The sequence below is a fragment of the Streptomyces sp. NPDC059255 genome, from assembly GCF_042752355.1.
Lineage (GTDB): Bacteria > Actinomycetota > Actinomycetes > Streptomycetales > Streptomycetaceae > Streptomyces.
The window spans coordinates 1-51,327 of the sequence record NZ_JBHYZP010000051.1 but is presented as its reverse complement, the minus strand read 5'-3'; the positions used below and the strand labels follow the sequence as shown (position 1 = coordinate 51,327).

The 51,327-nt window shown below is 69.1% G+C and carries 57 protein-coding genes and 1 tRNA gene; 23 read left to right on the top strand and 35 right to left on the bottom strand.

Annotated elements, in window-relative coordinates; translation table 11 throughout:
* Nucleotides 1-138: 138 nt before the first annotated feature.
* The 7 genes from ACFXKG_RS37675 (at nucleotide 139) to ACFXKG_RS37645 (ending at nucleotide 2,405) form a co-directional block, all read left to right on the top strand.
* Nucleotides 139-486 carry a DUF317 domain-containing protein gene (locus tag ACFXKG_RS37675; protein WP_384849006.1) on the top strand — a complete coding sequence of 116 codons (348 nt, stop codon included), beginning with the start codon at nucleotides 139-141 and terminating at the stop codon, nucleotides 484-486.
* 31 nt (nucleotides 487-517) lie between these two features.
* Nucleotides 518-778: a hypothetical protein gene (locus tag ACFXKG_RS37670; protein WP_384849004.1), complete on the top strand. Its 261-nt coding sequence runs from the start codon at nucleotides 518-520 to the stop codon at nucleotides 776-778.
* A 53-nt stretch (nucleotides 779-831) separates the two neighbouring features.
* Nucleotides 832-1,044, top strand: coding sequence for a hypothetical protein (locus ACFXKG_RS37665; RefSeq protein ID WP_384849001.1), 213 nt, complete (start codon nucleotides 832-834; stop codon nucleotides 1,042-1,044).
* 91 nt (nucleotides 1,045-1,135) lie between these two features.
* Nucleotides 1,136-1,465 (top strand): esterase, encoded by a 330-nt coding sequence (locus ACFXKG_RS37660; protein ID WP_384848998.1) that lies wholly within the window; start codon nucleotides 1,136-1,138, stop codon nucleotides 1,463-1,465.
* Nucleotides 1,466-1,572: 107 nt separating this feature from the next.
* On the top strand, nucleotides 1,573-1,815 hold the full coding sequence (locus ACFXKG_RS37655; RefSeq protein WP_384848995.1) for a MarR family transcriptional regulator: 243 nt from the start codon (nucleotides 1,573-1,575) through the stop codon (nucleotides 1,813-1,815).
* Between the two features lie 8 nt (nucleotides 1,816-1,823).
* A complete protein-coding gene (locus ACFXKG_RS37650; protein ID WP_384848992.1) occupies nucleotides 1,824-2,165 on the top strand; it encodes a hypothetical protein in 342 nt (113 codons plus the stop codon).
* Between the two features lie 9 nt (nucleotides 2,166-2,174).
* Nucleotides 2,175-2,405, top strand: a complete 231-nt coding sequence (locus ACFXKG_RS37645; protein ID WP_384848990.1) for a hypothetical protein — start codon at nucleotides 2,175-2,177, stop codon at nucleotides 2,403-2,405.
* A 73-nt stretch (nucleotides 2,406-2,478) separates the two neighbouring features.
* Here ACFXKG_RS37645 and ACFXKG_RS37640 read toward each other — a convergent pair whose 3' ends face one another.
* From ACFXKG_RS37640 to ACFXKG_RS37600, 9 genes are all read right to left on the bottom strand, one after another.
* Nucleotides 2,479-2,883, bottom strand: coding sequence for a hypothetical protein (locus ACFXKG_RS37640; RefSeq protein ID WP_384848987.1), 405 nt, complete (start codon nucleotides 2,881-2,883; stop codon nucleotides 2,479-2,481).
* Nucleotides 2,884-2,990: 107 nt separating this feature from the next.
* Complete coding sequence (locus tag ACFXKG_RS37635; RefSeq protein WP_384848984.1) at nucleotides 2,991-4,760, bottom strand: relaxase/mobilization nuclease domain-containing protein; 1,770 nt, start codon at nucleotides 4,758-4,760, stop codon at nucleotides 2,991-2,993.
* Nucleotides 4,760-5,227, bottom strand: a complete 468-nt coding sequence (locus tag ACFXKG_RS37630; protein ID WP_384848981.1) for a plasmid mobilization protein — start codon at nucleotides 5,225-5,227, stop codon at nucleotides 4,760-4,762. Before ACFXKG_RS37630 ends, ACFXKG_RS37635 begins: the two co-directional genes overlap by 1 nt.
* Before the next feature lie 194 nt (nucleotides 5,228-5,421).
* Nucleotides 5,422-5,646, bottom strand: a complete 225-nt coding sequence (locus tag ACFXKG_RS37625; RefSeq protein ID WP_384848978.1) for a hypothetical protein — start codon at nucleotides 5,644-5,646, stop codon at nucleotides 5,422-5,424.
* 100 nt (nucleotides 5,647-5,746) lie between these two features.
* Nucleotides 5,747-6,817 carry a DUF2637 domain-containing protein gene (locus ACFXKG_RS37620; protein ID WP_384848975.1) on the bottom strand — a complete coding sequence of 357 codons (1,071 nt, stop codon included), beginning with the start codon at nucleotides 6,815-6,817 and terminating at the stop codon, nucleotides 5,747-5,749.
* On the bottom strand, nucleotides 6,814-7,380 hold the full coding sequence (locus tag ACFXKG_RS37615; RefSeq protein WP_384848972.1) for a WhiB family transcriptional regulator: 567 nt from the start codon (nucleotides 7,378-7,380) through the stop codon (nucleotides 6,814-6,816). The genes ACFXKG_RS37620 and ACFXKG_RS37615 overlap by 4 nt, the downstream gene beginning before the upstream one ends.
* Before the next feature lie 117 nt (nucleotides 7,381-7,497).
* The gene (locus tag ACFXKG_RS37610; RefSeq protein WP_384848969.1) at nucleotides 7,498-8,202 is read right to left on the bottom strand and encodes an ATP-binding protein; all 705 of its coding nucleotides are present in this window, start codon (nucleotides 8,200-8,202) and stop codon (nucleotides 7,498-7,500) included.
* The gene (locus tag ACFXKG_RS37605) at nucleotides 8,202-9,221 is read right to left on the bottom strand and encodes a hypothetical protein (protein ID WP_384848966.1); all 1,020 of its coding nucleotides are present in this window, start codon (nucleotides 9,219-9,221) and stop codon (nucleotides 8,202-8,204) included. Before ACFXKG_RS37605 ends, ACFXKG_RS37610 begins: the two co-directional genes overlap by 1 nt.
* Before the next feature lies 1 nt (nucleotide 9,222).
* The gene (locus ACFXKG_RS37600) at nucleotides 9,223-9,549 is read right to left on the bottom strand and encodes a transcriptional regulator (protein WP_384848964.1); all 327 of its coding nucleotides are present in this window, start codon (nucleotides 9,547-9,549) and stop codon (nucleotides 9,223-9,225) included.
* Nucleotides 9,550-9,850: 301 nt separating this feature from the next.
* On the opposite strand from ACFXKG_RS37600, the gene ACFXKG_RS37595 reads away from it, so the two are divergent.
* A complete protein-coding gene (locus ACFXKG_RS37595) occupies nucleotides 9,851-10,747 on the top strand; it encodes a helix-turn-helix transcriptional regulator (protein ID WP_384848961.1) in 897 nt (298 codons plus the stop codon).
* 55 nt (nucleotides 10,748-10,802) lie between these two features.
* On the opposite strand, the gene ACFXKG_RS37590 is transcribed toward ACFXKG_RS37595, so the two are convergent.
* Genes ACFXKG_RS37590 through ACFXKG_RS37580 form a run of 3 tightly spaced genes read right to left on the bottom strand, consistent with a single transcriptional unit; the run spans nucleotide 10,803 to nucleotide 13,519 of the window.
* Nucleotides 10,803-11,990, bottom strand: coding sequence for an amidohydrolase family protein (locus ACFXKG_RS37590; protein ID WP_384848958.1), 1,188 nt, complete (start codon nucleotides 11,988-11,990; stop codon nucleotides 10,803-10,805).
* 23 nt (nucleotides 11,991-12,013) lie between these two features.
* Nucleotides 12,014-13,126 (bottom strand): MAB_1171c family putative transporter, encoded by a 1,113-nt coding sequence (locus ACFXKG_RS37585; RefSeq protein ID WP_384848956.1) that lies wholly within the window; start codon nucleotides 13,124-13,126, stop codon nucleotides 12,014-12,016.
* 3 nt (nucleotides 13,127-13,129) lie between these two features.
* Nucleotides 13,130-13,519 carry a hypothetical protein gene (locus ACFXKG_RS37580; RefSeq protein WP_384848954.1) on the bottom strand — a complete coding sequence of 130 codons (390 nt, stop codon included), beginning with the start codon at nucleotides 13,517-13,519 and terminating at the stop codon, nucleotides 13,130-13,132.
* Nucleotides 13,520-14,382: 863 nt separating this feature from the next.
* Here ACFXKG_RS37580 and ACFXKG_RS37575 point away from each other — a divergent pair.
* The gene (locus ACFXKG_RS37575) at nucleotides 14,383-14,823 is read left to right on the top strand and encodes a pyridoxamine 5'-phosphate oxidase family protein (RefSeq protein WP_384848951.1); all 441 of its coding nucleotides are present in this window, start codon (nucleotides 14,383-14,385) and stop codon (nucleotides 14,821-14,823) included.
* 55 nt (nucleotides 14,824-14,878) lie between these two features.
* On the opposite strand, the gene ACFXKG_RS37570 is transcribed toward ACFXKG_RS37575, so the two are convergent.
* The 12 genes from ACFXKG_RS37570 to ACFXKG_RS37515 all read right to left on the bottom strand — a co-directional run bounded on the left by ACFXKG_RS37570 (nucleotide 14,879) and on the right by ACFXKG_RS37515 (nucleotide 26,604).
* Nucleotides 14,879-15,751, bottom strand: a complete 873-nt coding sequence (locus tag ACFXKG_RS37570; protein WP_384848948.1) for a glycosyltransferase family 2 protein — start codon at nucleotides 15,749-15,751, stop codon at nucleotides 14,879-14,881.
* The gene (locus ACFXKG_RS37565) at nucleotides 15,748-16,533 is read right to left on the bottom strand and encodes a hypothetical protein (protein ID WP_384848946.1); all 786 of its coding nucleotides are present in this window, start codon (nucleotides 16,531-16,533) and stop codon (nucleotides 15,748-15,750) included. The genes ACFXKG_RS37570 and ACFXKG_RS37565 overlap by 4 nt, the downstream gene beginning before the upstream one ends.
* Nucleotides 16,534-16,564: 31 nt before the next feature.
* On the bottom strand, nucleotides 16,565-17,344 hold the full coding sequence (locus ACFXKG_RS37560) for a nucleoside phosphorylase (RefSeq protein WP_384848943.1): 780 nt from the start codon (nucleotides 17,342-17,344) through the stop codon (nucleotides 16,565-16,567).
* Nucleotides 17,345-17,409: 65 nt separating this feature from the next.
* Entirely contained in the window at nucleotides 17,410-19,263 is a 1,854-nt protein-coding gene (locus ACFXKG_RS37555) for a B12-binding domain-containing radical SAM protein (RefSeq protein ID WP_384848940.1), read from the bottom strand.
* 14 nt (nucleotides 19,264-19,277) lie between these two features.
* On the bottom strand, nucleotides 19,278-20,486 hold the full coding sequence (locus ACFXKG_RS37550) for a metallophosphoesterase (RefSeq protein ID WP_384848937.1): 1,209 nt from the start codon (nucleotides 20,484-20,486) through the stop codon (nucleotides 19,278-19,280).
* A 37-nt stretch (nucleotides 20,487-20,523) separates the two neighbouring features.
* Nucleotides 20,524-21,663, bottom strand: coding sequence for a DegT/DnrJ/EryC1/StrS family aminotransferase (locus ACFXKG_RS37545; protein ID WP_384848934.1), 1,140 nt, complete (start codon nucleotides 21,661-21,663; stop codon nucleotides 20,524-20,526).
* Nucleotides 21,664-21,686: 23 nt separating this feature from the next.
* Nucleotides 21,687-22,952 carry a Gfo/Idh/MocA family protein gene (locus ACFXKG_RS37540; protein ID WP_384848931.1) on the bottom strand — a complete coding sequence of 422 codons (1,266 nt, stop codon included), beginning with the start codon at nucleotides 22,950-22,952 and terminating at the stop codon, nucleotides 21,687-21,689.
* The gene (locus ACFXKG_RS37535; RefSeq protein ID WP_384848928.1) at nucleotides 22,949-23,785 is read right to left on the bottom strand and encodes a sugar phosphate isomerase/epimerase family protein; all 837 of its coding nucleotides are present in this window, start codon (nucleotides 23,783-23,785) and stop codon (nucleotides 22,949-22,951) included. Before ACFXKG_RS37535 ends, ACFXKG_RS37540 begins: the two co-directional genes overlap by 4 nt.
* 378 nt (nucleotides 23,786-24,163) lie before the next feature.
* Nucleotides 24,164-24,634: a hypothetical protein gene (locus ACFXKG_RS37530; RefSeq protein ID WP_384848925.1), complete on the bottom strand. Its 471-nt coding sequence runs from the start codon at nucleotides 24,632-24,634 to the stop codon at nucleotides 24,164-24,166.
* Nucleotides 24,635-24,945: 311 nt separating this feature from the next.
* Entirely contained in the window at nucleotides 24,946-25,362 is a 417-nt protein-coding gene (locus ACFXKG_RS37525) for a hypothetical protein (protein ID WP_384848922.1), read from the bottom strand.
* Nucleotides 25,362-25,958: an ATP-binding protein gene (locus ACFXKG_RS37520; RefSeq protein ID WP_384848919.1), complete on the bottom strand. Its 597-nt coding sequence runs from the start codon at nucleotides 25,956-25,958 to the stop codon at nucleotides 25,362-25,364. Before ACFXKG_RS37520 ends, ACFXKG_RS37525 begins: the two co-directional genes overlap by 1 nt.
* A 67-nt stretch (nucleotides 25,959-26,025) precedes the next feature.
* Nucleotides 26,026-26,604, bottom strand: coding sequence for an ATP-binding protein (locus ACFXKG_RS37515; protein ID WP_384848916.1), 579 nt, complete (start codon nucleotides 26,602-26,604; stop codon nucleotides 26,026-26,028).
* Between the two features lie 293 nt (nucleotides 26,605-26,897).
* Here ACFXKG_RS37515 and ACFXKG_RS37510 point away from each other — a divergent pair, with 293 nt between their 5' ends.
* Nucleotides 26,898-27,707 (top strand): SDR family NAD(P)-dependent oxidoreductase, encoded by an 810-nt coding sequence (locus ACFXKG_RS37510; protein ID WP_384848913.1) that lies wholly within the window; start codon nucleotides 26,898-26,900, stop codon nucleotides 27,705-27,707.
* Nucleotides 27,708-27,716: 9 nt separating this feature from the next.
* On the opposite strand, the gene ACFXKG_RS37505 is transcribed toward ACFXKG_RS37510, so the two are convergent.
* Complete coding sequence (locus ACFXKG_RS37505; protein ID WP_384848910.1) at nucleotides 27,717-29,102, bottom strand: hypothetical protein; 1,386 nt, start codon at nucleotides 29,100-29,102, stop codon at nucleotides 27,717-27,719.
* 211 nt (nucleotides 29,103-29,313) lie between these two features.
* Between ACFXKG_RS37505 and ACFXKG_RS37500 the strand changes: the two genes are divergently transcribed.
* The 7 genes from ACFXKG_RS37500 (at nucleotide 29,314) to ACFXKG_RS37470 (ending at nucleotide 35,047) form a co-directional block, all read left to right on the top strand.
* Nucleotides 29,314-30,834 carry a radical SAM protein gene (locus tag ACFXKG_RS37500; RefSeq protein WP_384848907.1) on the top strand — a complete coding sequence of 507 codons (1,521 nt, stop codon included), beginning with the start codon at nucleotides 29,314-29,316 and terminating at the stop codon, nucleotides 30,832-30,834.
* 4 nt (nucleotides 30,835-30,838) lie between these two features.
* Complete coding sequence (locus ACFXKG_RS37495; RefSeq protein ID WP_384848904.1) at nucleotides 30,839-31,528, top strand: hypothetical protein; 690 nt, start codon at nucleotides 30,839-30,841, stop codon at nucleotides 31,526-31,528.
* Nucleotides 31,525-32,349, top strand: a complete 825-nt coding sequence (locus ACFXKG_RS37490) for a hypothetical protein (RefSeq protein ID WP_384848901.1) — start codon at nucleotides 31,525-31,527, stop codon at nucleotides 32,347-32,349. The genes ACFXKG_RS37495 and ACFXKG_RS37490 overlap by 4 nt, the downstream gene beginning before the upstream one ends.
* Before the next feature lie 16 nt (nucleotides 32,350-32,365).
* A complete protein-coding gene (locus ACFXKG_RS37485) occupies nucleotides 32,366-33,184 on the top strand; it encodes a PfkB family carbohydrate kinase (protein WP_384848899.1) in 819 nt (272 codons plus the stop codon).
* 26 nt (nucleotides 33,185-33,210) lie between these two features.
* A complete protein-coding gene (locus ACFXKG_RS37480) occupies nucleotides 33,211-34,164 on the top strand; it encodes a nucleoside 2-deoxyribosyltransferase (RefSeq protein ID WP_384848896.1) in 954 nt (317 codons plus the stop codon).
* Nucleotides 34,149-34,661, top strand: coding sequence for a hypothetical protein (locus tag ACFXKG_RS37475; protein ID WP_384848893.1), 513 nt, complete (start codon nucleotides 34,149-34,151; stop codon nucleotides 34,659-34,661). The genes ACFXKG_RS37480 and ACFXKG_RS37475 overlap by 16 nt, the downstream gene beginning before the upstream one ends.
* Before the next feature lie 80 nt (nucleotides 34,662-34,741).
* The gene (locus ACFXKG_RS37470; protein ID WP_384848890.1) at nucleotides 34,742-35,047 is read left to right on the top strand and encodes a MazG-like family protein; all 306 of its coding nucleotides are present in this window, start codon (nucleotides 34,742-34,744) and stop codon (nucleotides 35,045-35,047) included.
* A 103-nt stretch (nucleotides 35,048-35,150) separates the two neighbouring features.
* On the opposite strand, the gene ACFXKG_RS37465 is transcribed toward ACFXKG_RS37470, so the two are convergent.
* Nucleotides 35,151-35,438 carry a hypothetical protein gene (locus tag ACFXKG_RS37465; RefSeq protein WP_384849009.1) on the bottom strand — a complete coding sequence of 96 codons (288 nt, stop codon included), beginning with the start codon at nucleotides 35,436-35,438 and terminating at the stop codon, nucleotides 35,151-35,153.
* A gap of 91 nt (nucleotides 35,439-35,529) precedes the next feature.
* Between ACFXKG_RS37465 and ACFXKG_RS37460 the strand changes: the two genes are divergently transcribed.
* Both ACFXKG_RS37460 and ACFXKG_RS37455 read left to right on the top strand, forming a co-directional pair.
* Nucleotides 35,530-36,189, top strand: a complete 660-nt coding sequence (locus ACFXKG_RS37460; protein ID WP_384848888.1) for a helix-turn-helix domain-containing protein — start codon at nucleotides 35,530-35,532, stop codon at nucleotides 36,187-36,189.
* Nucleotides 36,186-37,799, top strand: a complete 1,614-nt coding sequence (locus ACFXKG_RS37455) for a tyrosine-type recombinase/integrase (protein ID WP_384848885.1) — start codon at nucleotides 36,186-36,188, stop codon at nucleotides 37,797-37,799. The genes ACFXKG_RS37460 and ACFXKG_RS37455 overlap by 4 nt, the downstream gene beginning before the upstream one ends.
* 223 nt (nucleotides 37,800-38,022) lie before the next feature.
* Here the strand turns inward: ACFXKG_RS37455 and ACFXKG_RS37450 are convergent, their stop codons facing one another.
* Both ACFXKG_RS37450 and ACFXKG_RS37445 read right to left on the bottom strand, forming a co-directional pair.
* On the bottom strand, nucleotides 38,023-39,129 hold the full coding sequence (locus ACFXKG_RS37450; RefSeq protein ID WP_384848882.1) for a hypothetical protein: 1,107 nt from the start codon (nucleotides 39,127-39,129) through the stop codon (nucleotides 38,023-38,025).
* Nucleotides 39,130-39,429: 300 nt separating this feature from the next.
* A tRNA-Thr gene (locus ACFXKG_RS37445) sits at nucleotides 39,430-39,503 on the bottom strand.
* A 203-nt stretch (nucleotides 39,504-39,706) separates the two neighbouring features.
* Here ACFXKG_RS37445 and ACFXKG_RS37440 point away from each other — a divergent pair.
* The 3 genes from ACFXKG_RS37440 (at nucleotide 39,707) to ACFXKG_RS37430 (ending at nucleotide 42,286) form a co-directional block, all read left to right on the top strand.
* Nucleotides 39,707-40,831 (top strand): ABC transporter ATP-binding protein, encoded by a 1,125-nt coding sequence (locus ACFXKG_RS37440; RefSeq protein ID WP_384848879.1) that lies wholly within the window; start codon nucleotides 39,707-39,709, stop codon nucleotides 40,829-40,831.
* Between the two features lie 260 nt (nucleotides 40,832-41,091).
* Nucleotides 41,092-41,514 (top strand): hypothetical protein, encoded by a 423-nt coding sequence (locus tag ACFXKG_RS37435; protein ID WP_384848876.1) that lies wholly within the window; start codon nucleotides 41,092-41,094, stop codon nucleotides 41,512-41,514.
* A gap of 55 nt (nucleotides 41,515-41,569) precedes the next feature.
* Complete coding sequence (locus tag ACFXKG_RS37430) at nucleotides 41,570-42,286, top strand: nucleotidyltransferase family protein (protein WP_365813742.1); 717 nt, start codon at nucleotides 41,570-41,572, stop codon at nucleotides 42,284-42,286.
* Between the two features lie 111 nt (nucleotides 42,287-42,397).
* On the opposite strand, the gene ACFXKG_RS37425 is transcribed toward ACFXKG_RS37430, so the two are convergent.
* From ACFXKG_RS37425 to ACFXKG_RS37395, 7 genes are all read right to left on the bottom strand, one after another.
* Nucleotides 42,398-44,167 carry a DoxX family protein gene (locus tag ACFXKG_RS37425; protein WP_384848873.1) on the bottom strand — a complete coding sequence of 590 codons (1,770 nt, stop codon included), beginning with the start codon at nucleotides 44,165-44,167 and terminating at the stop codon, nucleotides 42,398-42,400.
* A gap of 198 nt (nucleotides 44,168-44,365) precedes the next feature.
* A complete protein-coding gene (gene rlmB, locus ACFXKG_RS37420) occupies nucleotides 44,366-45,316 on the bottom strand; it encodes a 23S rRNA (guanosine(2251)-2'-O)-methyltransferase RlmB (RefSeq protein ID WP_384848870.1) in 951 nt (316 codons plus the stop codon).
* A gap of 125 nt (nucleotides 45,317-45,441) precedes the next feature.
* Nucleotides 45,442-46,842, bottom strand: a complete 1,401-nt coding sequence (cysS, locus tag ACFXKG_RS37415; RefSeq protein ID WP_384848867.1) for a cysteine--tRNA ligase — start codon at nucleotides 46,840-46,842, stop codon at nucleotides 45,442-45,444.
* A 169-nt stretch (nucleotides 46,843-47,011) separates the two neighbouring features.
* Complete coding sequence (locus tag ACFXKG_RS37410) at nucleotides 47,012-47,416, bottom strand: PPOX class F420-dependent oxidoreductase (protein WP_384848864.1); 405 nt, start codon at nucleotides 47,414-47,416, stop codon at nucleotides 47,012-47,014.
* A gap of 215 nt (nucleotides 47,417-47,631) precedes the next feature.
* A complete protein-coding gene (ispF, locus tag ACFXKG_RS37405; RefSeq protein WP_384848861.1) occupies nucleotides 47,632-48,204 on the bottom strand; it encodes a 2-C-methyl-D-erythritol 2,4-cyclodiphosphate synthase in 573 nt (190 codons plus the stop codon).
* The gene (gene ispD / locus ACFXKG_RS37400; RefSeq protein ID WP_365813791.1) at nucleotides 48,194-48,940 is read right to left on the bottom strand and encodes a 2-C-methyl-D-erythritol 4-phosphate cytidylyltransferase; all 747 of its coding nucleotides are present in this window, start codon (nucleotides 48,938-48,940) and stop codon (nucleotides 48,194-48,196) included. Before ispD ends, ispF begins: the two co-directional genes overlap by 11 nt.
* Nucleotides 48,941-49,419: 479 nt before the next feature.
* Nucleotides 49,420-49,902 (bottom strand): CarD family transcriptional regulator, encoded by a 483-nt coding sequence (locus tag ACFXKG_RS37395; protein WP_003953493.1) that lies wholly within the window; start codon nucleotides 49,900-49,902, stop codon nucleotides 49,420-49,422.
* Nucleotides 49,903-50,597: 695 nt separating this feature from the next.
* Here ACFXKG_RS37395 and ACFXKG_RS37390 point away from each other — a divergent pair.
* Nucleotides 50,598-51,272, top strand: a complete 675-nt coding sequence (locus tag ACFXKG_RS37390; RefSeq protein WP_384848858.1) for a DUF461 domain-containing protein — start codon at nucleotides 50,598-50,600, stop codon at nucleotides 51,270-51,272.
* The last annotated feature ends 55 nt before the right edge of the window (nucleotides 51,273-51,327 follow it).

The window sequence follows — 51,327 nt, the reverse complement described above, 5'->3', positions numbered from 1 at the left end:
CCCCCCCCCCCACGCACGGCCGCCAGTTCGCCCACGGCAGACGCCGCTTCCCGGGAACGGACTACGTACTTCGGGACACCGCATGTCAACGTACGGGTGTTGGGAAAAACCGCAGGTCAACGAAGGGATCGCCCGACCATGAACACCTCCCCCACCCTCCTGCCCGCCGTAGTCCGCCCGGCCGTCGAAGACCGTCGCTGGCTCTCCTCCGACCACTGCGCAGGCCCGGTGCTCGACCTCCTCGACGCCCTCGGCTGGGCGATCGTGGACACCCCGGAGGCCAACGTCCACGCGACGAGCCCGGACGGCCACGTCTACGTCGGCTGGCTCCCCGAGGACACCACCGCGTGGCAGCGCGGCATCGTCTGGCAGGTCCGAGTGCAGCCCGCCGAAGGCGACCCGTGGGTCCAGGAGTTCGGCCTCTGCACCCCCTCCGAGGCCGTTGCCGGATTCCTCGCCGCGCTCATAGCCACCCCCGCCCGCTGATCGCGCTTTCGACCCGACTCGGAGGAGCCCCGTGGCCCACCGCGCCCCGCTCACCAACCACCACGTCGACGGCACTCTCTGCCCGGCGGACCACAAGCACACCAGCTCCGGCAAGCCGCTCCACCCCGACTGCTCCGGCCGCGCGTACACGCAAGCCATCTGCTCCTGCGGCGGCTGGGACATGAAGCAGTTTGGCAAGGGCTACGTCAACGAGAGCCGGAAGCGGCACCTCGCCAGCCACGCCCAGGGGCCGAAGGTCCCCCGCAACCGGGCGCGTCTCGACGTGTCCTGACGCTCACACATCAACCTCGCACCGTCATTTCCACACCGCTCCCGGAGGCCCCCGTGCCCCACTATCTGACCGTCGGCCACCTGCTCCGCCAGCTCCAGGACCTTGACCCCAGCCTGCCGATCCGCCTTGCCATCAACCCGGACTTCCCCTTCACCCACTACCTCGGGGCGGAGGTCGTCGTCCGGGACGGCAAGGCGTTCATCGCCGACGACGGCCAGGAGGACTACCTCCCGACGGCGGTCAGCGACGCCCTCGCCTGGTCCTGACCCGCTCCACCGAGAAGACCCAGAGGCTCTCATCTCGTCGCGACCCCGCCCTTCGCACGTCCTTCCCCTGTACGGCCTGGCCGCACGTCCCATGCCGACCGCCATGCGCGGCGCGCTGGTCCAGAGCGTCTCCGCACAGCCCGACGGGCCGCTCGACGTCACCTGGCTCACCCTCGAAACCCCAAAGCTCCCCCTCGGCCGCATCAGCCTTCACTGGGAGCCCGCGCCCCTCGCAGGCTGGGACGTCACCGCCCACCTGGGCCTGGCCACCACCGAGGTGCATCTCGCCTCGTGGCCCGCTGCCCCGGACGACTGGCCGAGCTTGGTCCGCCCGACCCTTCACGAGGTGCTTGGCCTCTGCGCCGCCCTCGCGGTCGCGACCGCCGCCCTCGACCTCTCGAACCGCCTCGCCCAGGTCTGACCTGAACCGCAGAAGGCCGCCCCCGCCGATCAGGCAGGGGCGGCCTTGCCGTACGCCCAGCCCATGGTTGCGTCGTACGCTCATCACCGACGAACGAGGAGGACACGATGGCCGACGACCAGCAACTCTGGGGGTATCCCGAGGTCGCCGCTCACCTGGGCATCAGCGTCGGAGCTGCCCGTAATCGCAAGAGCCGGGGAAGCCTGCCCGCTCCTGACGACACCACCGTGCCGGACCGGCCCCGCTGGCGGCCCGCTACGTTGCAAAGCTGGACGCCGGTCGGCCGGGGGTTTCGAAGTGACCTCCATGGCGAGTCTGTTTCTGCTGCCGCTCCGGCCTCCTCCGGATGAGGAGCATCATGAACGGCCTCGTCGTCGGGTCCTGCCTGATCGGCGCCGCTGGAGAGGTCACCGCCATCGCCGCCGCTGTGCAGCACAACTACGGCGTCAGCAGCATCGCCTTGTTCGCCGTGGCGGCCGGTGCCTGCGGCGCTCACCTGCTCCGCCGATCTCAGGACGCCGCGAACGACCGCGCGGTCCTCCACGGCTACGAGAACGGCCCCGGCATCCCGTCGACGCCTTGGCGAACGAACTTGGGCTTCGCCGCGCCACAGTCCAGCTCAGCATCCACCGTCTGGCTCGTTCCGGCGAGCTCCCTCCGACCGCCGATTCCGCTCAATGACCGCCGGGTTCGCCCCTAGGCTCAAGGCATGACCGACTCACCTATGCCCTCCCCACCGTTCCCTTCGCCTGACAATGCTGCGCTCCGGGTGGTCGTCGGCAATGCCCTCGCATCAGTCCGCAACGGCGAAGCATCCGTGGAGGACGCGATCCTCCACGCCGCCGTCCACGGCTGGTACGAGGGCCATATCCAGGGCGAGGATGAGTGCCCCGGCTGCGACTTCCGAGGCGGACTACCGAAGAACGCGAACCGCGGCTGACCATCGCGCGACGCGGAAGAGCGCCACCGACGTATCGGTGGCGCTCCTCGGCGTTCGGCACGCCCTCGCTCTACTAGTCCAGGTACGTGCCGGCGAAGGCCCCGTCGAAGCCGAGCGCGGCCAGGCCCTGGGCCACGCTGGGGTAAGTGGTTCCGTCCGGGATGGCGATCAGGGCGTCGAAGTCGGCTCGGCTGATCTCCGGTTCGAGCCACTGGTTACTGCAGCGGCAACAGACCCAGACGTTTCGGCCGTGGTTGATGAGCAGCCAGTCGCGCCGGGCACGGCAGGCCGTGCACATCACCGGGATACCCCGGAGCGCCAGTTCGCGCGGGTGGCTGAGGCAGCGCGTCGCGCCGGGGCCGCTGGGCGACTGTGTCTCGTACTCGAGTTGCAGCAGGGGATCGGTGCCGGCGGGGAGGACGGGAAGCACGGGTGTCGGCTCTGCGGGGCGTTCTGTGGTTCTGAGCACGAGCGTCATCTCCCGGTCGAGGTGCTTCTGTTTCCATCCGTAACAGCCGATGGAGTTGGTTGTCCAGAGGTTTCTCGACGGCCAGCGGGCCGGTCGCCCGGCCCGCCGGAACGTCGTCAGCGGCGCGGTGGGCGGTTGCGCGGGTCGGAGACGGTGGGGCGAGCTGCTGCCGTGGGCGCCGTCCGGTTGTTGGTGCGACTGGTCGGGGCCTTCGTCTGGCTGGTGTCGGCCGGCCGACGGCGCGTTGCTTCACCCGGGTGAGCGGGAAGCTGGGCGAGGCGGCGCAGTCGCCAGACGAGGACGTCGTTCACGTCGTCGGCCGTGTCGAGTTCGCGCATGTCGATGGCCTGCTGGAGAAGGGCCTTGGGGTCGTGGCCTGCGTGCTCGGCCTGGGCAAGTGTGGCGGTCAGGGCATCGGTCTTCGTGGACGAGTTGTCTGCTCGCATCACCCCGTTGGGTAGTGCTGCGTGGATGGTGGCCTGGTGGGCGCGGCGTTCGGCTTCCGGTAGAGCGCGGCCTTGGTCGTGCAGCGCCTGCATGGGCATGGCAGCGGCCTGTCGGTAGGCGGCTCGCAGATGCTCGGCGGTCCGTCGGGAGGCATGGGCCTGCTGGGCATGTCCGCGGGCGGAGTGCCAGCGGGCGGCGGCGAGCGTGACCAGGACCAGGGTGGAGAGGAGCATGGCGGTGGTGCCTCCGTCCTCGCCACGGCCGAGGGCGCTGCCGGCCTGGATGATGCCCCGGGCCGCCGAACGGATCGCCCGGGTGTCGGCACGCTCCGCTCGGACGTGGCTGCGGGTGGCGCGTTCGAAGGCTCGGGCGGCGGCACCCAGCTCGGCGCGGGTGGCGGCCGGGGAGGTCTGTGTCACGGCGTCCAGGAGTTCGCCGATCCCTACCAGTTGAGCTGCGGCTTCGTCGTCGCTGTCGAGCAGGAGGGCGGCGCGCTCGGCGATGCCGGTGGCGTTGCGCCGTTCCCGGGCGGGCGGGGACCAGTCCGGTCGGCCGCTGGTCGCCGCCGGGTGCGTCGTCTGGTCAGCGGTGCCGTCGACGAGGCGGCGGCGGATTTTGGGGAGTGAGAGGTCGGGGGCCAGCTTGGATCCGGGGTACCAGATCGGTGTGCCCTCGCGGTTGCGGTCGCCGGGGAGTGCGACGTTGTAGCCGATGGCGTCGCCGGACGGGGCGTTTCGGATCTTCACACGGAGGCCCGCCTCGTGGAGCCTGGTGAAGAACTCCTCTTCGGTGGCCGCCCCGGCGAGGGCTTGGCGGACGGCTTCGCGGAGTGTCTCGCGTGGAGCCTCGGGCCGACCGGTGCGCTCGGCTTTGAAACGCTCTGCGCTGGTGGGGGACTTGGCTCCGGTGCCGTCACCCGGCTTGAGACGGCGAAGGCCCCACTCCTTCTCTATGCGTCGGCATTCGGCCTGGGCCTTCTTGAAGTCGTAGTTCATCCTGGGGCGGCGCAGGTCGCCTCGGACCATGGTGGCCACGATGTGGATGTGGTCGTCGGCGTGCCGTACGGCGACCCAGCGGCAGCCGTCCGGGTCGCCTTCGGGGGCGAGGTTGACGGCGTGGACCAGGCGGCGGGCGACGGTGTTCCATTCGACGTCGGTCAGGGTCCGGTCGCTGGGGTCGGTGCGGACCGAGCAGTGCCAGACGTGCTGGGCCGGCGCCTTGTCGCCGGCCTGCTTGACCCGCAGGTCTAGGGCGGCGGCGAGGCGGGCGAGGGTGACCTTGGGGTCGGGGTCGGGGCTGTTGTCTCGTCCGGGGTCGGGGGCGAAGCCGTCCCAGCTTCCGACGAGGTGGGCGTCGGTGTGTTCGTCGCGTTTACCGGGGCCGTACAGGTAGACGAGCAAGCCGTGGGTTCGTGAGCCGCGTCGGATCTTGGGGACCATCAGAGCCGCTTCTTCACCAGGGTGTCGGCCGCGTCGTCGATGCGGGCCAGGAGTCGGGTCAGGGTCGTGAGGGCGTGTTCCAGTTCGCCGGGCCGGGGCTGCCCCCCGGCGTTATAGACGTAGGCGATCTGGTTGATGTTGTTGCCGATCCGGGAGAGGGCGGTGCGCAGGGCGGCCAGCTCGTCGATGGCGGCGTCGAGTTGTTCGTTGGTGTGCAGGGTGGTGGAACCGCGGGCGGCGGCGAGGCCGACGGCGGCGAGGAAACGAGCGACGGTGACGCTGCGCTGCGCTGCGGCGACGGCGATCTCGGCGTGCTCGGTCTCGGAGAGGCGGGTGGTCGTCTTGCGGGTGCGCTCGGTCGGGTTGCGGCTGCGGCGGCGCGGCTTGCGCTCGGGGAATGGGGACGTGCTCGGGCTCGGCTGCTCGCGGTCGCTGCGGCGGTCTGCTTCTCCCCCCGCGATCGGCACCCCCTGGTGCCGAGAGTCCGGCTGGTCTCCGTGCGCCCTCGCTCGGGGACCAGCCGGGCTTCCCCCGCCCTCCTGGGCGGGGGCAAGTGCGTACGACGGGCCGTAGGACCGTCGTACGCGACAACTTGCTCCGCCAGGAGCCGTCGTGGGGTCACGCTGCTGACCGGCGGTGGTCACCACCGGATCGTTGGCCGTCACCGGCGCGTCTCCGGATTCTCCTGCCGGATTTCGCGGACGAGTTCCTCGATCCAGTCCATGGCCAGGACCGGGTGGTGCAGGGTCCAGGGGCGACTTTGCCGGGTTCGTTGCACGGTCCAGGTGGTGTCGGGGCCGGATTGCGCGCTGTGGAGGTGGCCTCGCTGGTGCAGGACGGTCAGCCAGGAATCGACCTCGGCAGGTGTGGCCGGGTGGGTGCGCATGAGGTGCTCTCCGCTTCGCTTCGGAAGGATGTGGGCGCGTGTCCGGGAGCGGGTGACCGGCCGGGGTGTTCGGCTCGGTCACCCGCCTTGTGCTGTCCTGTCAGTTCCGGGCGGAGGTGACCGGCTGTCCTTGCTGCTTGCGGAGTTGGGCCATCAGGGCGGTCAGGGTGTCGCTGGACAGCGGGATCTGCTGACCTCGGATCGCCTGGGCGACCACCTTGCGGGTCAGCTTGTCCTCGGCCCTGACCGCTGACCGGGCGATCTTCAGCAGTTCCTCGGTGTCCGGGTCAGACCGCCGGTCACTGGCTGTCCGGGTGTCCCGGTCAGTGACCGACGGCGGAGTGACCGGCCGGTCGGTGACCGGCGGGAGGCTGTCCTGGTCGCCGGTGACCGGCTGTGTGCTGGCCGGTCGGTCAGTGACCGGCGGGGCCGTGTCTGACTGTCCGGGCAGGTCAGCGGCCTCGTGCGGCTGCTCGCGGTCACCGGTGACCGGGCTGCTGCTGTCCGTCGGTGCGCTTTCCCCGGTCAGTGCCCGAGGACGCGGAGTCTGCTTGTCCAGAGACAGTCGCGGCCGGTCGGTCAGGGCAGTGACCGGCTGCCCTGCGCTGACCTGACCGGCCTGCGGCTGCTGCTGACCGACCCGGTCAGTCCGGGTGACCGCGATGGCCTCCGATCGGTCAGCCTCCTGACCGTCGTGACCGGCCTGACCGAGGTCCTCTCGGCCACTGCCCTTGACCGGGCCCCGGGCGATGAGGATGTAGAGGTGTACGGCTCCGGCGAGTGCAAGCGGGGCGATGGTGGACAGCGCTGCGACCACCGTGTCCCCGAGGCGGAGGCCGGTGTCGGCGACCGCTTCCTCGTTGAGTCGCACCGCGTGGAGGGCGTTGGCCCAGATGCTGGCGGCGGTGGCAGTGCCGAAGAGCGTCCAGACGTAGAGCCGGGCGCGCAGGGGCGCATCGCGGAGGACCAGGAGTGCCCGTATGCCATAGGCGATGAACCCGTCGATCACCAGGGGGAAGAGGTAGGTCAGGAAACCGCGGATGTGGATGGCGACGGCCATCTGCTGGAGGGCGTCGTACGACAGGGCGCACCCCGCGCCGCCCAGGGCGATGACGACCGCGCGGTCCCAGCCGGTGATGTGCGCCGTCTTCGGCGTGCTCGCGGTACTCACGCTGCCGTCCCAAAGTCGTCGCGGCCCAGGCGCTCGCCGTCGGTCTCGGGGGGCGAGGTGGTCTTCGTGGTCTGCTCCAGGTCTCGGTTGCGCAGGGCGCGGCGGGTCTCGCGGTACAGCTTCTGGGCATGCTCCTCGGTGACCTTCAGCAGCCAGGCAAGGCGCTGTTCGGTGAGGCCGTGGCGGTAGGCAGCGTGGACGACCGCGCGGCGCTCGGCCTTGGTGAGGTGGACGTCGCGTCCGGCAATGGTGGCGTTGACGCGGCTGTAGTCGAGGCGGTTGGCGAGCTTCTCGTGCAGCGGTCCACGCTCCTCCTCGGTCATCCCGCCCCGGATACCGTCGGTGTCACCGCTCTCCAGGGCGGCGTCCAGGCAGGTGCGGCGAACAGGGCACTGGCCGCACAGCGACTTCGCGGCGGTGATCTTGGCGGTCTCGTCGGGTTCCGGGAAGAAGATGTCGGGGTCCACCGGGTTGTACTCGGTGCTCTGGCAAACGGCCTGGTCCTGCCAGGTCTGGTCGCCGAGCGACCGGTGGCGGCCAGGGCTGGTCGTCGTACGGGTCATGCGGGTTGCTCCGATCGCTCTCCGCGCGCAGGGGGCGTCGGCGGAGGGGGGCGCTGGGTCGGGAGTACGTAGGGCGGCGCGCTGAGGGCGCGGCCCGGCGTGGCGGCCTGCGGTGGGTCAGGCTGCGGTGCGCTGGCGTCTGCGATCGACCGGCTCGAACTCGACCCGGGTGGTCATCTGCGCGAGCCGGGAGGTGACACGGTCGCCGAGGTAGGCCCGGAGGTCCTTGATCGCCAAGTTGGTGGTGATCAGCGTCGGGAGCATGTGGTTGTACCGGCGGTTGATCAGCCGGTAGGTCACTTCCTCGACCCACTCCGATGCCTTGGCCGCGCCGAGGTCGTCGATGATCAGCAGCGGGCACCGGCTGACGGCCGCCAGCTCCCGCTCGCTGTCGCCCCCGGGCCGGGGACGCAGGTCGGCGTACAGGTCGGCGGCGGTGGTCGCGCGCCAGCGCACGCCGACCCCGCCCTGCACCAGCCGCCGGACCGCGCCGTACGCCTGGTGAGTCTTGCCCGCGCCGACGACTCCGGCCATCAGCAGGCTCGGGCCGGTGGTGACCTGCCGCCGGGCTCCCCGACTGGGTGCGACGGCCGCTTCGGCGACTTCTCGGGCCCAGGCCAGGACCTGGGGGTGGTCGGCGACCGCGCCCTGGTAGCGCGGGGGCATCCCGGCGGACAAGGCGTCCAGCGGGGAGAAGGGCTCGGGCTCGTCGACCAGCGCGGCGACGGCGGCCGGGTCGACGTTGCGGGCGGCCAGGATCCGGGTCATCCGGTCCAGGGTGCCCTCGCCGAGGGTCTGCGGTTCGCGGGTACGGGTGCGCATCACAGCTCCTCGGCGTAGGCGGCGGCAGCGTTGGCCGGGTTGGTCCACGCCTGGTGAGCGGGCACGTTAGGCCGGATTCCCGGCCGCGCCAAACCGCCGGAGCGCGCGTTCATGGCTTCGTTGACCATGCTGGTCAGCACGCTCGGATGCTTTGGGTTGGCCGCGAAGTTCTGCAGCCCTGCCCGGATGTGTTCCGGGGCGATGCCCTCGCCCAGGAGTTTCTTGGTGATCCGCCCGAGGTGGCCGATCAAGTCGCTGGGTGGGCGCTTGTCGCAGGCAGCGATGTACTCGCCGACGAGTTGGTTGACCGAGACGGTGGCTGCGGGCGCTGTGCGCCCCGTAGGGAAGGAAGATCCAGGATCCAAGATCCTAGATCCAGGCGCCGAGCCCTCTCCGAGGCTTCGGGGACGACTCGGGGAGTCCTCGGCGAATGCGTTCTGACCTCCGCTTTTCGTGCCCGTTCGGCTAGGGGTGCCGATCATGCCGTCGAAGGCGTCCTGCTGGACGGCGGGAGCCTGGTCTGCGTGACCGCAGGGCGTCGCCGCGGGCTGCGCAGGCAGATCGAGGGCTCGGGGAGCGTTCGGCGAAGCCTCGGCGAGCCCTCGGGGAGGGGTGGGTGACTCCTCGCTCCGTTTGGTGCAGATGCCCTTGCAGGGGGCGCATCGGTCGGCCCCCTGGTGCTGCGGGCAGGAAGGCAGGCGGGACTGGCTGGGTTTGTCGATCTTCTGATGGTCGAACCAGGTCACGATGTGCAGGTAACGGCGGCCGTCGCAGCCGGTGTACCGGCAGATCAAGCCGGCGTTCGCGAGCTGATGGAGATCGTCCTCGACGTGGACCGAGGTGTGCTCGGCGCGCAGGGGCCAGAGCAGCCCGGCGATGATCGCGGCGTTGTCGCGGTGGCGGCCGTGGTCGTCGGCCTGGGTGAGTAGCCCGAAGAAGGTCCGTTCGGCCTCGACGCTCACTTCGGCGAGCGACTCGGAGACGAACGCCTCCGGCTTGATGGTTCGTATCCGCGCCATGTCAGCGGCCCCGACCGGCGGCGATCAGGTCGCTTCGGGTGAGAGTCGCGTCGGCGAGGTCGAGGGTGTGCGGACGGGACCAGTCCACGTCGGGCCAGACCCGCAGAATCCAGCGGGCTGCGACCCTGGCGGTCGTCCGGCCCAGCTCCATCGTCGCCCCGGCCTGGTCCTTCACGATGGCGTGCGGGTGGGGCCACACCTCCTTGGGGCCGGTGAGGCTGACGCGGATGGTGGCCGCCCCGGGAATCATGTCGGCGAGCTGGGCGACAAGACGGTGCTGGCGGCCGGTGTTCGGGCAGGCCGGGATTCCGCTCGGCATGGCGAGCATGCGATACTCCGTTGTTTGCAGGAGCGCGGTGCGGCGGTTCTCGTGCAAAAGCCCTGCCGCCCGCGAGATGTGAATCGGCGCCCCTTGGAGTGCCGGCCCGGCGCTTGGGAGTTGGTAGCTCCCGGGCGCCGGTTTCGTTGTCCGGGCGCGTCATGGACCGTTCGCATGCATTGCCCCGTCTCCTCCCTGGCCTGTCGAGAGGGATGCGAATCCCCCCGTTTTTCGGTAGCCTGAAGCTATCGTGATTCACGCGAAAGGTCAACGATCCAAAGTTTCTTCGCTTCACGGAAAAAGAGGTCTCATGCCAGCTCGACGCTTCGACAGAACTCGTGTGCGCTCGGTACGTCGAGTCGCCGAGATCTCGCAGGCCGACGTGGCATCTGCCCTCGGAGTTGCGGATTCGACGGTGGCGGGGTGGGAGCTGGGCTCATCCGTGCCGGATCAGGAGAAGTTGCCCGCCCTCGCCGAGGTGCTCAACCAGCCACTGGACGTCCTGTTCCCTCGTGACGGCTTGTCCGACCTCACGGATCTACGGTGCGACGCCGGCCTCTACCGGTACGAATTGGCAGCGGTCATCGGCACCAAGAGCGATGGTCCAGTGGCCGGCGCGGAGAACGGGATCCGGCGCCTCAAGGACAGGTACCTCCCTGACCTGGCGGAGGCTTATCGCGTCACCGTAGACGAGGTGAAGCGAGCGCAGGAGCGGTCCATGGCGAAGGCCCGGGGCGAAGAGGTGGAGGTCGAGGCCGCCGCCGTCGCGGAGGGCGAGGAGCCGCCCCGAACGCTCGCCGAGAAGATCACCCTCCTCCTGGGGCGCTCGTACCCGCCGGGGGCGGCGCCGGGGGACGAGGAGATCGCCCAGGCCGTGAATGCTTACGCAGGATCGCAGGTCACCACGGCCGCGAAGGTGGAGGCCCTTCGAACGGGCGCCGACGAAGCCGAAGCACCCACCCCGGTCGTTTTGGAAGGTTTCGCCCACTTTTTCGGCGTTACACGCCTGTACTTCGAGCCGGACGACGCTGTCGCCCGGCAGGTCTACGAAGGACTTCGCCTGATGTCGGCCGCCCGGAGCGGGAAGGTGGGCCGGGTCCGGGCCCGCGGTCTCGGCACGGAGGGTCTACCGCCCGACGTTCTCTCGATCCTGAATGATCTCGCGACCGAGTTCGAGAAGAAGGCCGCCCCCGACGTCAACGAGTAGTGCCCTGTCCCCAGGACTCAGGAAGTCGCGGGAACAGGGCACTGAACAGCAACTTCTACTCGGCCGCCGCGTTGGGCTCGTGGCGCAGGCCGGAGGCGAACACAGCCCGGACGTTCTTCAGCGCGCCGAGGTCCGATAGCGGATCTCCATCAACCAGGAGGAGGTCGGCGCGGTAGCCGGGAGCAATCCGCCCCGTTGTCGAGCCCAGCCCCAGGGCAGTGGCCGCTTCGGAGGTCGCCATGTCGATGATCGACGCGTTCGCCAGGCCCAGGTGGGAGTAGAACGACAAGGCCGGGACCAAGCCGTCGAAGCCCGCACGCTGAACCCCCGCGTCCGTTCCGGCCACCAGGCGTACGCCCGCGTCAGCCATCCGCCGCACCAGGTCGAACATCGCGGCGGCGCGTTCCTCGCCGAAGAAGCGGGGAAGCATCTGCCAGTGGGGGCTGACCGCCGGGCAGACGGCAATTCCCCGGTCGATGATCTGCCGCACCACGTCAGGCCGGAAGTCGAGGCCACCGCTCGTCATCCAAGTGCAGTGCTCGATCGTGTCCACACCGGCCTCTACAGCCGCGGAGATGCCGTCGGCACCGTGCGCGTGGGCAGCGACGGGTACACCCGCCTTGTGGGCTTCGTCGACCAGGGCAGTCAGTTCCTCGGCGGTGAACTGGGACTGATGGCTCTTGGGGCCGTCCTTCGTCAGGCCGCCCCCGGTGACCATGGCCTTGATGACACCGGCTCCGGCCGCGAGGTTGCGGCGTACGAGGTTGCGGATCTCGGCTTCACCGGTGACCTCGCCGCCGAGGAAGTGGCAGTGCCCGCCCACGGTGGTCGCGGGTGTGCCCGCAGACACGATCTTCGGCCCCGGCGTACGACGATCGCCGATCTCCGCAGCCAGACGAAGCGCCAGCCCACCGCGGTCACCGAGGTCGCGGGCGGTGGTGACACCACTGAGCAGGAGCTGTTCGGCACGATGTCGCATGCCCTCGAACAGGACCTCATCCGTCGAGTCCTGGAGAGTGGACACCGGGTCTGGGCCGCCGTCGAAGGCGAGGTGGACGTGCGCGTCGATCAGCCCCGGCAGAATGGTTCCGTCGAATGCGAAGCGCGGAACGTCGGAGCCGGCCTGCGGCTCGATCTGTTCGCGCGGCCCGACAGCTGTGATCGAGTCACCCTCAATGAGAACGGCACCGTCCTCCAGGTAGGTCCCCGAGTCGACAAGCACTCGTCCACCGGTGATCAGCATCTTGTCTCCTTGATCATTACGGGTCATGCGGCATCACGCAGCGCGTCGGACACCGCAATCAGTTGTGTCACATCCGACTGCCGGTCGCTTCCCATAGCCATGGCGAGGGGAACGGCTCGTCGAGGTGCGGGCAGGCCCTCCCCGATCCGGGCCGAGGCTCGGCGGAGCCTGGCTGCCAGCTCCGCCGAGTCGATACCGAGGACCGCACTGTCGTCCTCGTCGAGAAGGTAGGGGCTGATGTCCACCAGGCCATCGCGGCACTCCACGATGCGGCGGTGGTAACGCCGGTGCACGCCACGGGCCCGCCACCGGTCCAGCGCAGCCGAGGATGCCGGCCGCAATACGTTCTGGGGGTACGCCTCCGCCAACAGCTCCCACAGCGGGGCAAGCCGACGGTGGTCGCGCCGGTGTCGGAGCCAGAGCCGCAGGGAGGAGATCCGGGCTCGCGCACCGGAGTACGTGATGCCCACTGCGAACAGCAGAATGGACGCCACCAGCAGGAAGGCCACGGCCGCCATAAGCGGCTCGGGAACGTCCACGTCGGCCCAGCGAACGGCGACGATGACGGCACGGATCGCGCAGGCCGCGGCCATCGCTCCCAGGCCGACTGCTGCCATCCAGAGTCCCGTGGAATGCGGGCGCCGGGACATGCGCGCGTAGCGGCGAGTCCACCGGCACGCCATGCCGAGGGCGTACGTGAGGTAGAGACCGGCCCCGCCGTAGAAGAAGGCGATCTGCGGAATCGTCATGTCGGCCGTGCTGAAGCTACCGGCGAAGACTTCACGCGGCACCGACTCCGCAGCCACGGTGATCGCGACCGCGACGACCGCGACGACCCCGGCTTCCTTGCGCGCCCGGCGACGGCCCGCCCCCTCGTCGGCGGAGGAGTAGAGGTAGAAGCACATCAAGAAGTAGACCGCCAACAGCAGCAGCACGTTCTGGATCAGCTTCGCCGTCCCGTGGCCGGCGACGGTGTCGACGCCGGACGCTCCGCCCGGCATGGCCACGGGGTACGACAGCGCAGCACAGACCAAGCAGAGGGTGACAGAACGCAGGGGAGCGTCATGAGGGGATCGCTTCAGCTGGTAGAGCTTCCAGACGAGAGCGGCGACAAGCCCCAGGAGCAGCAGTTCCACGGGTTACAGCCATCCTCGCCGGTCACCGAGGGCCGACTCCACCCGCCGAAGCGACGGGTCGTCCGACAGCGGAGTAGAGCCGTCCAACAGGGACGACCACTCCAGGATGATGGTGGCGACCAGTTCGACGGAGCACTCCTCGCCGTCGTCGTACGAGCACCGGCGCGCAACGCGCTTGATCGTCTCGGGGTCGAAGACCGGCAGCATGGCGGCCCAGCCCTCGACGAAAACAGCCGTCTCCTCCTCGGATTCGACCGCGGAGACCCCTGCCGCCTCCTCGCCTTCGGTCTTCTCGGCGACCTCTTCGTTCTCCGCGACAAAGATGTGACCCACCTCGTGGAGAATGATGTGATCTTGATGCAGACGGGTCGTCTCCTGCTGGTACAGGATCACGTCGCACTCCTCGTACTCGACCCACACCCCCGAGGGCCCCGGCTTCGGCAGCGGAGCCTCCCGCAGGTACAGGGTGCGCCCACGCCGTCGACTGAGCGCCTGACAGAGTTCTTCGACGTCGAGCGGGGGAGTAATCCCGAGGTCCTGCAGCTCACGCCGAATCAGACGGTGCAGATCCCTCTCCACGGTCCGGTTCGGAGCTGTACGCCAGCGCCCGAGGCGCCCACGACTGGTTCCACCCTGTGCAGGAACCGTCGGCTTCGCCGCGTCTCGACCGCTCTTCTCTGACCACACTGAGTAATCTCTCCAACCGGCAGGTGATGGCTCCCCCGAGCCGGGCGACACCGCGCCCGTGCCGATGACGTCTGGTTCCCGGCGCTGGAAACGACCGCAGTCGGACATGTCCGCGCGGTCCACCAAACCCCTCAAGGGCCCGGATGCCTGGCCTCCAGATCGCCTCGCGCAACACGGATGTCACATACGCGAACACGCGATGCGACACCTGACGAGCTGCCTCGATGGAGCTTCCGGGAACTCTTCGGACAGTACGTGACTACACAGCCAAGAAATGGCCTGAAAACCATGATCAATACGCGTGACCCGTAAGTGATTCCCACCCGTCAAAGCGATCCAAATCGACCATTGACACACCGACCCACGCCCCTGAACTGCCCATTTACGCTCCGGCATGGACGCTTCAAGTTCTCGACTCCAACATCGAGTCTGTTACGAATCCGAGATGTTCACGCTTGAACGACGCGTGGCATATAGGCGTCAATCGGGCCAACTGCCCATCCGAGCCCGAGTGTGGCCATGGTCACTTCAGGACAGTCCGGGCAACTAGCGCCATTACGATTCCAGCCATGCCGACAGCGATATCAGGCCAAGCCGATAACTACTATGAGTTCTGGAACGAGTATCATCTGTGCACATTGACCACGTTGCAGCCTGATGGCCGCCCTCACGTTGTGCCCGTGGGCGTGACGGTCGACGCCGCTACTGGAGTGGCCCGAATTATCACCCGCAAATCCAGTCGGAAGGTCGCCAACATCCTTGCGGGCGGCAATACAGCCCGAGTCGCGGTGTGCCAGGTCGACGGTGGCCGGTGGGCCACACTCGAAGGTGTGGCGGAGGTCTGCACGGACGCTGCAGCGGTCGAGGACGCCGTTGCGCGCTACGGAGAGCGATACGGGCGCACGCCGACCCCAGATCCTGAGCGGGTAGTCATCCGGATCTCGATAGAGAAGGCGATGGGGCAAATCCCCGCCCAGCGGCCCCAGGCAGCCACAAGTGCTGCGGCGTAGAAACGGAAACGAAGCCGCTGATAAGCAAGACGCGCCGCTGGTGCTGCCTCGCCACTCAAATGACAGGCGGGCGCCCCGCCCGTGTCAGCCTGGCGACCGTACGCAAGCTCAGGGGAGTCCGTGGCCCCCATCCGCCGGCGAAGCCTTCCCGGAAGCCTTTGAACCAGGCGCGCAACGCGCTCGGGGAGTGAATACGGGCGAGGGTCAGGAGCACCCAAGTGGCCAGGTAGGGCGGGATCAGGGGCCACGGCAGGAGGCGCATGGCTAGCCAGACGCGGTTGCGAGCGACGAGCCGGTAGTAGCGGTCGTGGCGGGCCGGGTCCGACGCGGGGTGGTGGATGATCAGGTGAGGGGCGTAGTAGCCGGTGTGGCCGTGATCCCACAGGCGCCAGCTGAGGTCGATCCCTTCGTGGTAGAGGAAGAAGTGGCCTGGCCAGCCGCCGACTTGTTCGAAGGCGTCACGCCGGATGACGACGACGCCTTCAGCCATGACGGTGACGATTCCGGGACGGGTGGGGTCGGAGGCGCGAAGCCGGGGTACCCAACGGCGGACTGTGACACCGGTGTGGGGGTCAGCGATGCGGGGTTGAATGTAGGCGCGGCAAGGGTCGTGGGCGAGTTCGTCGGCGAGGCGGGCAAGGGTGTCCCGCTCGGGCAGGACCGCGTCGTTGTCGAGGAAGAACAACAGGTCCGGCGCACTTTCCAGAGCCCGTGCGCCGACATTGCGGCCTTCGGGGATGCCGACGTTCTCAGGCAGGGTCACGGTCTTGATGCCGTCAGGAACCTGCTCCGGTGTGACGCCGTTGCCGACGACGACCACTTCCAGGTCGATTCCGGTCTGCGTGAGAAGGGACTTGAGCGCGAGGGGGAAGTCCTCGGGCCGGTCGTTCATGGTCAGAAGGACGGCGCCGTAGCGGGGCGTGGTCATGGGAACTCCGTGAGACGGGCATCGTGGCGGCGCGCTGCGTGCGCCTGTGGCGCGGTACGTGTACGAGCGACGTGCGCGTCAACGAGGACGGCCAGGTCGCCTGACACCTCGGGGACGGTGCGATGCCGGTTGTTGGCCACGACGGGCCAGTCGCGTTCGCATGCGACGAGGGCGAGTTGGTCGGCGATGCGGGAGGTGAAGGCTCCGTAATCGGCAGGGTCGTGGCTGACCGCTCCGTGGGTGTCGTAGACGGGTTCGTGGCGTCCGCCGGCTCCGTACCAGTGCACCCGGTCCGCTTCCGGGGTGTCGATCAGCACGGTCACGTACTGATGCGGGGGCAGGGTGGGAGGGGGCATGAGGCTCTGCTGCCAGGACCAGAAACCGTCCAGCCAGGGCTGGTCGTGGCTGTGGCACAGCTGCGCCTCGATCCCCAGGCGGATCCAGGTCTTGTCCCACCAACTCTCGGCGATGACGACGGTGCCTTGGGCGACCTGGGGTTCGACCTGTCCGTGGAGGATCGCCGTGTACTGCGTCGCGGCGGCCAGCGACAGAAGATCGAAGCTGGTAGCGAGAGTGTGACCGGAGTGGAAGAGTCCGCCGACGGCGCGGACGAGATCGGCGTACTCCCGTCGGCCGTACGGATGTGCGCGGTCGGTGGTGGCGACGGTGTGGCCCTGCTCGGCGAGAACGCGGGCGAGATGGCGGACGGCCGCGCTCTTTCCGCTGCCGTCCGCGCCCTCGATGACGAGGAAGAGTCCCGTCGTGGCAGTAGCGCCGCTCATGTCCTTTGTTCCTTGCAAGGTCGCCGAAGCTTCATGCGGAAGATGGCCCATCGTAGTGTCCCCGTGAGCCCGCTCCGTTCCGTGTAAGGGCGAGCAGGGCGGCGGCGAGCAGGTGGTCGAGTCCGGAATTGATCATGTGGTCGCCCGTACGTGGACGACGGTCGGCTAGGGAGTCGGCGACGGCGAAGCCGGCCGTGGCGGGGACGGCTCGATGGCATGCCACAGCGAAGACCGCGGCGGCTTCCATATCGGCGGTGAGCAGGCCGCAGGCCGCGTAGTGGGCGACTTCGGCCTCGGTCTCGCGGTAGAGAGCGTCGGTGGTCCAGGTGCCGCCCGTGACCGTCCGGCGGTCCGTTCCGACGGTGAGGGCCTCGGTGAGATGGGCGGTGAGGGTTGCGTCGGCGTGGGTGTAGCGGCCGAGCGGAAGGTAGTGGTGCGAGGTGCCTTCGTCGCGCAGTGCGCGGTCGGCGATCACAAGGTCGCCGGGGCTGAGGGTGGTCCGCAGGGTCGCGGCCGTGCCGACGGTGGCGATGGCGCGGGCGCCGAGTGCGATCAGCTGTTCCACGACGAGTGCGGTGCCGGGGGCGCCGCCGGGTCCCAGTCCCCCGCACACCGCGACCCGCGCCTCGGAGCGGCGCGGTTCGAAGAGGTCAGCGCTGCACCAGCGGGGCAGCGGCTGGAGCTGGTAGGTGGCCTGGGCCCGGCGCAGGAGGCTGTTCTGGTAGACGAGGACGACCCCGTCGAGATGGTCGAGGCGGGCGTCGGGATGACCGGAGCGGATGTAGGCCGCGTGCTCGGACGGCTCGGCCACGGCGGTCCCCCGGTATTTGCCGGGGAAGTGGGGATAGCGGCATGGGGCGCCGGGGTGTCGGCCAGTCATGAGTCGGCCTGGATGACCGGGAGGCTTTGCCGGGCGGCCTGTGGCGCGGCGATGGCGGTGCGGTGGGCGAGGGCGTCTCGCAGGCGTTGTTCGGCTTCGGGCTGGACGGTGTTGACGATTTCCCAGGGCAGTACGTCGTCGTCCATCGCGCGCAGATACGCGTCGTGTCGCAGTCCGTGGCGGGCGAGTGCGGCATGCAGTTGGTCGGCGGTGAGGGAGGTGAGGTCGAGGTGGGAGTCGTGGAGGTCTTCCAGGACATGTCCGATGCGGCGGTCACCGCGCAGACAGATACTTTCGAGGTGCAGGCGGGCTGATTCGCCCCACAGCACACGAAAGTGGCGTGCGAACGCTTCGGCGCCGACGAGGCCCTTGAGGCGGGCGCGGATGGCATCGACGTGCTGGTCGGTGAGGTCCGGATCGGCCATGGGCAGGCGCTGGGAGGTGGTGCCGGGTTTGGGCATGAACTGCTGGATCTTGATGATCACGGCGCCGTCGTCGCGTCCGAGCCGGGCGTGGAGGTCGGCCGCGTAGTCGGCGATGGCCAGGCGGTCCGCTTCCGTCTCGCCGGGGGCGCCTAGGATGAAGTAGGCCATGATCACGCCGAAGTCGGTGTGTGTACGGCACAGCTCGACGGCCTTGTGGACCCGCTCGGGGGTGAGGGTCTTGTTGAAGATCCGTACGAGGTCGGGGGCGGCCCACTCGGGAGCGATGGTGATGATTCCCCGGGCCGGGGCGGTCAGGTTCTGCTCGGTGAACAAGTGCCTCACGTCGCCGAGTCCGGCGACCGCGTCGAGGTAGCCGGGGGTGAGTTCGTCGGCCCTCACAGACCCGATGATGACGCTGACGCCGTTGGCGGAGCGACGCGACCAGCCCCGCAGGTGCTCCAGCAGGGCAGCACCATCACGGTACTGGGTGAAGGTCGGGGAGCTGATGACGACGCGGCTGACGCCTGCGGCCTCGCACCGCTCCAGGTAGTCGATCAGCATCCGGTAGGGCGCCTGGCGGAACGGCGGTACGCCCAGGGTGCAGAAGTCGCAGGAGTGGCGGCAGCCGAGGGTCGGCACGATCATCGCTGTCTCGCCGTCGATGGTCAGGGCGGTGAAGTGCGCGGCGGGTAAGCCTGCGGTGTCGAGATACTGCGGACGGACCCGGGCGGGGGTCGTCCCGCCGCGGGGCGTGATGGCGAGGACGCCCCCACCGGGGCGGAGTGTGGCCTCGTAAAGCGCGGGAATGTAGAGGCCGGGAATGTGCGCGAGGTTCTGCAGGAGGGCCGGTCTGTCGGCGTTCAGGTGGCGGCTGGTGTGGATGGTTCGGATCACCGCGGTCATGGTCTGTTCGCCCTCGCCGAGGACGACGGCGTCGAGGTGGTCGGCGAGGACCTCCGGGTTGGCGAAGCCCCCGGATCCACCGATGACCAGCGGGTGCAGGCCGGGGACGCGGTCGGCGGTGCGGCGGGGGATGCCGGCGAGGTCGAGGAGCTTGAACACGGAGGCGAGGTCACCGGCGTTGGTGATGGAGACCCCCAGGATGTCCGCCTCGGCCACCGGCGCGGGGTTCTCGATCGACCGGTACGTACCGGGCCCGTCCGGCAGGCTCAGCCGGTTCCCATCGTCCGGCAGGAGGCTCTCGTACAGCAGGGCGCGTTCGGCGACGGCGGGCAGATCGGGGTCGGTGTTGATCAGGTGATAGAGGGCCAGGGGGCCGAGGCACATCAGTGAGTACGGATGGCCGTAAGGCAGCAGGAACACCACACGGAGCCGGTCGGTGGGCTTGGCCGCGTGCTGGTGCGGCGGGCCGAGGTGCACTTCGGTGGCGGTGATCCGGGCGATCTCATCATCGAGTGGGGACACGGGGGCCTTCCGGTTCAGGAGAGGGGCCGGGAGAGCAGGACGTCGCGCAGGGCGTGCGTGAGAGATACGGGCGCCTCCCGGTGGCCGGGCGGCAGAAAGGTGTCGGCGAGGTAATCGCTGGTCAGCAAGGTTGGGGGCGCATGGTTCAGGGCGGGTGCGGTGACCAGAGGGCCTGCGAGATCGGGGTGGGCATGCCGGGTGAGCCACGTCTGCCAGGCGCGTGGGTCGTCCAGGCCGGTGGTCGGCGCGATGACGAGGCGGTTGGCGAAGGGTTCCAGCGCCAGCAGGTCCCCGGCCCGCAGTTGCTCACCGAGCGGGTGAGGACGGAGGAGGGTGTCGTTGAGCAGGACCGGCATCCCGGTGAGCCGGTGGAGCCTCTCCGCCAGGGCCTTGACCAGGGTGTGCCGGTCGGGGCAGATACCGCGCCATGGTGCGGCGACGGGCCCCAGGGGCTGGTCGAGGCGTGCGGCGGTTGCCGCCAGATCGCGGGTGAAGGGGAGCCACGGTGCGGGTACGGGCTGGTCGGTGGGGAACAGGGCGGTGGTGGCGGTCCAGCCGGAGGGTGTGGGGTGGGCCAGGGCGTAGCCGACGGCGTGTTCGGGGCCTTTGACCACCAGCGTGCGGCCGACGGTGATAGGGCCTGGGCGAGGGCTGTGGCAGTGTCCGGAGAAGATCACGCTGATGTCGGGGACCGTGGTGGCGAGCGCGAGGTCGGTGTCGAACCCGGAGTGGCTGAGGACTACCCAATCGTCGATGTCATGGTGGCTGGAGACCAGTTGGGCAAGTACGGTCGCGGGGTCCTTCCATCGGTGTCCGGCGCGGTGGTGAACCCGGATGGCGTCGAAGGCTTCCTCGCCGATGACTCCGGTGACGGCGACACGGCGCCCGTGCAGACGGACCGTACGGAAGGGTCTGAACAACGGCTCGTCGGTGTCCAGGGTGGTGGTGTTCGCGTTGACGGTGATGGCGTGCAGGTCTGGTTGGAGGTAGTGCTGCCAGCCGTGGTTGCCGGGCGCGATGATGTCGTACAGGCCGGTGAGCAGACGGCGTTCGAGGGCTCCCGCTCCTTCCTGGTAGTAGCCGGTGCCTTCGAAGAAGTCCCCCGCGTCGACACGTAGGCCGTGGCCGGCCCGTGACTGCAACTCGGCGATCAGGCCGTCAGCCCGGTCGAGTCGGGAGTGGATGTCGGTGGTGGCGATGATGGTGTGGAGGCGTGACGGCATCAACCCTCCGGCGGTCATAGCGAGAGATGGGGCGCGGTCAGCGGGCGCGGACAGTGGTGGCGACGTACTGGACGCTCTCTCGGATCGCTCGGGCGACCCGCCGGTTGTCGTCGTCACTCATCAGCGGGTGCAGGGCCGGACAGAACATGCGGCGGGCGGTCAGCTCCGCGACCGGGAAGGACGGCCGGCCTCCCAGGTGTTCGCGGATACCTGGATGTGTCCAGTACGTCGGCGGGTCGGCGATGACACTGCCTATGCCGTGCTCGTCTGCCAGGCGCCGCATCACGGCGTCGCGCCGTGCGCCGGCCCAGTCGGCCGGAACGAGCAGCACGTACCGGTAGTACAGGTGACCGCGGCCGGGGCGCTCCGGGGGAAGGGTCAGTTCGGGTACACCGACGAGGAGTTGGTTGCGCCGGCGGGCGAGTGCGATCCGGCGGTCGTTCATCGCGTCGAGGCGACGGAGCTGGACGAGACCGGCGGCGGCTTGGAGCTTGGTCATCTTGTAGTTGGAGCCCCACCCGGTGTTCTTGCCGAATGACCGCAGCCGCCTCAACCGTTCTGTCAGGTCAGCGTCGTTGGTGGTGACCATGCCGCCTTCGCCGAGCGTGGTCATCAGCTTCTTGGACTGGAAGCTGAACACCGTGGCCCAGGCAGACGCGCCGGCCGGCCCTGTGCTGTCGGTCGCCCCGCAGGCGCGAGCGGCATCCACGATGAGCACCGGTGGCCCTTCGAAGCGGTCAACGGGGGCGGACACCGCTCGGGTCAACGCGTCCAGATCAACGGGCAGCCCGTTCATATGCGTCACGAGGACCGCACGGGTCCGCGTGGTCCTGCGCCGCGCGACGTCGGCCGCGTCCAGGTTGAGGGTGCCCGGCTCGACCTCCGCGAGAACGAGCCGGCCTCCCTGCCCCAGGACGCTGACGTGCGTACCGACGAAATTCAGTGCCCCGGAGATCACTTCGTCGCCTTCGTCCAGGTCAAGGCAGCGGAGCACCATGTCCAGCGCTGTTCCAGCGCCGTTGTACGCCACCGCGAACCGGGCCCCGGTGTACGCGGCGAAGGCGTCCTCGAAGGCCACTTCCCGTTCTTTCGCCCGGAAACCGACCCTCGGGTCCATCGACTCCCGCAACGCCTCCATGACCGCGTCCACTTCGGCCTCGGTGTAGCTGCCGCCCAACGCGGGCTCCCCCGGCCACCCCTTCACGACGGCCCCCACGTCGAAACGCCGGCTGCCAACGGCCAGACAGTGCAGTGCTCGGCGAAGTCACCGCTGAGCGGCCCAGGACGGATCGTGTCCTGGTAGGCGTGCACCGTCCCCGCCAGCACATCCGCGACGCACACGGTGTGCCCGGCCGCGGCGGACTCGTAGAACGCCAGCGATGTCGCGAGCGTGCGCATCGCCGCGTCGGGCCCGATCTCCACAGTTCCGCCGCCTTGGACGGCGCGCAGGAACTCCGCGCACTCGATCGCGAAATCATCGGTCAGCCCGTACGGGAACAACCGCTCCCGGTCCGCGTCGGACAGGCTCCGCCGGTAGTCGTCGAAGTACCCGGCCAGCGGCCGGGGAGACTCCCCGGGCTCGTGTACCCGTGCGGTCGGCTCCGGCGCGTGGAACAGTTCGCCGTTCGCCGTCCCGTTGTCGATGAGCGCGGCGTGTGTACCGCGGATCGCGAAGCGGAAGTCATCGGCGCCCGGAAGCGAGCTGACGCACGAGAAAACACCGGTGATACCGGACTCGAACCGCAGCAGCGCCGTCAGGAAGTCCTCGCGCTCGTCGACCTCCGTCGGACCCCCCGCACACGGTCGGACCCGCAGCCGTTTCGCCTGCGCGGTCACCGACTCGACGGAGCCCAGGACATAGGTGAGGGTGTCCAGCAGATGCGCGCCGTTGTCGATCGCCCAGCCCCCGCCACCGGTCACCCGCCTGCTCCGCCACTGATCCCTCCGGCGCGACGGTGCTTCGTACCGAACCCGCTGCGCCTGGACCAGCTCCGGGACACCGAGCAGCTGCATGTCCCGGAGGAGCCAGCGCAGGGTGCGTACGGTCAGAGTCCGGCGGTGGTTCTCGCCGAGTGAGACGATCCGGTCCGTTGACGCGGCTGCCCGCGCGATACGGACCGCCGCGTCCATCGACGGGGCGAGCGGCTTCTCGATCAGGACATGCGCCCCGGCGCCGAGCGCGGCACGTGCCGCTGATTCATGGAGATGGGTCGGCACGCAAATGTCAACGCCGTCGACCCCGTCACCAAGCAGCGCGGCCAACTGAGTATGGACACGTACGGGGCGCTCCTGCCAGCGGCTCACGGCGGCAGCACAGCTCCGCGCCCGCTCGACATCGGAGTCGCACACCGCCGCGATGGTGAAAGCATTACTGGTGGCACGGGCTACCTGTTCCCATGCCTTCACATGCTGGGCGCCGATCCATCCGCACCCGACCACCCCCAGTCTGACCAGCCCACCGGTCATCGCGCCTCCTCCGCCACGTCCGCTTCGATCGACCGCAGAAGCGCCGCGCCGGCCGCGTACGCCGCGCGTGCGGCATCAGCCGGCGCGAGAGCGTGCAGGGCCGGATTCTTCAGTTCGATGGAGACGGGCCCTCTGTAGCCACCCTGGGCCAGCGCGCCCAGGCATCCAGTCAGGTCGATGACTCCGTGGCCCGGCAACAGCCTCATCGTGTCGGTCAGCGTCGCTCGTTCCGCGTCGGGCGCGTCGTTGAGGTGTACGAACAGCGGCCGGTCCGCGAGCGAGGCCAGATCCGCGACGACGCCTCCGGAGGCATGCCAGTGACAGGTGTCCAGAAGGACCCCGACGTTCGGCCCCTGATCCGCGATCAGGCCGCGCGCATCGTCCAGCGTGAGGTACCCGTCGTCGGTGTCCGGTCCCGTACCGATGAACTCCAGCACCAGGTCGAGACCGTAACGCGCGGCAAGCCGGGCTACCGTGCCGACGCGTTCGCCCAACTCCCCGAGACAGGGGATCGGCGGCTGGTCCAAGGCGGCCTGGCGGGGAAGCACCAGCGTGCCGCCTCGGCTGCCCAGCCGGGCAACGAACTCCATCTCGCGCTCCACCGCATCGAGGGCGCTCGCGAAACGTTCCCGCTCCCAGCCCAGACGCAGCGACCAGCCGCCATGGACCGGGACGATGCCTCCGGAGCCCATCAGCCCACCGAGGTGGCGGTCCTCCTCAAGCGCCTTCTTCAGACGGGAAGCGGACATCTCCAGGTAGAGGAAGCCTGCCCGGTGGGCAGCCCGGACGACTTCGGCCGGCCTGGTGCCAGGTGCTACGACAACGCGATTCATGCATAAGTCCATCGGGCTGTTCCTCCGTCGATGTAGGTGTCAGCTCTGGCACGCTGACCGGCAGAAACGTCCTTGTTCGGAACGCTGTTGATCAGGGAGCAGAGCGCGAGAAGCCATGCCCGCGATACGGGGAGGCTGCGGGCCGCCTGTCCCGCGCCGGACCGCTCTCCCGCCGCTCAACGGTCCAGGTTTGTGGCAACCGGTCTGCTGGGCGGACGCCTGTCCGCCTTCGGTGGGGCAGTCCCTATCGAGGGCTTCCTCGCAGGCAGAGGGCAGCAGGGGCGACGACGGCGTTCCCGGCCTTTCCACCGTTCAGGGCCCAGCCGAGGACCGTGCCAACGAGGTCCACCATCTCGACCTCGTCGGGGACACCAGCGCTCACGGAAGCCACGCGAACACCTGCTCCGCAGTGAGGAACCGGTACTGCCACGCGCGCGTGGTGATGTGGGCCGGATTCCTCGCCCGCAGGTTCGTCATCAGGCGGCGACCGTCTCGGCGGACGAGATCGAGGTGGCGCTTCAGCTCGGCTGCCATCTCCGGGCCCCTCATCCCCTGGGCAATCAGGGGGACGAGGTCGAGTTGTTCCCGGGGAACGGACAACTCCTCGGAATCCAAGGTCTCCGGCGGCGCGATACTCTCGGTGGCGTAGGCAACGGCGAGCATCGCGGCGTTCTCGCTCGTCCCGTGCAGCTTGCGCTTGGCCAGCCGGAGATATCCCGCAGCCGTGCTTTCCCGAATCTTGAGCCCGAGTGCGACCTCATGAAGCGTGCTGCCATCGCCCAGGCCCTCGACGACCTGCTTCTCCCTCGGCGCAAGGATGATCTTCGCGAAGGTGGTCGTAGTGGTCACTGCTCTCCTCCATATTGCGCGTGGGTGGTCTGATGGCTCACCTCGGCGAACCGCTACCCCTCCGCGGCCGTCAGGGGAGTACGACGAGAGCGGGCCGGCGGCGCCGCGCGCGTCCTACGGAAACAAGGGCAAGCGCGGCGAGCAGCGCTCGGCCGGGCTGTCGTAGGTGGCCCGGCGCCGAGGGTGCGACAACTTCCCAGAGCGACGCTTGAAGCCTCTCCCTCTCGGCACCGGGCACGTGGTCGGAGCCTGCTGTCCCGAGGATTCACCGCGGTACGGGGCCGGTCCGACGTCTTGTCGGGGAGAGCGCGTCACGGGGCGTCATCTCCCATCAGATCGAGGAGTTCGACGATGGCCATGGCGAAGCGGAGGGCATGCCGGTATGCGTGTTCGGCGGCCGGCCGCTCACTGCGCAGGTCGATCAGACGCCGTATCTCGTCGTCCGGGTACGGCCTGATGAGATGCGGAACCGCCTTGGCGAGCTGAGTAGTTCGCCTCCGGAACTGCTCCGCGATGCTCCCGATCTCGTCCGCGGTGGGGCGCGCGTATTCATCAAGGACGATGTTCAGTTCGCCGTAGAGGCTCCCGAGGTCGTCGTACAGGTCCTCGCCGACGGCATCGCGGAGAGCCGAGCGGCGCAGGCCGGTGAGCACCGCTGCCACCGTCGCTTCGCTCGTGGAGCACCGCCCACCGAGCGCTGCGAAGGCTTCGGAGGCTACCGCCACCATCACGGGCTCCCCTCGGAAAGGGAGAACTCGCACCATGTCGTCGTGCCGTCGGAGCTGACACCCCAGTCCTGTGCGAGAACTGCGACGATGAAGAGTCCCCGCCCCGACTCGTCGGCTTCGCCCGCACAGTGGAGCGTGGCCGGGACCGGGCTTCCGTCAGCTACCTCGACGCGCAGATCTTCAGCGCACTTCACCCGCAGTCCGACAGCCCCGGCACCATGCCGGACGGCGTTGGTGACCAGTTCGGAAACAGCGAGGACGACTTCCTCGGCCAGCGGCTCGGTGACATTCCACCATCGCAGATTGGCCATGACAATCCGGCGCATATGCGCGACGCGGGCGCGGTCGGGGGCGAATACCACCTCGAACGCGCTGCACCGTCGCTGCGGAACGAAACGTGCCAACCCATCCTCCTTGAACGGGCGCGGCACCGAGTCCTTCAGATTCAGCAGGGAGACTTCAGCACCCGAGGCAGCAGCCGTTGCGAACCTGCCGGGAGACGTTCCGGGCGAGATGAGCCAGCTGCTACTACCAAGGCCGGGGACGGCGGGCAATGGGGTGGCCGAGGAAGTTGAATCCGACGGCTTCTGCTGCATGGGAGTTCCCTTCACTCGGCGTACCAGCGGCAGCGGCCGACCGCTTCTGGTGCCATTGGGGCAATACTCAAAGGCTCCTGACGCCAACGAGCACGCGGCTGAGCACGTTCGGGGCGGCTCGCCCAGCCCTCGGCACGCCGGGTCCGGCAGCTGGAGGCTGGCCGGGGGAGCGCGACGATCTCTCGCCTTCGCCGACTCGACTCGCAGGGATGAGGCCGACCTCGGCCCAAACCACCTTGCCGGGCATGCCCCGAGCCGGATAGTGGCCCCAGTTTCTACTCATGATTGCGACGATGAAGATGCCCCGGCCGCCCGTCGCCTCGACTCCGACTTCTTTCAGGACCGGCGGCCTCGTGTCGCGATCCCACACCGAAACCCTGACTGCATCGCCGGTGGTCTCCAGCGAGATCTCAAAGGTCTGCACCTCGTTCCGCGAGGGGAACAGAAGGGCTCTCTCCTCGCACTCCTTGGGGTGCCGCACGGCGTTGGTGGCCAGCTCCGAAACCAGGAGCTGCACCGTCTCCACGATGTCGGAGGGCACGCCCCAGGAGGAGAGGACATCGGCGGTGTGCAGCCGTGCCAAGCCCACAGCGTTGGGCGTGTCGGCCAGCATGATTCTGTTACGCAGGTGTGGTGCCTGGGACACGGTGTGCCTCCCGAGTGGGGAGAGGGAGCGCGGGGTGCGTTCGCTGGCTCTCGCTCGTTTCGTGGCGGGGACCGCCGGACCCGGATTCGGCGGTTGAACAGTGGCAGACAGACATCCCGGGGTTCGCGCCGTCACCCGGATCCGCAGAGTCGGTGCCGGCTGTTCGCCGACTGCACGGTTGTCCCCGGACCGGGCACGTCCACAAGAGAACCGGTCCGGCGTCCCGGTAGAAAGGGTGCATGGAGGATGTCTCCGACCACGCGGGTTGGCACGGTTGGTGAAGGGTTGTACGGATGACGAGCGCAGGGCATGACCACGGACAACAAGCGGTGACGGGACGATTCGCGGGCCGCCGCATTGTGGTGACGGGCGGCTCCAGAGGGCTGGGTGAGCACGTCGTGCGCTTGCTTCTGATGGAAGGAGCGCGCGTGGCGACGTGTGCCCGGAAGAGAGAGCCGCTGGAGGCGCTCCGCAGTTCGCTTGGTTCGCCCGACACGCTGTTCACTCAGTCCCTGGACGTCTCGGTGCCGGAGTTGCTGGAGCGGTTCGTTGAGGAGTCCGCGTCAGCGCTAGACGGCCTGGACGGCGTCGTCGCGTGTGCGGGCGGCGCGCGGGGCCGGGGCATCACCGAGGCAACGGCCCAGGACTGGTCGGCGACGTGGGAGATGAACGTCGGCCATGTGGCCCGGCTGATCTCGACCAGCACCCCCCACCTGCGGGCAACCGGCGGCGGATCGATCGTCGTGGTGGCCTCGGTCTCCGGTTGGAAGCCGGGGCCACAGGCTCAGTACGGCGCGGCGAAGGCGGCCCAGATCCACATGGTGTCGTCCCTGGCGAGGGAGCTGGCCCCGGGCGGCATCCGTGTGAACGCGGTCTCGCCCGGATCGATGCTCATCCCGGGCAAGCGGTGGGACCGGATGCGCCGGGAGGACCCGCCGGCCTTCAACCGGTTCCGCGCAGAGTTCCCGGGGCGAGAGCTGGTGCGGCCGGAGGAGGTGGCGGACGTAATCGCCTTCCTGCTCTCGGACCAATCGCGAGGAGTGACTGGAATCAATCTTCCTGTCGACAAGGGGCAGAACGCGCCGACCCCGGAAGGGTACTGACCGAGAGAATCAGACCGCTGTGCCAAGTATCGGCCGTGCCTTCCGTTCGAAGTCGCGCACCACTGCCTCGCCTCTGTGAGGAGCAAGACGCGCACGGAAGTCTCGTAGGGCCTGGACGGACCGCTCGCTGTGAACTCCAGCGAGGAGGTCCACGGCATTGCTCGCGGTGCCGACTGCCTCGTCCAGCCTGTTCTGCTGGAGGAACGCCGCCGCGAGTACCGAGCGGCTAATGGCCTGGCGACGACGGCGGTCGCTGTTCGCCTCGACGGACGCCATAGCCAAACGCTCGGCCTGCGTTGCCTCGCCGAGGTCACGGTGGACCAGGGCGGCCTCAGCCTCCAGATAGTGGTGGTCCAGGAAGCGGACCCACGGCGATTCCTCAGCCGGTCCCCGGCTGACTTCCAGCTTTTCTCCGGCCGTCAGCAGGGAGGCCGTTGCCTGACGGGAATCGCCGAGGACGGCGTAACCGCGGGCGGCCATGGCATGCAGGCGCATGAGTCCGAGCGGGCTGCCCGCCGACTTGGCAGTCGCGATTCCCACCCGCGCCAGCGAGACTCCTTCGGCGGGGTTGCCGAGGCTGGTGGCGAGATGAGACATGCCGGCCAGGATCTGCCCGCCGAGTACGCGGTCGCCGCCTTCGGCGCACAGCCTCAGCGCCTGGATCATGTACCTCTCCGCGAGTCCGTAGTCGGCTGAGTCGTACGAGCACCAGCCAGCCATCGCGGCCAATTTCGCGGCCGAGGTGTAGAGAAGTCGGCGCTGGTGCGTGGGCAGGCTGCGCTGCTGCAGCATGGGGGTGAGTTCGGTGCTCAGGTAGTGCACGATGCTCGCCCGGACCCCGCCACCGCCGAAGCGGTTGTCCATCTCGTCAAACATCTCGATCATGGCTTGGACCTGGTCGACAGGACCGCTGCCGGCGACTACGGCAAGCCGAGGGGCCTGTTCATCCTCAAGGAGCCATAGCAGCCACTGCCGCTGCGGATCCAGGAGAGCGGTCGCGACGTACGGCACCGCGCCGAGGAGACTGCGCCGCGAGATGTCGGTCGAGCCAAGCTCCGCGAGCGTGTGCAGTGTTTCACCCACATCTTTACGGTACGTCAAAGCTCTTGCGACCACGGGTTTCTGGCTCTGCTCGGAAAAGCCGATGTCAACGGGGGCAACCGGACGACCCGAGAAACCAGCCAGTGCTGCGGCGATGAATTCCGGGGCGCGGCCACGCGGGGTCATTCCCTGCATCCATCGGGTCACCGACGCCTTGTCGTAGCGCGATACCTCGCCCTGTAGCGCCCCCAGTTCGTTAACCTTGCGCGCCAACGCGGCGTGCGAACAACCGGCCTCCAGAAGCACAGCCGCGAAGGCTGCGTTGGCCTCGCCGATCCCCCTTGCACTGCCCATGCGTAGATGATGCCGTGTGGATCACCCTGCGTCCCAGCGTTTCGACGCTGAGCCATGAAAGTGCAACCCCCGTACAACCGAACAACCCCGCTGCCCCCTCCCTCGGAGCCCCGTCGGCACCGAGACTGAGAGAGCTGCGGGCCGATGGCCCTCTGCGGCGAGGACGCCGCCGGAGCGTCGCCCATGCCCTCAGCACCGGAGGGAGATTCCCATGCAGCCAGTAGTGATCTTGGACTGCTTTACCGTCGAACCGAGCGGTCTCGGCGTGCCGCCCTATCTGTCGACCTACGTCCGGAACGCCTGGTCCGCACTGCGCCGGGCACGGCCGGAGGCGGACGTTCGGTACGTGACCATCGACGATGTCCGCTGGTGTCTGGCAGGCGGCAAGCCCACCGTCGATCCGCCTCAGAGCGATCCGTTCACGTACTCGGCCACCGTCAACCGGGACGCCGCCATTCAGCTACTGCGGGATGCCGAGATCGTGGTCGCCATCGCCGGAGACGCGGTTCCGTCCGTCCATCTGCACGCCGTGAACGGGTCGTTCGAGGAGATCGCTCGCGCGCTCGCCTGCGCGCGAGGTCGCCGGTACCTACTCGGACCGTTGTCCGCTTACGCCCTGACCACTCCTGCGGAGTACGCAGGGCTGTTCGACGCCGTCCATACCCACACCGTGACGTCCGGCGACCTTCTGTTCGGTAGCCATCGCCCGGCCGACTACGGGCAGATGCAGCGCGAGCGTGACTCGTTCACCGGCCTCGTCGAGCAGATGCCCTGGCGTCCGATCGCCGAGCTGGAGCTGTACCGCGGCTGCACCCGCCGCAAGTTCTGCGACTTCTGCAACGAGCCGGCGAAATCTCCCCTCGTCGCCTTCCGCGAGGTCGAGGATGTCGTCGCCGAGGCTGCCCAGCTGTACGCGGCCGGAGTGCGGAACTTCCGGCTCGGCCAGCAGACCTGCTTCTTCTCGTACCGCAACCGGGACGAGGACGCGATCCGCGCCCTGCTAGGCGGCATCCGGGAACGCTGCCCCGAGCTGGAGGTGCTCCACATCGACAACGCAGACCCACTCGCTGTGGCCGCACCGGTCGGCTTACGCATCGCCAAGCTGGTGGCGGATTACTGCACCGAGGGCAACTGCGCGCCGATGGGCATCGAGAGCTTCGACGCGGCAGTCATCGAGAGGAACACCCTCACCTGCACTCCCGAGATCCTGACGCGCGCCGTCGAGCACGTGAACGAGGCGGGTGCCGCCCGTGGTCCCGGTGGTCTGCCGATGCTCCTGCCGGGACTCAACTTGATCTACGGTCTGCCCGGCGAGACCCACGGCACCCACGTGGCGAACCTCCGGGGCCTGGCCGGAATTCTCGATGCCGGCCTGCTGTGCCACCGCACGAACGTACGCCTGGCGAGGGCTTTCCCCGGCACCCCGCTGGCCGCGCTCGGCGAGCTGACGCCGCTGCCCTCGGCGGAACACTTCCTTTCCTGGAAGGCGGACATCGACTTCACCTGGGACCAGCCGATGAAGGAGCGGGTCTACCCGACCGGTCTGCGCGTGCCCGGTCTCCACTCCTACTTCATCGGTCAGGGCGGCACCTGGTGGCGACGGCTGGGCTCGTACTCCATCCAGATCGTCGAGCGCGACGCGGCGGTGCCGCTCGGTACGACCGGCGCCCTGGTGGTCACCGGGCATGCACCTCGCTTGATCTACGGAGAACGTGTTGCATCCGCTTCCTGACGGGATGCTCACGACGTTGGCGGCCCTGGACGCGGCGGCGGACCACACCGCCCGTGCGGGGCTGCTGCTGCCCTGGGCCAACGTCGCCGTGGAGACCGAATTGGCCCGCCTCGGCCTGCGCCACACGGTCTTCCACCACGCGCGGCTCGTACCCGCGTCCAGGACGACGGCGATCGACGCCTCGTTCTGGCACGGACTGCGTGAGGCATCAGCGCAGGCGTTGGACTCGTTGGCCCATATTCCGCTCGACGCGGTGATGCTGGCGTGCACGTCGGCGGGGTTCACCGACGGTCCGCCGCTGCCGAGCGGCGTGTTCACCGCCTTCGACGCCCTTGTGCAGGCTCTCAACGAGGCAGCCGTGGCCGACGTGGTACTGGTCACGCCCTACCCCGCACCGGTGACCGAAGCGGAAGCCGCGGCGCTCGCCGACGCTGGCGTGGAGGTCCTGGCCCATGCGAGCCTGGGCCTGGCCGACGGCTATCCCGAGGTCACCCCGGAACAGATCCTCGCCCTGGTGGGGCAGCTACCCGAGGACGCAGTCGGATCTGCCGAAGCGGTGGTCTTGTCGTGCACCGGGTGGCACACCCTGCCGGTGATCACTGATCTGGAGCACCGGTTCGGGAAGCCGGTGCTTTCGTCCAACCTCGCCATGGCGCTTCTGGCCACCCGAGCCCGTGCTGGAGTCGGGTCATGACGATCGAACGTGTGAAGGCGACTCCGCTTGAGGTCCGTCGTGTCCACCGGCTGGTCGCCAGCGCCGCCGGCCTGCCGAACGTGCAGGCCGAGGTGGAGGCGAACCACGACGAGAACCGGTGGTGGCCGACGTCGATCAGCGATCCACGGGTACGGATGCTCGCCGCCGGCTGGTCCACCCGAGTCTCCTACCGGATGGTGGAGACATACGCCCGAGTCATCACATCGGCCGATGCCCAAGGCTTCGACGGCCTCGTCGCGGCCACAGACGCCAAACTGGCCTCGCTGGTACGTCCCATCGGTCTGCCGCAGACCCGGATCGACTATCTGCGCTCCCTCGCCGAGCTTCTCCGTGGCTGGGAGAAGGAGGGGACCGACCCGACTGGGGAGTCAGCCGACTGCGATGCCCTGATCCTCGACTTCGCCGCGCGAGTGCGAGGTGCGTCCTACAAAGTCGCCCAGTGCGCACTGCTCACCGCCCGCGGGTATCACTGCGGCATCATCCCGGTGGATTCCGGCATGGTCACCAAGCTGGCACCAGCACTGGGTCTCGCCCTTCCGTCCGGGGCTGTGGCTCACGAGCGTATGCGGCACGTCCTTGAGGCGGCCGTGCACGCCCGCTCAGCCGAGTTCCGCTCGCTGGCCACCGACAACGAGTATCAGGTCACCATCCCCGAGGGGGTGGAGCCGACCTGGTGGGTACACCTCGTCCTGATCTACTTCAAGCGCCTGTACCTCAACGGTCCCGCCCCGCAGCTCTGCCGTCGGCAACCGGTCTGCTCGAAGGTCGTCGACTGTGCACACCGCACCCGCCGTGCTTGACCTCCTGGGGGAGCCTGTGGAACGGCTCGACGTGATCGGCAACATCAGCCGGGACCTGACCCGCTATCCCGACGAGCGTGGTGGACTACGGCTCGGCGGCGCGGCTCTGTTCCTGTCCCTGGCGGCGGTAAAGGTCGGCCGCCGGGCGGCCCCGGTCTGCGTTCTCGGAAACGACCTCGCTCATCTTCCAGAGGCACCGGGTCTGGACACGCTCGACTGGTCGGCACGGATCCAGGTCGACGGCGTGTCCACCACCTTCGACTTGGAGTACGACCTGCAAGGCGAGCTGGTGGGGGTAGGCACGGACTACGGCGTGGCCGAGGGCCTGACCGAGCATGCGCTCAGACACGTGGACCTACACCCGCGAGGCACCTACCACGTCTGCTGCCGCCGCCCGCTTGACGTGGCGGCGGTGCTCGACCGACTCGCGCGAAGCGCGGCCGACTTCAGCGTGGACTTCTTCCTGCCGAGCGCAGAAGCGATGATCCGGGCTGCCGCCCCTTGGCTGCCGAAGGCGACCACCCTGTTCGTCAACGCTGCCGAGTACCGGCTTCTGGAGCAAGTGATCGACTCCGACACGCTCCCCGAGGTCGTCATCACCGATGGCCCCCAGGCTGCAGTAGTTCGCCGCTTCGGGCGTCAGGTCGCCTCCGCCGTTCCGCCGCAGCATCCTCCGCGCGAGGTCTCCGGCGCTGGAGACACATTGGCCGGCACCTTCCTGGCCCATCGCTCGCAGGGTGCGTCAACCGCCCCGGCCCTGGCAGAGGCGACAGCAGCCGCAGCCAGGTACGTCGCAGCCCCGTCCCTTCCGATCCCCGCGCCCCGACGCGGCTGACCTAACCGACTTGGGGGCCTCTCCCGGTGTCCGTCTACATAGCCCACCGGCTCTTTGCCGCACACGACCGTGCTCTCGCCAGCGACCTCGCCGAGCGACTCGCCGCAAAAGTCGGTGCCGATCACGTCTTTCTGCCGTTCTGCGACACCGACGAGGAGAACCTGGTCACCGAGGTCAAGGGGCGCCGCCTGTTCGAGCTGGACCGCGAACGCCTCGGTCGCCTCGACGCCATGGTCGCCATCCTGCACGGCCCGAGCCTTGACGACGGGGTCTGTATGGAGATCGGACACGCCGCTGCTTCGGGCGTTCCGGTCATCGTGCTCACCACCGACTTTCAGACCTACTCGCTGACCGAGGCCGGCGCTCGCCTCGAATTCCCCGACCCCCTCCTCCAAGCCGTGGCTACCCGCATCGTGCGCGTCACCAAGCTCGGACCACCGACTCTGCCGTCGACTCCGGCCCAGTCGCGTTTCCGGGGCTTCCAAGCACGCAACATGGCCCAGACGAACACGGCACTCGGCGTGACCGTCGACGCGCTGCTCGACCTCCCGGATCGTGCTCCCCGCCTTGTGGGCTCGCCTGCGGTTATCGGGGCACCCGTTTACGTCGAGGCGTCGCCGTACACGGCATGGGGCCGAGATCACCTGGCCAAAGTCTGTGTGGACGCCGGCCACACCGTGATGGTGCCCCAGCGCTTCACTGCGCCGGACCCCGTGGCAGGTGCTTTGGGCGACCTGACCGCGGTGTGCTCGGCCCCCCGGCTCCTGGCCGACGTCTCCGGCCCGGAAACGCCGCCGGGAACCGCCCTGCTCATCGGCGCGGCTGTGGCCAGCGGCGTACGCATCGCGGCCTTCCAGCCGCGCCCCACGTTCACGCACGCCCACGGCCGCGAGCCCAACTGGCGCAACCTCATGGTCCAGTACGCCGCCGACGCTCACCTCAACGACGGCGACGCCGTCCTGTCGTGGCTGGCCGCATGAATCTCGACGAGATCGCAGGCGAGTACCAGACCTTGGTCCTGGAAGGCTGCGACGGAGTCGGCAAGAGCACGCTCGGTGAACGCTTATCGACGCACCACGGCTTCGTCGTCGTGCACTCCCCGAAGACTCCCGACCACCTCGACCTGGCCGGCCGCTACAGGAACATCCTCGCCGGGACCGGGCGGATCCTCTTCGACCGGTGCTTCATCAGCGAACTCGTCTACGGCCCACTTCACCGGGGCCGGTCCCGGATCAACTGGAGCCAGGCGATCGACCTCGCCGAGAGCGTCATCGAGCGATCCGGCGTGCTTGTGCACCTGACCGCACCACCAGCCGTCATCCGCCAGCGGCTTCTCTCACGCGACGGCGAGGCGGTCAGCCTGGAGGAGGTCTCCGCGCTGGTGACGGGGTACGAGAGGGTTTTCTCCACCCTCGCTGACTACACCCGCGTGCTCACCCTCGACACCACAACTCTCGAACTCCCTTCGGCACGGTGACGGCCTGCCGAAGCCAGCACGCCGGCACTCTGCTCCCGCTAGGCTTCGGGGGCACCTGCTGTACCGCCGCTGGAGGAGTCTTGGAGATCGGGTCCGCCCAGAAGCTCGCCTGGGAAAACAAGACCCTCAAGGGGTTCAACACCACCGACGTCGCGCTGGAGTTCGGCCTCCTCACCGCAGAGGTCGGCGAAGCCTTCACCGCCTGGCGCAAGGGACTGCCCGACCTCGGAGAGGAACTGGCCGACGTGTTCCTTTACCTGACGGCCCTGGCGGAGATGAACGGCGTGGACCTGGATTCCGAGGTCGCCCGGAAGATCGAGAAGAACACGCGTCGTACGTACCAGCGGAACGAGCACGGGGCGCAAATCCGGACGAGCGACGTGTAGATCTTCCCGCTGATCGGCGGCTCGTGTGAGCGCCAACAACGACGGGCCCCTGACAAGTGTCGGGGGCCCGTCGTCATACAGGTGCACTGCTCGGTTGACGCCTCTAGGCGGCGAGGCCGTGACGCTCGCTTCTGTCGTCGCCCTGATCTCCACCCGTCTGCGGGCGCTCCAGGCCCAGCAACTTCAGCAGGTCAGCCGTAACCACCCGGTATGCGTTGCCGAGACGAAGCACCTTGACCGGGTACTCCCCCTGCTTGGCAAGTCCGTATCCCGTGGATCGTCCGATCATCAGCGCTCGGTTCGAAGTATCAAGGTCGATCACAGCAGGGAGGGCAAGCAGGTCATCGCCCGTCAGCCCTCGCGCCTCACGGGACGAGCCAGATGCCGTCATGATGCCCTCCAAGAAATCTAGCGTGTCATGGTGACGCCATAGATGTATCACGGAGTTGCAGCAGCGCCTTCTGGATGCATAAAGTGTCACCATGACACCTCACCAATGGCCGACAGCGTTCACCGGTCGGATCGCCCAGCGCTTGCGGGACTCACGCAAGGCCGCCGGCCTCACCATGGCCGAAGTCGCCCAGGGCTGTGCCGACCGCGGCTTTCCGGAGTTCACCGAGCACTCAATGAAGAACCTGGAGTCCGGGCGCAAAACGAGCATCACCGTGGCGGAGGTCGTCGTGCTGGCTGCCGTCCTGGGAGTCCCGCCGGTGTCTCTCCTCTTTCCGCTCGGCTCCTCGGCGTCGGTCGAAGTCCTCCCGGGCTGCGAGGTGTCCACCTGGGACGCGGTCGCGTGGTTCACCGGCGAGTCCTCTTTGGACGAGCCCCCCTCCGAAGGTTCCGCACGGGACGTCCTCGACGTTTTCCGTCAGCACGGTGACCTGGTAACTGCCGCGATGTCCTCCTACGCCCTGGCCAGGGAACGGCGACGAACGGCCAGCACCACCCTGGACCGGGCCCGCAGAGCCACCCTCCTGCAGCGCGCCGAGGGCTACGAGGAGCACGCGTTCGAGGACTGCCAGGAACTGCGCACGTTCCGTGGCCGGATGCGCGACCGCGACCTTGCGCCTCCGGCCCTGCCTGACGAGCTGGCCTTCGTCGACCAGCCCGAAACACCAACCCGCTCGGAGGACAGCGAGTGAAGAACGGCAGCCTCATACGACGGTGCCGCTGCACGGACCCGAAGGCCAAGAAGGAGTACGGCGCTTCCTGCCCCAAGCTCAAGTCTTCGCGCCGACACGGCACCTGGACCGCTGTCCAGGAACTCGAACCCAACCAGAACGGCGACCGTAGGCGGTTCCGTCGGGGCGGCTTCGAGACCTCCTCCAAGGCCCAGGAGGAGCTGGACAAGGTCCGTGCCCTCATGGCCATCCCCGAGGAGGACGACGCCTGGGGCAAGACCCAGATCAGCGACCTCCTGGAGAACTGCGTCAAGGACAAGGCCCCGATCCCGGACTACGACGAGACCCGCCGCCGCTTCAAGACAGGGCAGTCTCTGAACTCCAAGGTCACCGTGGCGGAGTGGCTCGACACCTGGCTGGCGGGGCGCAAGCGTCTGCGGCGCGGTGGGGCGGCCCGCTACGAGTGCGATATCCGAATCCACCTGAAGCCGCACCTCGGCCACTTGCGCCTCGACAAGCTCCGCGTGCACCACATCGATTCGATGTTCGACGCGATCAACGAGCGCAACATCGAGGTGCAGGAACAGAACGCCCAGCGGTGTGTGGTGCGCGACGACCTCAAGGCCACGCCGAACAAGGGTGCCGAGAACCGCGCCCGACGCCATTGGCTGCGTGCCCAGCTCGGCGCGATGCCTCCCTTTCGGCGGATCACGGGACTCAACACCCAGCCGCATATCCGGGACACCCTGCGCGCCGCGCTGAACGTCGCCATCGCCCAGCAAGTGATGCCCGCCTTCAACCCGGCGGCGCACGTCGAGTTGCTGCCGGGCGCCAAGCCGAAGGCCCTCGTCTGGAGCGACGAGCGCATCGCGCGCTGGAAAGAGACCGGCGAGAAGCCTTCGCCGGTCATGGTCTGGACCCCCGAGCAGACCGCGACGTTCCTCGACTTCGTCGAGCAGGACCGGCTTTACGTGCTCTGGCGGCTCATCGCCTTCCGGGGCACACGACGTGGCGAAGGCTGTGGCGTCCGCTGGGAAGATCACTCGGCCAAGGCTCGCTCCCTGGCCATCGCTACCCAGCTCGTCCAGGACGGCTGGGAGGTCCGCGAAGGCGCCCCGAAGACCGACAGCGGCATCCGCTTGATCGCCCTCGACGAGGAGACCAACCAGGACCTCCTCACACACAAGGCCCGCCAGCAACGGGAGCGGAAGGCGTGGGGCGAAGGCTGGCAGGACACCGGCCGGATCTTCACCCAGGAGGACGGCTCCCTCCTCCACCCCGGCAAGGTCAGCGACCTCTTCGAACGTCTGGTGGAGGCAGCCGGGCTTCCTCCGATCCGGCTGCACGATCTTCGCCACGTCGCAGCAACACTGATGCTCACCGCCGGGGTCGATGTCAAGGTGGTCTCTGAGACGCTGGGCCACTCGGACACCCGGATCACCCGGGACATCTACCAGTCGGTCCTGGACGATCTCGCTCGCGACGCCGCAGAGAAGGTCGTACAACTCGTACCGCACGCCCGCAGGCCCTTGGCGGCGGTGAAGGAGAAGGAGCCGACGGCCTCTCGCCGACGGCCGAGGATGAAGCCTCCGCGCAAGAGCGACGAGGCCAAAGAAGAACGATCCGCCTGATTAAGGCGCGAAGGAGCCCCGGTCAGCGGGAATCTGACCGGGGCTCCGGCATGTGATGACGTCACGCATCGGAAGTGGCGAACCTAAGCGCTCGCCCAGCGTGACCATCTCCCGCCCCCGGCACCAGTCTCGGCAAGAGCACACGTTCACTCCGGGCCGCCTCATGCGACCACCGAGCCATGGTTCCCCTCGGGGGCGAATGGCCGGCGGCTGAAACTAGACCTCAGAAACGGGCGTAACGGGTGTCGATGCAGTTGGAACACATAGGGATCGACTCGCCGTCGGGGGCGATGTCCAGGACAGTCCCGCAACCACCATCGCAGTCGGTTAGGTTTTTGAAGACTGTGCCGCACGAGAAGCACAAGGGCGTTGCGCCGGGCCGGCCCGCTGCGGTCACCGCTTCAGTCACCAGTGCGCACACTTCGCAGTCCGGGCACTCGGCCACCGGAGGGTCTCCGCCGTCCTGAATGGTGGAGTGGTCGTCCAGCCCAAGGATGATCCACGCGTAATTGGCGGCTGCGGACTCTGGGGCCTCTGTCCATACCTGGTGGCAGAACAGGCAGGCCGGCCCCTCGTCCCTGCCGTCGGCGACCATGGCCCACTGCTCGCAGTCGGGGCACTTCACCGTCACGTCAGCGACCTTGGTCAGCTCGCTCCGGAGGTCATTCATGCGCTGCCTGACCAGTGTCTCAATGCCCTTGAGCTTCAACCGCAACGAGTCCATGTTCCGCTCGACACCCGCAGCTTCGGCGGGACCGAGCCCGGGGATGAGGTGCTTGTGGATGAACGTGATCAGGAAGTCGAGCACCCGCGCCGCACGAGATTCGATGGCATGCGCGTTGTGCTTCAGCCCATAGTGCTGAAGAGCATTGCGGTGGTCCGAGAGCTCTTTGATCCGTTTCCGGTCTTCCCCTTTCAGCGGGAGGCCGCCGATGTTGCAGAGCCGGTCGAACGCCTCCAAGGTGCCGCAACTCTTGAAATCGCCCTTCTGCCATGCCTCGTGAGTCGCCTGGAGGGGGTCGACGAAGATGAGGCTGAAGTGCTCGCGTGCGAGACGGGCCTTGAGCAGCACCTCAGTAGCCGCCTGCAGGTGAAGCACTGTGTACTTGAGGTCTCGGGCGCTCGGAGGCGTCGCACCTTCCGTCAGGCTTTTGAAGACACTAACCAGGTAGTCCATGCCGTTGGACACGGGGGTGTAAAACACATCCGGCCGCGGGGACGGACGCTTCGCCTTCTCCACGCCTTGGTCAGGCACTGTCGCCGGCGTCGGGATCTGCTCTGCGTCGCCCTCGGGCTCGTCGGGGCCCTGCGGTGCAGTCTGATTGGTCATCTGTCCCCTCCAGCAGATACCGGTGTTCTTGCGCGAACACCAGGCAGACCTCTGTACCGATGTTCCCTAACGCCGTGAGACGAGGCCACGTCTTGTAGGGACGGAACAACGACCAGACCGCCGTACGCCCGCCCCATCATCGTCCTCGGCCCCCGCTGCTGCACGCCATTTACACGTTTGGCCACCGGTCGGCCACCGGCGGCGGTCACGAGGCCCGGAACGGAGCCGCGTGCGGGCGCGGACTCGTCGGGAGAATCATAAAGGCCCAGGTCAGACAGCATCTGCCCTGGGCCTCCTCGGAGCCCCCTGTCGGATTCGAACCGACGACCTACGCATTACAAGTGCGTTGCTCTGGCCAGCTGAGCTAAGGAGGCGCGTCCGAGAAGTGTAACCGGACCCGATCACCGGTCCGCCGGAAATTTCGTGCGTACGGGAGTGCTGACAGATCGCGGAACGGCGGGTAGCGTCACGGGAAGTTCACCCACGTGGACTAGACCCATCTTCCGCCCCGGCGGGAGACCCATTCCTTTACTCGGATCGTCCGGCACGTTCCTGCCGGTGAGGGGACCACATCGCCATGGCTACTGTCTCGTTCGACAAGGCAACCCGCGTCTACCCGGGCTCCACGAAGCCCGCCGTCGACCAGTTGGAGATCGAGATCGAGGATGGCGAGTTCCTCGTCCTCGTCGGTCCCTCCGGTTGTGGCAAGTCGACCTCCCTGCGCATGCTCGCGGGTCTTGAGGACGTCAACGGCGGCGCCATCCGTATCGGTGAGCGTGACGTCACGCACCTGCCGCCGAAGGACCGGGACATCGCGATGGTGTTCCAGAACTACGCGCTCTACCCGCACATGTCCGTCGCCGACAACATGGGCTTCGCGCTCAAGATCGCCGGCGTGAACAAGGCGGACATCCGCAAGAAGGTCGAAGAGGCCGCGAAGATCCTCGACCTCACCGACTACCTGGACCGCAAGCCGAAGGCGCTCTCCGGTGGTCAGCGGCAGCGTGTCGCGATGGGGCGGGCCATCGTGCGGGAGCCGCAGGTGTTCCTCATGGACGAGCCGCTGTCGAACCTCGACGCCAAGCTCCGTGTCTCCACCCGTACGCAGATCGCCTCGCTCCAGCGCCGCCTCGGCATCACCACGGTGTACGTGACCCACGACCAGGTCGAGGCCATGACCATGGGCGACCGGGTCGCGGTCCTCAAGGACGGGCTGCTCCAGCAGGTCGACTCGCCGCGCAACATGTACGACCGGCCCAACAACCTCTTCGTCGCAGGCTTCATCGGCTCCCCCGCCATGAACCTGGTCGAGGTGCCGATCACCGACGGCGGTGTGAAGTTCGGCAACAGCGTCGTGCCGGTCTCCCGCGAGGCGCTCTCCGCCGCGTCGGAGAAGGGCGACAAGACCGTCACGGTCGGTGTCCGCCCCGAGCACTTCGACATCGTCGAGGAGGGCGGCACCGCGGGCGCGCTCTCCAAGGACGCCCCGGCCGGTCTCGCCGTGACCGTCAACGTCGTCGAGGAGCTGGGCGCCGACGGTTACGTGTACGGCACCGCCGACCTCGGCGGCGAGGCCAAGGAGGTCGTCGTCCGCGTCAACGGCCGTGCCGTGCCGGACAAGGGCGCCAAGCTGCACGTCGTGCCGCGCGCGGGCGAGACGCACGTCTTCTCGACCTCCACCGGCGAGCGCCTCACCGACTGATCCCGTCGAACGGTCGATCCGGCCACAGAGGCCTGGAGTTCGGCGCGCCCGCGCCGGGCTCCGGCCCGATTTCCTCCGCACGGCCCCGTACTCCGGTACGGGGCCGTCGGCGTATCCTGCCGTCCGACGACAAATACCTCTGCATACCGGGCATTTCAGATCGGCCGCGTCAACCCTCAATTCGAAAAAACCGATCGAACCGTCCCTCAAGCGAGTGACTAAATGTCGCCAAATCATCACTGACCGCTACGCTCGCCTGCGTGACCCACACTGCCCGCCGTATCGGCCGAACTCTCGCATTCGTACTGCCCGTCGTCCTGGTGCTCTCCGGGACCCTCGCGGTCGCCCGTGTTCCGTGGGCGACCAGCACCACCGACTCGCAGGTCCTGACGGCCTCCTCGGACACCGCCTCGGTACAGGCCAAGTCCCGTGCCCCCCAGGACATTCTCCGTGACCAGCTGCTCACGGAGCTACAGGAGAAGGATCCGGGGATCGCCCTGACGCACCTCCAGCGGCAGGTCGAGGAGCGTCCGTCGCTCGCGCGGCACTGCGTCTCCATCGCCCGCGCGCTCGGACGCGCCGCGGTCGCCGCCTACGGCCCGACCCGCGCGCAGTCGTTCTCCCGCCCCGTGTGCGACACGTCCTTCGCGTACGGCGTCTCCGAGCAGGCCACGGGGAGCTGATCCCGCGCACCGGCCGCCCGCACACCGGCCGGCCGGCCCGCCTATCGTTCACGGCATGCATACGTATCCGACGCAGGCCGTGGTACTCGCGGGCGGCCAGGGGTCGCGGCTGCGGCCGTACACCGACGACCGCCCCAAGCCGATGGTCGAGATCCCCGGGACGGGGACCCCGATCATCGGCCATCAGCTTGCCTGGCTCGCCGCCGAGGGCGTGACCGATGCCGTCGTCTCGTGCGGCCATCTCGCCGAGGTGCTCCAGAAGTGGCTGGACTCGGCCGATCTCCCCCTGCGGGTCACCACCGTGGTGGAGGAGGAGCCCCTGGGGCGCGGCGGCGGCCTCAAGCACGCCGCGGCCGGGCTGCCGGACCCCGGGCGGCCCTGGTATGCCACCAACGGCGACATCTGGACGCGCTTCTCGCTGCGCGAGATGGCCGCCTTCCACTTCGAGCGCGATGCGACCGCCACCCTCGCGCTCGCCCGGCCGCGGATCCCCTGGGGGGCCGTCGAGACCGACGAGTTCGGCCATGTCCTCGACTTCATCGAGTCCCCGCCGTCGCCGTATCTCATCAACGCGGGTGTGTACGTGTTCTCCGAGGACTTCCACGAGCTGCTGCCGGACCGCGGCGACCACGAGCGGACCACGTTCCCCCGGCTGGCCCGGGAGCGCCGTCTCGCGGGCTTCCCGCTGCCCCACGGGGCGTACTGGCGCGCCATCGACACCGCGAAGGACCTCACGGAGGCGGCGAAGGAGCTGTCCGGCGGCGCGCGCTGAGAGACGCGCCCCCGCGGAAGCGAGCGGGCAGGCAGGAGGGGCATGCGTGAGGGGGCGGTCACCCGGTCCGGGTGGCCGCCCCCTCGTGGAGCCGTCGGCTCGTCGGGGCCGTCAGCCGAGGAGTCCCCCGATGGGGTTACGGTTTCCGCCGCCGCTCCCGCCTCCGGAGGAGCCGCCGGTGGCCGGCGCGCCCCCGTCGCCGCCGCCCCCGCCGCTCCCGTCGCCCGAACCGCCCGTGGAGGACGGTCCCTGGCTGCTGGACGGCGGCGGGGCCTGCTCGGCCGTACCGGGCGGCTCCTGGACCGTGCCCTGGGTCTGGCTGGGCTGCTGCTGTTGCCGCTGCGTCTGCCCGGTGCCCGTCCCCGTACCCGCCGTACCGGCCCCGGTGGTCGCGCCGCCGCTCTCCGGCGTCGTACCGCCGCCCGGCTCCGACTGCCGCGCCGACGGGCTCCCGGAGCTGGTCGCCGAGGGCTCCGACGACGTGCCGCTGGTGGCGCCCGCGCTGCTCGGCGAGCCGGACGCGCCTGCTGTGGCGCCGCGCTGGTTCCGCGGCAGCGGTACGCCCGGGAGCTGGTTGACCGGGTCGACGCCCTGACCCGGTACCCGCACCAGGTCCGAGGAGCGCACGGCCCCGCCCAGCATCGAGCCGATCAGCAAGGTCAGCCCGATGACGACGCTCGCCACGATCGCGCTCCTGCGCAGCACGCGCCGCCGCAGGTCCCAGAGCTCGGAGCGCGGTCCGAGCGTGCGCCACGCCTCGCTCGCGAGCCGCCCGTCGACGGAGTAGACCGGCGCGCCCGCGATGATCAGCGGGGACCAGGCGGCCAGATAGATGATGTCGGGCGCGTCGTACGCCGGTACGGTCCGCCAGCTCACCGTCAGCAGCAGCGCGGCCGACAGCAGCGTCCCGACGGAGGCGGCGAGCCGCTGCCACAGGCCGAGCACGGTCAGGACGCCGACCACGATCTGGAGGAAGGCGACGCTGAGGCCCGCGCCGACCGGGTGCGAGAGCGCGAAGTCCCGCAGCGGCTCCGCCAGCGCCCACGGGTGCAGCGAGCTGAGCCACTTGACCATGGAGCCGCGTTCGCCGCCGTCGAAGTAGACGGGGTCGCAGAGCTTGCCCATGCCCGCGTAGATCGAGATGAAGCCGAGGAAGACGCGGAGCGGGAGCAGCACCACGCCGAGGTTCATCCGGCGGCCGGGGTAGTAGGCGTGCCGGACGGAGTCGGCGCCGCTCCGCTGGGTGCGCGGGCGCTCGTCGGTGTCGTACCCGAGATCGGTGTCGTACCCGAGGTCGGCGTCGTCGGCGTAGGCGTCGTCGACGGCGGTCCCGGGAGCGTAGGCCCCGCCCCGGCCGGCGCCCGGTCCCGGGCCGGTGTTCTGCTCGGGCAGGTCGTACGCGCCGACCGCCTGGCGCATGGGCGGCAGCAGTGGCGTGGCCTCCGTACGGGGGCCGCCGACGACCGGGGTCGGCACGGTCGTCTCGGTGTCGGCGCCCGGCCTGAGCCGGGGGATGACCTGCGTGGCGCCGGCTTCGTACCGCTTCCCGGCGGGGCGGTAGGCGCCCCCCGCCGGTGGAGCCGGTGCCGGGGGCGAGTTCCGTACGGCCTGGAGCAGCCCGCTCGCGCCGGGGTCGCCCGGCGCGGACTTCCCGCTCCAGACGACGGGGGCCCGCCTCCGTGGCGACCGGCCCGGCGCGGCGGGCGCCGCACCGGTCAGGGTGGGGATGCGCAGGGGGCTGGGGCGCTGAGGCGTTGCGAGCTTCACCCGGAAGCTGGCGTGGTTCACGATGACCTGCGCGGGATCGCAGTCCACCTTGAGCATGCTCAGCGGGGGCTGATCGTCGAACCCGGGCCGGGGCGTTCTGGTGTCCACACTCATCTAACCGAGTGACTTGTGTTTAGGACACTGCCTTGACGCGCGCGATATGTCCGAGACCCGTCAAGATCATCAAGCGGGGCCGTTCGGGGGACGGCACGAGGCTCCCGTACCGCCCCGCGCCCGCCTCGTCGGACCCGTCCCAGGCCGGTCCGGACGCCCCTCGGCCCCCTCCGGCTCCGTCCCGCTCCGGCGGTCGTCTCAGACCCGGCGCCGCGACGCCTCGTACAGCACCACACCCGCGGCGACGCCCGCGTTCAGCGACTCCGCGCCGCCCGGCATCGGGATCCGTACGCGGAAGTCGCACGTCTCGCCCACCAGCCGGGACAGGCCCTTGCCCTCGCTGCCGACCACGATCACGACCGGGCCGCCGAGCGCCTCCAGGTCGCCGACCTCCGCCTCGCCGTCCGCCGCGAGACCGACGACCGTGATGCCGGCCTTCTGGTACGCCTCCAGCGTCCGGGTGAGGTTGGTGCAGCGGGCGACCGGCGTGCGCGCCGCCGTGCCCGCCGAGGACTTCCAGGCACCGGCCGTCATCCCGGCGGCGCGGCGCTCCGGCACGACGACGCCGTGGCCGCCGAAGGCGGAGACGGAGCGGACGACGGCGCCCAGGTTGCGCGGGTCCGTCACCCCGTCGAGCGCGACGATCAGCGGGTCCTCGCCGTCGTCGAAGGCCGCGGCGGCGAGGTCGTCCGGGTGCGCGTACTCGTACGGCGGGACCTGGAGGACGAGCCCCTGGTGGTTGAGGCCGTTCGTCATCCGGTCCAGCTCCGGCTTGGGCGCCTCCATGAGGTGGATGCCGCCGCGGTCCGCCGCGAGCTGGAGCGCCTCGCGGACGCGCTCGTCGTTGTCGATGAACTGCTGCACGTAGAGCATCGAGGCGGGCACGCCGTCGCGCAGCGCCTCGAAGACCGGGTTACGGCCGACGACCATCTCGCTGGTGCCCTTGCCGCCGCGCCGGGCGACCTGGCGGCGGGCCGTCTGCTTGGCCTTGGCGTTGGCGGCGCGGTTCTGGACGTGCCCCTTGCGGGCGGACGCGGGCGGCGTCGGGCCCTTCCCCTCCAGGCCGCGGCGTCGCTTGCCACCGCTGCCGACCTGCGCGCCCTTCTTGTTGGACGTACGGCGGTTCCTGCGCTGGCTGTTCCCGGCCATGACCTACCTGTTTCATTGCTTTCGTTACGCGGCTACGCGGCGCTTCAGCTGCGCGGCGTTCATACGTTTTATGTCAGGGTACGTAAGTGTGCCGCCCGGACCACCGGGCGGCACACTTCAGCAGGTCAGCGCGGTCCCAGAGTCCACCGCGGACCCGAGGGCCCGTCCTCGATGACCAGCCCGGTCTGCTGGAGCTGGTCCCGGATCCCGTCCGCCGTGCCCCAGTCCTTGCGGCCCCGCGCCGCCTCGCGCTGCTCCAGCACCAGGCGTACGAGCGTGTCCACGACGCCGTGCAGATCTTCGCCGCGGTCGGCCTCGCCGGCCCAGTGCGGGTCGAGCGGGTCCAGTCCGAGGACGCCGAGCATGGCCCGTACCTCCGCGAGCCGGGCGACGGCTGCTTCCTTGTCGTCGGCGGCGAGCGCGGAGTTGCCCTGGCGAACGGTGGTGTGGACGATCGCGAGGGCCTGCGGAACGCCCAGGTCGTCGTCCATGGCCTCGGCGAAGGCGGGCGGCACCTCGGCGGCCGGCTCCACCACTCCCCCGGCCTTCTCCACGACCCGCTGGACGAAGCCCTCGATCCGCGCGAAGGCGGACTCGGCCTCGCGCAGGGCCTCCTCGCTGTACTCGATCATCGAGCGGTAGTGCGGGGTGCCGAGGTAGTAGCGCAGCACGATGGGGCGCCAGTGCTTGACCATCTCGGAGACGAGCACCGAGTTCCCGAGCGACTTGGACATCTTCTCGCCGCTCATGGTGACCCACGCGTTGTGCACCCAGTACTTCGCGAACTCGTCGCCGTACCCCTTGGCCTGCGCGATCTCGTTCTCGTGGTGCGGGAAGATCAGGTCGAGACCGCCGCCGTGGATGTCGAAGGCCGGGCCCAGGTACTTGTGGGCCATCGCCGAGCACTCCAGGTGCCAGCCGGGCCGGCCGCGGCCCCAGGGCGTCTCCCAGGACGGCTCGCCGGGCTTGGCGGCCTTCCACATCGCGAAGTCGCGCTGGTCGCGCTTGCCGGTCTCGCCGTCGCCGGAGGGCTGGCGCAGATCGTCCAGGTCCTGGTTGGACAGCTCCAGATAGCCGGGGAAGGAGCGGACGTCGAAGTAGACGTTGCCGTCGGCCTCGTACGCGTGACCGCGCTCGATCAGACCGCGCATCATCTCGATCATCTCGGTGATGTGGCCGGTGGCACGCGGCTCGTACGTGGGCGGCAGGCAGCCGAGCACGTCGTAACCGGAGTTGAAGGCGCGCTCGTTCTCGTAGCCGATGGACCACCAGGGGCGGCCCTGGTCGGCCGACTTGGCGATGATCTTGTCGTCGATGTCCGTGACGTTGCGGATGAACGTCACGTCGAAGCCGCGGTGCTCGAACCAGCGGCGCATGATGTCGAAGTTCAGTCCCGACCGGATGTGCCCGATGTGCGGGGCGGCCTGCACGGTGGCGCCACACAGGTAGATCGAGACACAGCCCGGGACGAGCGGGGTGAAATCACGGATCTGCCGGGCACCGGTGTCGTACAGCCGAATAGTCACCCCACAAGGGTAGTGCGCCCGGGGCAGTGCCCCGCGACCCTTTGGGCCGACGGGACACCGAAGCGTGACATTGATGACCCGTCGGCTCCATGTCACGACGTCCGGGAACGTCCGGGAATGTCCGGGAGGGACCTCCGCGGGCGTCCGGCGGGAACCCTCCGCGGCGGGCTCAGACCCTGCCGACGACCTTGCGGGGCGTGATACGGACGACGACGCGCTCGGCGTCGTTCGCGGAGTCCGGGTTGAAGTCGGCGTACGGCTTGCCCGTGTACTTCAGGGACAGCTCGTTGATCAGCTCCTGGCCGCCCTCGGTGGTGAGGGTCGCCGCGCCGCGGATCTCCGCGTAGGTGTACGGGGCGTCGGCGGGCTGGACGACGACGGTCACCCGCGGGTCCCGGCGCAGGTTCCTCTCCTTCTGGCGGTCGACCGTCGTGGAGATCAGTACGTCGTCCCCGTCGCGCTTCACCCATACAGGTGAAACCTGTGGGCTGCCGTCCGGCTGGATGGTGGCGATGTTGACGAATACCGGGGTGTCGAGAAGCTGCTTGAGGTTTTCGGAGAGTTCAGCGGTCATGACTGCCTTCCTGCTGCCTGCTGCTGCCATTCGGTTGACGCATGCCGGACGATCATCGCCCAACCCGGCCACCCGCGCCGGTATTTCGCTCCGTTCGGGTCCTCGGCCCGCCGGGCCGGCCGCGCCCTCCGTCCACGCCCTCGTTGCGCCGGACCGTCCGCGTCCCCCGTCCACGTCCTCGGTCCGCCGGGCCGGCCGCGTCCCCGTCCGTGCCCTCAGTCCGCCGGGCCCGTACGGACCACCAGCGCCGTGGCGATCGCGGCCAGTCCCTCGCCGCGCCCGGTGAAGCCGAGGCCGTCGGAGGTCGCCGCCGAGACCGCGACCGGCGCGCCGACCGCCTCGGAGAGCACCCGCTGCGCCTCGTCCCGGCGCTTGCCGATCTTCGGCCGGGTGCCGACGACCTGAACGGCGACGTTGCCGACCGTGAAGCCCTCGGCGCGGACGATCCTGGCCGCCTCCTTGAGGAGGGTGACACCGGGGGCTCCGGACCACTCGGGGCGGCCCGTGCCGAAGTGCGCGCCGAGGTCGCCCAGGCCCGCGGCGGAGAAGAGGGCGTTGCAGGCGGCGTGCGCGACCACGTCCGCGTCGGAGTGGCCGGCCAGGCCGGGGCCCTCGCCCTCCCACAGCAGCCCCGCGCACCACAGCTCGCGGCCCTCCTCGAAGGCGTGGATGTCGGTGCCGATCCCCACCTGCGGCAGCGGCGGCACGGGCGCGGCGGGCCGCGTGGGGGGCAGGGGGGCAGCCGCTTCGTCGGGGCGCTCGGAAGCCTCGGGGCGCTCAGAAGCCATCGGTGAGCCTCCTCCGGGCGAGAACCGCCTCGGCCAGCACCAGATCCAGCGGCCTGGTCACCTTGAACGCCTCCTCGTGTCCTGGCACGACCACCACGGGCGCGCCGAGCCGCTCGACCATACCGGCGCAGTCCGTCGCCCCCTCGCCCACCTGCGCCACCGTCCGGTGCGCGCGCTCCAGCGTGGCGCGGTCGAAGCCCTGCGGGGTCTGTACGGCGCGCAGCAGGGCCCGCTCGGGCGTGGCGACGACCGGTTCCGGCTCGCCCTTCTCCCGCGGCTCGACCTGCTTGACGGTGTCGGTGAGGGGCAGCGCGGGGACGACGGCGGGTGCCCCGTCCCGTACGGCCTCGACCACGGTGTCCACGGTCTCGACCGGGACCAGCGGGCGGGCCGCGTCGTGAACGAGCACGCTGGTGATGGCGTCGGGCAGGGCGTCGATGCCGAGCCGTACGGACTCCTGGCGGGTCTCGCCGCCGGGTACGACGAGGTAGTCGGTGCGCTCGGGCAGGGCGTGCGCGTCGAGCAGGTGCTTCACCTCGGGCGCGCCGTCCGGCGGTGCCACCACGACGACGAGCGAGACGGCGCGCGAGGCGGCCATCGCGCGGACGGCGTGGATCAGCATCGGTGTGCCGCCCAGCGCGCGCAGCGCCTTGGGGGCGCCGGGGCCGAGCCGTACGCCCCGGCCCGCGGCGGGGATCACCGCGGCGGTGCGGTGGGGGCGGGGTTCCTCGGACATCGCGAGGGGTTCCTCAGACATCGCTATGCACTCCGGCGGGTTTCGTTCCGGCTCTTCGTTCCGGTGTGTGACCGGCGTTTGATCGGTGTTTGATCGGGTCTTTGTTCCGGCAGGTTTGTTTCCGCGGCCGACATGGGTAGGGGCTCAGCGAGCCGGGCGCGACGCCTTGACCGGACCCTTCCGTGACCGATGGTCGAGACGGTCGCCGCCCCGGCCGCCCGGGGGCTTCGGCGTCGGATATTTCGGTCGGACATTGCGCACGCACGACGCGCCGCGCAGGACGCGCGATGCGACATCCACGGGCACGCGGAGACACGAACATGCCGCAGTGCCCGACGACTCAGCTTTCCCCCAAAGCCGGCCAACGGGCACCACGGCATTCACTGCTTCACTTCACATCGCGCGTGCTGCGTACGTACTGCTGCGTACGTACCGGGTGCGTGCTGCCTGCGTCGCGTTCAGTTCAGGACTTATCCGGTTCAGGACGCGAGGACCTCGTCGAGCAGAGCCTCGGCCTTGTCTTCGTTCGTGTTCTCCGCGAGAGCCAGCTCGCTGACAAGGATCTGCCGCGCCTTGGCGAGCATGCGCTTCTCACCTGCGGAGAGTCCGCGCTCGCGCTCCCTGCGCCACAGGTCGCGGACCACTTCGGCGACCTTGATGACGTCGCCGGAGGCGAGCTTCTCGAGATTTGCCTTGTAGCGACGGGACCAGTTCGTCGGCTCTTCCGCGTACGGCGCCCTGAGCACCTCGAAGACCCGGTCCAGCCCGTCCTGACCAACCACATCGCGCACGCCGACGAACTCCGCATTGTCCGCCGGTACACGCACCGTCAAGTCGCCCTGGGCGACCTTGAGCACCAAGTAGGTCTTGTCCACGCCTTTGATCTGGCGAGTTTCGATGGCCTCGATCAGCGCGGCCCCGTGATGGGGATAGACCACGGTGTCGCCAACCTTGAACGTCATGTGACAGGTACCCCTTCCGTGGCTATCCAGGGTAACACGAGAATGGCATCTTCTGAATGGCGTTTTCGCAGGTCAGGGCGCATCTCGGGGCTTGACAACAGCGCCAGGAACGTGCTGCGGGCGACTTCCGGAAGGGGGTATTCGCAGGTCGGAGCCGCTGCGCGGGGGCGCCGAAACGCCCACGTTACGCACCACGCGACCCCCTCAGAAGAGGACTAACGTCCCGTTTTGCCGGTTTCCGGCGGCGGAACTTCCCGTCCCGCGTTCGGACGTCGGTCACTCGTACGAACGGAAGTACGGCGCAGGCGCGGCGGAAGTACGACGGAAGTGTGAGGGAATCCGAATTCGATCACCATCGCACGCGCGACGGTATTCGTAAGGAATGCGGGACGGTCCGGAGAATTGATCACCGGATTTATGTGAACGGCGCGCGAAACGACGTGCCGTTCCTCGCCACTAATCGATCATCGGCGGTGGCGGCGGGACGACCGGGAGCGAGCGGGAAACGCACCGGTGGCGCCGGGGGGGCGGGTCGGGTGCGGGGCGTCGGAGGAGGCTCGGTAACCTGAGGGCGCCGACGCACCTTTGGCCCGCCCGGAGGTTCTCGGCCCGCTCCACGCACCACCGCGGTACGCGGAAGCGCACCGCACGCCCCAGCCTCCGTCCGTCCGTACGTCCTAGGAGTTGCCGCCGCCGTGAGCCGCAGCCTTCGACGCGGCGTCCTCGCCGCTACTGCCCTCGTGTTCCCGCTTGCCTCGCTCTCCGCGTGCGGCGCCGGCAACAACGCGCAGACGCTCGGCGTCAAGCCGGACAATGCCGCCACGACCGTGGAGAAGATCAGCCTCCAGAACATCACGGTGCTCACCCAGCCCGACGCCGGCGCCGAGGGTCCCGCGGTCGTCACCGGCACCGTCTTCAACAACGACACGAGCGCGCAGACCCTCGACTCGGTGAAGCTCCCCGGCACCAGCGCCACGGTGAAGCTCGCGCCCGCCAAGGGCTCGGGGCCGATCACCGTCCCGGCGCTCGGCTCGGTCCAGCTCGGCGGCTCGGGCAACGCCTCGGCGGTGGTCGAGAACGGCCGCGAGGCCGCGAAGAACGGCGACGCCCAGCAGGTCGTGTTCTCGTTCAGCAAGACGGGCGAGGTGGGGCTGCGCGCCTTCGTCTTCCCGTCGGAGAGCTTCTTCACGGGCGTCGGCCCCAGCACGCTGCCGTCGCCGTCGGGCTCGACGTCCCCGGGGGCCGGTGCGCCGGGCGAGGATGCGGCGGGGTCCCCGTCGGGCTCCCCGTCCAGCTCCGCCTCCGCCTCGGCGGAGACCGGCACGGAAGCGGGCACCGGCACGGAAGCCGACGCGGGCGCGGCCCACTAGGGCAGGCGTGACGGCACGGCCGATACGGCGTTGGCGCCGACCCGGGGTTCCGGGT

Bases quoted from the DNA above. Each gene is read 5' to 3' on its own strand.
- ACFXKG_RS37660 (WP_384848998.1), top strand. From the start codon at position 1,136: ATGCCGACCGCCATGCGCGGCGCGCTGGTCCAGAGCGTCTCCGCACAG.
- ACFXKG_RS37550 (WP_384848937.1), bottom strand. From the start codon at position 20,486: ATGCCGTCACGCCTCCACACCATCATCGCCACCACCGACATCCACTCC.
- ACFXKG_RS37635 (WP_384848984.1), bottom strand. From the start codon at position 4,760: ATGGTCCCCAAGATCCGACGCGGCTCACGAACCCACGGCTTGCTCGTC.
- ACFXKG_RS37570 (WP_384848948.1), bottom strand. From the start codon at position 15,751: ATGACCACGCCCCGCTACGGCGCCGTCCTTCTGACCATGAACGACCGG.
- ACFXKG_RS37650 (WP_384848992.1), top strand. From the start codon at position 1,824: ATGAACGGCCTCGTCGTCGGGTCCTGCCTGATCGGCGCCGCTGGAGAG.
- ACFXKG_RS37410 (WP_384848864.1), bottom strand. From the start codon at position 47,416: ATGACCGCTGAACTCTCCGAAAACCTCAAGCAGCTTCTCGACACCCCG.
- ACFXKG_RS37490 (WP_384848901.1), top strand. From the start codon at position 31,525: ATGACGATCGAACGTGTGAAGGCGACTCCGCTTGAGGTCCGTCGTGTC.
- rlmB (WP_384848870.1), bottom strand. From the start codon at position 45,316: ATGGCCGGGAACAGCCAGCGCAGGAACCGCCGTACGTCCAACAAGAAG.
- ACFXKG_RS37395 (WP_003953493.1), bottom strand. From the start codon at position 49,902: ATGACGTTCAAGGTTGGCGACACCGTGGTCTATCCCCATCACGGGGCC.
- ACFXKG_RS37460 (WP_384848888.1), top strand. From the start codon at position 35,530: ATGACACCTCACCAATGGCCGACAGCGTTCACCGGTCGGATCGCCCAG.
- ACFXKG_RS37675 (WP_384849006.1), top strand. From the start codon at position 139: ATGAACACCTCCCCCACCCTCCTGCCCGCCGTAGTCCGCCCGGCCGTC.
- ACFXKG_RS37465 (WP_384849009.1), bottom strand. From the start codon at position 35,438: ATGACGGCATCTGGCTCGTCCCGTGAGGCGCGAGGGCTGACGGGCGAT.
- ACFXKG_RS37590 (WP_384848958.1), bottom strand. From the start codon at position 11,990: ATGCTGATCACCGGTGGACGAGTGCTTGTCGACTCGGGGACCTACCTG.
- ACFXKG_RS37425 (WP_384848873.1), bottom strand. From the start codon at position 44,167: ATGAGTGTGGACACCAGAACGCCCCGGCCCGGGTTCGACGATCAGCCC.
- ACFXKG_RS37640 (WP_384848987.1), bottom strand. From the start codon at position 2,883: ATGACGCTCGTGCTCAGAACCACAGAACGCCCCGCAGAGCCGACACCC.
- ACFXKG_RS37430 (WP_365813742.1), top strand. From the start codon at position 41,570: ATGCATACGTATCCGACGCAGGCCGTGGTACTCGCGGGCGGCCAGGGG.
- ACFXKG_RS37615 (WP_384848972.1), bottom strand. From the start codon at position 7,380: ATGACCCGTACGACGACCAGCCCTGGCCGCCACCGGTCGCTCGGCGAC.
- ACFXKG_RS37655 (WP_384848995.1), top strand. From the start codon at position 1,573: ATGGCCGACGACCAGCAACTCTGGGGGTATCCCGAGGTCGCCGCTCAC.
- ispD (WP_365813791.1), bottom strand. From the start codon at position 48,940: ATGTCCGAGGAACCCCGCCCCCACCGCACCGCCGCGGTGATCCCCGCC.
- ACFXKG_RS37500 (WP_384848907.1), top strand. From the start codon at position 29,314: ATGCAGCCAGTAGTGATCTTGGACTGCTTTACCGTCGAACCGAGCGGT.
- ACFXKG_RS37505 (WP_384848910.1), bottom strand. From the start codon at position 29,102: ATGGGCAGTGCAAGGGGGATCGGCGAGGCCAACGCAGCCTTCGCGGCT.
- ACFXKG_RS37600 (WP_384848964.1), bottom strand. From the start codon at position 9,549: ATGCTCGCCATGCCGAGCGGAATCCCGGCCTGCCCGAACACCGGCCGC.
- ACFXKG_RS37525 (WP_384848922.1), bottom strand. From the start codon at position 25,362: ATGGTGGCGGTAGCCTCCGAAGCCTTCGCAGCGCTCGGTGGGCGGTGC.
- ispF (WP_384848861.1), bottom strand. From the start codon at position 48,204: ATGGCTTCTGAGCGCCCCGAGGCTTCCGAGCGCCCCGACGAAGCGGCT.
- ACFXKG_RS37450 (WP_384848882.1), bottom strand. From the start codon at position 39,129: ATGACCAATCAGACTGCACCGCAGGGCCCCGACGAGCCCGAGGGCGAC.
- ACFXKG_RS37610 (WP_384848969.1), bottom strand. From the start codon at position 8,202: ATGCGCACCCGTACCCGCGAACCGCAGACCCTCGGCGAGGGCACCCTG.
- ACFXKG_RS37625 (WP_384848978.1), bottom strand. From the start codon at position 5,646: ATGCGCACCCACCCGGCCACACCTGCCGAGGTCGATTCCTGGCTGACC.
- ACFXKG_RS37520 (WP_384848919.1), bottom strand. From the start codon at position 25,958: ATGCAGCAGAAGCCGTCGGATTCAACTTCCTCGGCCACCCCATTGCCC.
- ACFXKG_RS37645 (WP_384848990.1), top strand. From the start codon at position 2,175: ATGACCGACTCACCTATGCCCTCCCCACCGTTCCCTTCGCCTGACAAT.
- ACFXKG_RS37595 (WP_384848961.1), top strand. From the start codon at position 9,851: ATGCCAGCTCGACGCTTCGACAGAACTCGTGTGCGCTCGGTACGTCGA.
- ACFXKG_RS37605 (WP_384848966.1), bottom strand. From the start codon at position 9,221: ATGGCGCGGATACGAACCATCAAGCCGGAGGCGTTCGTCTCCGAGTCG.
- ACFXKG_RS37440 (WP_384848879.1), top strand. From the start codon at position 39,707: ATGGCTACTGTCTCGTTCGACAAGGCAACCCGCGTCTACCCGGGCTCC.
- ACFXKG_RS37535 (WP_384848928.1), bottom strand. From the start codon at position 23,785: ATGAATCGCGTTGTCGTAGCACCTGGCACCAGGCCGGCCGAAGTCGTC.
- ACFXKG_RS37495 (WP_384848904.1), top strand. From the start codon at position 30,839: ATGCTCACGACGTTGGCGGCCCTGGACGCGGCGGCGGACCACACCGCC.
- ACFXKG_RS37575 (WP_384848951.1), top strand. From the start codon at position 14,383: ATGCCGACAGCGATATCAGGCCAAGCCGATAACTACTATGAGTTCTGG.
- ACFXKG_RS37540 (WP_384848931.1), bottom strand. From the start codon at position 22,952: ATGACCGGTGGGCTGGTCAGACTGGGGGTGGTCGGGTGCGGATGGATC.
- ACFXKG_RS37510 (WP_384848913.1), top strand. From the start codon at position 26,898: ATGACGAGCGCAGGGCATGACCACGGACAACAAGCGGTGACGGGACGA.
- ACFXKG_RS37565 (WP_384848946.1), bottom strand. From the start codon at position 16,533: ATGAGCGGCGCTACTGCCACGACGGGACTCTTCCTCGTCATCGAGGGC.